The sequence below is a fragment of the Corynebacterium sp. HMSC08F01 genome, from assembly GCF_001807545.1.
GTDB lineage: Bacteria > Actinomycetota > Actinomycetes > Mycobacteriales > Mycobacteriaceae > Corynebacterium > Corynebacterium coyleae.
The window spans coordinates 1-55,956 of record NZ_KV789291.1; the positions used below are offsets into that span (position 1 = coordinate 1).

Annotated in this window: 55 protein-coding genes and 1 tRNA gene (1 of these 56 only partly in view); 24 read left to right on the forward strand and 32 right to left on the reverse strand. The window is 63.4% G+C overall.

The features are described 5' to 3' along the window. Positions 1–357: 357 nt before the first annotated feature. From HMPREF3171_RS11605 to HMPREF3171_RS03420, 5 genes are all read right to left on the reverse strand, one after another. On the reverse strand, positions 358–459 hold the full coding sequence (locus tag HMPREF3171_RS11605) for a 30S ribosomal protein bS22 (protein ID WP_003855542.1): 102 nt from the start codon (positions 457–459) through the stop codon (positions 358–360). 211 nt (positions 460–670) lie between these two features. Continuing rightward, positions 671–862 carry a helix-turn-helix domain-containing protein gene (locus HMPREF3171_RS03405; protein ID WP_070421497.1) on the reverse strand — a complete coding sequence of 64 codons (192 nt, stop codon included), beginning with the start codon at positions 860–862 and terminating at the stop codon, positions 671–673. A 181-nt stretch (positions 863–1,043) separates the two neighbouring features. After that, positions 1,044–1,856, reverse strand: coding sequence for a pyrroline-5-carboxylate reductase (proC, locus tag HMPREF3171_RS03410; protein WP_070483032.1), 813 nt, complete (start codon positions 1,854–1,856; stop codon positions 1,044–1,046). Positions 1,857–1,867: 11 nt separating this feature from the next. After that, positions 1,868–2,716 carry a hypothetical protein gene (locus HMPREF3171_RS12045; protein ID WP_070482905.1) on the reverse strand — a complete coding sequence of 283 codons (849 nt, stop codon included), beginning with the start codon at positions 2,714–2,716 and terminating at the stop codon, positions 1,868–1,870. After that, positions 2,717–3,670, reverse strand: a complete 954-nt coding sequence (locus tag HMPREF3171_RS03420) for a Ppx/GppA family phosphatase (RefSeq protein WP_070482908.1) — start codon at positions 3,668–3,670, stop codon at positions 2,717–2,719. A gap of 33 nt (positions 3,671–3,703) precedes the next feature. Here HMPREF3171_RS03420 and HMPREF3171_RS03425 point away from each other — a divergent pair, with 33 nt between their 5' ends. Next, complete coding sequence (locus HMPREF3171_RS03425; RefSeq protein WP_070482911.1) at positions 3,704–4,603, forward strand: DUF3109 family protein; 900 nt, start codon at positions 3,704–3,706, stop codon at positions 4,601–4,603. Here the strand turns inward: HMPREF3171_RS03425 and HMPREF3171_RS03430 are convergent. The 3 genes from HMPREF3171_RS03430 to HMPREF3171_RS03440 are packed head-to-tail and all read right to left on the reverse strand — an operon-like array spanning position 4,585 to position 7,212. Beyond that, entirely contained in the window at positions 4,585–5,274 is a 690-nt protein-coding gene (locus tag HMPREF3171_RS03430) for a response regulator transcription factor (protein WP_070421500.1), read from the reverse strand. The two genes, HMPREF3171_RS03425 and HMPREF3171_RS03430, sit on opposite strands and share 19 nt — an antisense overlap. Continuing rightward, the gene (locus HMPREF3171_RS03435) at positions 5,271–6,455 is read right to left on the reverse strand and encodes a sensor histidine kinase (protein WP_070482915.1); all 1,185 of its coding nucleotides are present in this window, start codon (positions 6,453–6,455) and stop codon (positions 5,271–5,273) included. Before HMPREF3171_RS03435 ends, HMPREF3171_RS03430 begins: the two co-directional genes overlap by 4 nt. 10 nt (positions 6,456–6,465) lie before the next feature. Further along, positions 6,466–7,212, reverse strand: coding sequence for a phosphoglyceromutase (locus tag HMPREF3171_RS03440; RefSeq protein WP_070482918.1), 747 nt, complete (start codon positions 7,210–7,212; stop codon positions 6,466–6,468). Between the two features lie 40 nt (positions 7,213–7,252). Here HMPREF3171_RS03440 and HMPREF3171_RS03445 point away from each other — a divergent pair, with 40 nt between their 5' ends. Then, the gene (locus HMPREF3171_RS03445; protein WP_141743331.1) at positions 7,253–8,353 is read left to right on the forward strand and encodes a chymotrypsin family serine protease; all 1,101 of its coding nucleotides are present in this window, start codon (positions 7,253–7,255) and stop codon (positions 8,351–8,353) included. Here HMPREF3171_RS03445 and mshA read toward each other — a convergent pair. After that, positions 8,350–9,612, reverse strand: a complete 1,263-nt coding sequence (mshA, locus tag HMPREF3171_RS03450; RefSeq protein WP_070482924.1) for a D-inositol-3-phosphate glycosyltransferase — start codon at positions 9,610–9,612, stop codon at positions 8,350–8,352. The genes HMPREF3171_RS03445 and mshA overlap by 4 nt on opposite strands. Positions 9,613–9,738: 126 nt before the next feature. Further along, entirely contained in the window at positions 9,739–10,734 is a 996-nt protein-coding gene (locus tag HMPREF3171_RS03455) for a MinD/ParA family ATP-binding protein (RefSeq protein ID WP_246815311.1), read from the reverse strand. A gap of 147 nt (positions 10,735–10,881) precedes the next feature. Here HMPREF3171_RS03455 and HMPREF3171_RS03460 point away from each other — a divergent pair, with 147 nt between their 5' ends. After that, positions 10,882–12,576 carry a long-chain-fatty-acid--CoA ligase gene (locus tag HMPREF3171_RS03460; protein WP_070482927.1) on the forward strand — a complete coding sequence of 565 codons (1,695 nt, stop codon included), beginning with the start codon at positions 10,882–10,884 and terminating at the stop codon, positions 12,574–12,576. A gap of 24 nt (positions 12,577–12,600) precedes the next feature. Continuing rightward, a complete protein-coding gene (locus HMPREF3171_RS03465; RefSeq protein WP_070421586.1) occupies positions 12,601–14,322 on the forward strand; it encodes a long-chain-fatty-acid--CoA ligase in 1,722 nt (573 codons plus the stop codon). A gap of 156 nt (positions 14,323–14,478) precedes the next feature. Here HMPREF3171_RS03465 and HMPREF3171_RS03470 read toward each other — a convergent pair whose 3' ends face one another. After that, positions 14,479–15,480 carry a UDP-N-acetylmuramate dehydrogenase gene (locus tag HMPREF3171_RS03470; RefSeq protein ID WP_141743332.1) on the reverse strand — a complete coding sequence of 334 codons (1,002 nt, stop codon included), beginning with the start codon at positions 15,478–15,480 and terminating at the stop codon, positions 14,479–14,481. Between the two features lie 24 nt (positions 15,481–15,504). On the opposite strand from HMPREF3171_RS03470, the gene HMPREF3171_RS03475 reads away from it, so the two are divergent. Genes HMPREF3171_RS03475 through HMPREF3171_RS03485 form a run of 3 tightly spaced genes read left to right on the forward strand, consistent with a single transcriptional unit; the run spans position 15,505 to position 17,577 of the window. After that, positions 15,505–15,996: a DUF2505 domain-containing protein gene (locus tag HMPREF3171_RS03475; RefSeq protein ID WP_070421584.1), complete on the forward strand. Its 492-nt coding sequence runs from the start codon at positions 15,505–15,507 to the stop codon at positions 15,994–15,996. A gap of 59 nt (positions 15,997–16,055) precedes the next feature. Continuing rightward, on the forward strand, positions 16,056–16,808 hold the full coding sequence (locus HMPREF3171_RS03480; RefSeq protein ID WP_371326415.1) for a class I SAM-dependent methyltransferase: 753 nt from the start codon (positions 16,056–16,058) through the stop codon (positions 16,806–16,808). A 10-nt stretch (positions 16,809–16,818) separates the two neighbouring features. Then, the gene (locus HMPREF3171_RS03485) at positions 16,819–17,577 is read left to right on the forward strand and encodes an LmeA family phospholipid-binding protein (RefSeq protein ID WP_070421508.1); all 759 of its coding nucleotides are present in this window, start codon (positions 16,819–16,821) and stop codon (positions 17,575–17,577) included. A 40-nt stretch (positions 17,578–17,617) separates the two neighbouring features. Here HMPREF3171_RS03485 and HMPREF3171_RS03490 read toward each other — a convergent pair whose 3' ends face one another. From HMPREF3171_RS03490 to HMPREF3171_RS03520, 7 genes are all read right to left on the reverse strand, one after another. After that, positions 17,618–17,932: a DUF2516 family protein gene (locus HMPREF3171_RS03490; RefSeq protein ID WP_083279324.1), complete on the reverse strand. Its 315-nt coding sequence runs from the start codon at positions 17,930–17,932 to the stop codon at positions 17,618–17,620. 11 nt (positions 17,933–17,943) lie between these two features. Further along, positions 17,944–18,447, reverse strand: a complete 504-nt coding sequence (locus HMPREF3171_RS03495) for a CGLAU_01105 family protein (RefSeq protein ID WP_070482933.1) — start codon at positions 18,445–18,447, stop codon at positions 17,944–17,946. Positions 18,448–18,462: 15 nt separating this feature from the next. Further along, complete coding sequence (locus HMPREF3171_RS03500) at positions 18,463–19,740, reverse strand: DUF445 domain-containing protein (RefSeq protein ID WP_246815312.1); 1,278 nt, start codon at positions 19,738–19,740, stop codon at positions 18,463–18,465. 84 nt (positions 19,741–19,824) lie between these two features. Further along, a complete protein-coding gene (locus HMPREF3171_RS03505) occupies positions 19,825–20,193 on the reverse strand; it encodes a hypothetical protein (protein ID WP_070421511.1) in 369 nt (122 codons plus the stop codon). Between the two features lie 66 nt (positions 20,194–20,259). Next, on the reverse strand, positions 20,260–21,009 hold the full coding sequence (locus HMPREF3171_RS03510) for a succinate dehydrogenase/fumarate reductase iron-sulfur subunit (protein WP_070421512.1): 750 nt from the start codon (positions 21,007–21,009) through the stop codon (positions 20,260–20,262). Beyond that, positions 21,009–23,081, reverse strand: a complete 2,073-nt coding sequence (locus tag HMPREF3171_RS03515) for a fumarate reductase/succinate dehydrogenase flavoprotein subunit (RefSeq protein ID WP_070482939.1) — start codon at positions 23,079–23,081, stop codon at positions 21,009–21,011. The genes HMPREF3171_RS03510 and HMPREF3171_RS03515 overlap by 1 nt, the downstream gene beginning before the upstream one ends. Positions 23,082–23,102: 21 nt before the next feature. Then, positions 23,103–23,876, reverse strand: a complete 774-nt coding sequence (locus HMPREF3171_RS03520; protein ID WP_070421514.1) for a succinate dehydrogenase cytochrome b subunit — start codon at positions 23,874–23,876, stop codon at positions 23,103–23,105. Between the two features lie 257 nt (positions 23,877–24,133). On the opposite strand from HMPREF3171_RS03520, the gene HMPREF3171_RS03525 reads away from it, so the two are divergent. Beyond that, positions 24,134–24,592 (forward strand): SRPBCC family protein, encoded by a 459-nt coding sequence (locus tag HMPREF3171_RS03525; protein ID WP_070482942.1) that lies wholly within the window; start codon positions 24,134–24,136, stop codon positions 24,590–24,592. A 251-nt stretch (positions 24,593–24,843) separates the two neighbouring features. Here HMPREF3171_RS03525 and lpdA read toward each other — a convergent pair whose 3' ends face one another. Then, positions 24,844–26,256, reverse strand: coding sequence for a dihydrolipoyl dehydrogenase (lpdA, locus tag HMPREF3171_RS03530; RefSeq protein ID WP_070453155.1), 1,413 nt, complete (start codon positions 26,254–26,256; stop codon positions 24,844–24,846). Positions 26,257–26,334: 78 nt separating this feature from the next. Here lpdA and HMPREF3171_RS03535 point away from each other — a divergent pair, with 78 nt between their 5' ends. The 12 genes from HMPREF3171_RS03535 to HMPREF3171_RS03590 all read left to right on the forward strand — a co-directional run bounded on the left by HMPREF3171_RS03535 (position 26,335) and on the right by HMPREF3171_RS03590 (position 39,163). Further along, on the forward strand, positions 26,335–27,801 hold the full coding sequence (locus tag HMPREF3171_RS03535; protein ID WP_141743333.1) for an alpha/beta hydrolase: 1,467 nt from the start codon (positions 26,335–26,337) through the stop codon (positions 27,799–27,801). A 315-nt stretch (positions 27,802–28,116) separates the two neighbouring features. Further along, a complete protein-coding gene (locus tag HMPREF3171_RS03540; RefSeq protein ID WP_070482945.1) occupies positions 28,117–29,226 on the forward strand; it encodes an alpha/beta hydrolase in 1,110 nt (369 codons plus the stop codon). A 28-nt stretch (positions 29,227–29,254) separates the two neighbouring features. Continuing rightward, positions 29,255–30,478, forward strand: a complete 1,224-nt coding sequence (locus tag HMPREF3171_RS03545) for a M1 family metallopeptidase (RefSeq protein WP_070482949.1) — start codon at positions 29,255–29,257, stop codon at positions 30,476–30,478. Then, a complete protein-coding gene (locus HMPREF3171_RS03550; RefSeq protein WP_070482952.1) occupies positions 30,475–31,656 on the forward strand; it encodes a polysaccharide biosynthesis protein in 1,182 nt (393 codons plus the stop codon). Before HMPREF3171_RS03545 ends, HMPREF3171_RS03550 begins: the two co-directional genes overlap by 4 nt. Before the next feature lie 6 nt (positions 31,657–31,662). After that, a complete protein-coding gene (gene rfbB / locus HMPREF3171_RS03555) occupies positions 31,663–32,634 on the forward strand; it encodes a dTDP-glucose 4,6-dehydratase (protein ID WP_070482955.1) in 972 nt (323 codons plus the stop codon). Beyond that, positions 32,634–33,947, forward strand: coding sequence for a sugar nucleotide-binding protein (locus HMPREF3171_RS03560; RefSeq protein ID WP_070482958.1), 1,314 nt, complete (start codon positions 32,634–32,636; stop codon positions 33,945–33,947). The genes rfbB and HMPREF3171_RS03560 overlap by 1 nt, the downstream gene beginning before the upstream one ends. A 66-nt stretch (positions 33,948–34,013) precedes the next feature. Next, positions 34,014–34,874 carry a hypothetical protein gene (locus tag HMPREF3171_RS03565; protein WP_070482961.1) on the forward strand — a complete coding sequence of 287 codons (861 nt, stop codon included), beginning with the start codon at positions 34,014–34,016 and terminating at the stop codon, positions 34,872–34,874. Between the two features lie 76 nt (positions 34,875–34,950). Continuing rightward, complete coding sequence (locus tag HMPREF3171_RS11610; protein ID WP_070829323.1) at positions 34,951–36,384, forward strand: ATP-binding protein; 1,434 nt, start codon at positions 34,951–34,953, stop codon at positions 36,382–36,384. 79 nt (positions 36,385–36,463) lie between these two features. Next, on the forward strand, positions 36,464–37,330 hold the full coding sequence (gene rfbA, locus HMPREF3171_RS03575; protein WP_070482967.1) for a glucose-1-phosphate thymidylyltransferase RfbA: 867 nt from the start codon (positions 36,464–36,466) through the stop codon (positions 37,328–37,330). Next, positions 37,330–38,127, forward strand: a complete 798-nt coding sequence (locus HMPREF3171_RS03580; RefSeq protein ID WP_070482970.1) for a glycosyltransferase — start codon at positions 37,330–37,332, stop codon at positions 38,125–38,127. The genes rfbA and HMPREF3171_RS03580 overlap by 1 nt, the downstream gene beginning before the upstream one ends. A gap of 14 nt (positions 38,128–38,141) precedes the next feature. Then, complete coding sequence (locus tag HMPREF3171_RS03585; protein WP_070482973.1) at positions 38,142–38,831, forward strand: glycosyltransferase family 2 protein; 690 nt, start codon at positions 38,142–38,144, stop codon at positions 38,829–38,831. Further along, on the forward strand, positions 38,828–39,163 hold the full coding sequence (locus HMPREF3171_RS03590) for a DUF2304 domain-containing protein (protein WP_070452944.1): 336 nt from the start codon (positions 38,828–38,830) through the stop codon (positions 39,161–39,163). Before HMPREF3171_RS03585 ends, HMPREF3171_RS03590 begins: the two co-directional genes overlap by 4 nt. On the opposite strand, the gene HMPREF3171_RS03595 is transcribed toward HMPREF3171_RS03590, so the two are convergent. The 3 genes from HMPREF3171_RS03595 to HMPREF3171_RS03605 are packed head-to-tail and all read right to left on the reverse strand — an operon-like array spanning position 39,160 to position 41,714. Then, a complete protein-coding gene (locus HMPREF3171_RS03595) occupies positions 39,160–39,780 on the reverse strand; it encodes an MBL fold metallo-hydrolase (protein WP_070482976.1) in 621 nt (206 codons plus the stop codon). The genes HMPREF3171_RS03590 and HMPREF3171_RS03595 overlap by 4 nt on opposite strands. Then, a complete protein-coding gene (locus tag HMPREF3171_RS03600; protein ID WP_070482981.1) occupies positions 39,781–40,878 on the reverse strand; it encodes an S-(hydroxymethyl)mycothiol dehydrogenase in 1,098 nt (365 codons plus the stop codon). Between the two features lie 11 nt (positions 40,879–40,889). Continuing rightward, complete coding sequence (locus tag HMPREF3171_RS03605) at positions 40,890–41,714, reverse strand: GDSL-type esterase/lipase family protein (RefSeq protein WP_070482983.1); 825 nt, start codon at positions 41,712–41,714, stop codon at positions 40,890–40,892. A 51-nt stretch (positions 41,715–41,765) separates the two neighbouring features. Between HMPREF3171_RS03605 and HMPREF3171_RS03610 the strand changes: the two genes are divergently transcribed. Further along, positions 41,766–43,367, forward strand: a complete 1,602-nt coding sequence (locus HMPREF3171_RS03610) for an AMP-binding protein (protein ID WP_070482986.1) — start codon at positions 41,766–41,768, stop codon at positions 43,365–43,367. Between the two features lie 242 nt (positions 43,368–43,609). On the opposite strand, the gene HMPREF3171_RS03615 is transcribed toward HMPREF3171_RS03610, so the two are convergent. Together HMPREF3171_RS03615 and HMPREF3171_RS03620 are read right to left on the reverse strand one after the other, a co-directional pair. Next, positions 43,610–43,682 (reverse strand) — tRNA-Thr (locus HMPREF3171_RS03615). 65 nt (positions 43,683–43,747) lie between these two features. Continuing rightward, positions 43,748–44,962: a DNA polymerase III subunit delta' gene (locus tag HMPREF3171_RS03620; protein WP_246815313.1), complete on the reverse strand. Its 1,215-nt coding sequence runs from the start codon at positions 44,960–44,962 to the stop codon at positions 43,748–43,750. A 37-nt stretch (positions 44,963–44,999) separates the two neighbouring features. Here HMPREF3171_RS03620 and HMPREF3171_RS03625 point away from each other — a divergent pair, with 37 nt between their 5' ends. Continuing rightward, entirely contained in the window at positions 45,000–46,523 is a 1,524-nt protein-coding gene (locus tag HMPREF3171_RS03625) for an adenylate/guanylate cyclase domain-containing protein (protein ID WP_070452965.1), read from the forward strand. Between the two features lie 77 nt (positions 46,524–46,600). Here HMPREF3171_RS03625 and HMPREF3171_RS03630 read toward each other — a convergent pair whose 3' ends face one another. Next, positions 46,601–47,716, reverse strand: coding sequence for an HNH endonuclease signature motif containing protein (locus HMPREF3171_RS03630; protein ID WP_070482989.1), 1,116 nt, complete (start codon positions 47,714–47,716; stop codon positions 46,601–46,603). A 64-nt stretch (positions 47,717–47,780) separates the two neighbouring features. Beyond that, complete coding sequence (gene topA, locus HMPREF3171_RS03635) at positions 47,781–50,645, reverse strand: type I DNA topoisomerase (RefSeq protein ID WP_070482991.1); 2,865 nt, start codon at positions 50,643–50,645, stop codon at positions 47,781–47,783. A gap of 165 nt (positions 50,646–50,810) precedes the next feature. Here topA and HMPREF3171_RS03640 point away from each other — a divergent pair, with 165 nt between their 5' ends. Beyond that, positions 50,811–51,437 carry a DedA family protein gene (locus HMPREF3171_RS03640; protein ID WP_070421536.1) on the forward strand — a complete coding sequence of 209 codons (627 nt, stop codon included), beginning with the start codon at positions 50,811–50,813 and terminating at the stop codon, positions 51,435–51,437. A gap of 54 nt (positions 51,438–51,491) precedes the next feature. On the opposite strand, the gene HMPREF3171_RS03645 is transcribed toward HMPREF3171_RS03640, so the two are convergent. Further along, on the reverse strand, positions 51,492–51,695 hold the full coding sequence (locus HMPREF3171_RS03645) for a cold-shock protein (protein WP_070421537.1): 204 nt from the start codon (positions 51,693–51,695) through the stop codon (positions 51,492–51,494). 184 nt (positions 51,696–51,879) lie between these two features. Between HMPREF3171_RS03645 and HMPREF3171_RS03650 the strand changes: the two genes are divergently transcribed. Beyond that, positions 51,880–54,213, forward strand: a complete 2,334-nt coding sequence (locus tag HMPREF3171_RS03650) for a DEAD/DEAH box helicase (RefSeq protein ID WP_070482995.1) — start codon at positions 51,880–51,882, stop codon at positions 54,211–54,213. 11 nt (positions 54,214–54,224) lie between these two features. Here the strand turns inward: HMPREF3171_RS03650 and HMPREF3171_RS03655 are convergent, their stop codons facing one another. The 5 genes in view from HMPREF3171_RS03655 to HMPREF3171_RS03675 are tightly spaced (at most 11 nt apart) and all read right to left on the reverse strand, a layout consistent with a single transcriptional unit that may run on beyond the window. Further along, a complete protein-coding gene (locus HMPREF3171_RS03655) occupies positions 54,225–54,545 on the reverse strand; it encodes an Rv3654c family TadE-like protein (protein ID WP_070421539.1) in 321 nt (106 codons plus the stop codon). Continuing rightward, positions 54,545–54,814: a hypothetical protein gene (locus HMPREF3171_RS03660; protein ID WP_070452979.1), complete on the reverse strand. Its 270-nt coding sequence runs from the start codon at positions 54,812–54,814 to the stop codon at positions 54,545–54,547. Before HMPREF3171_RS03660 ends, HMPREF3171_RS03655 begins: the two co-directional genes overlap by 1 nt. Further along, positions 54,814–55,005, reverse strand: a complete 192-nt coding sequence (locus HMPREF3171_RS03665) for a DUF4244 domain-containing protein (RefSeq protein WP_070421541.1) — start codon at positions 55,003–55,005, stop codon at positions 54,814–54,816. The genes HMPREF3171_RS03660 and HMPREF3171_RS03665 overlap by 1 nt, the downstream gene beginning before the upstream one ends. A gap of 11 nt (positions 55,006–55,016) precedes the next feature. Next, entirely contained in the window at positions 55,017–55,574 is a 558-nt protein-coding gene (locus tag HMPREF3171_RS03670) for a type II secretion system F family protein (RefSeq protein ID WP_070482997.1), read from the reverse strand. Then, positions 55,571–55,956, reverse strand: partial view of a type II secretion system F family protein gene (locus HMPREF3171_RS03675; RefSeq protein ID WP_083291944.1) — the 3' portion only. Its footprint extends 361 nt past the window's final position; only the last 386 of its 747 coding nucleotides appear in the window; its start codon lies off the right edge, out of view; the stop codon is at positions 55,571–55,573. Before HMPREF3171_RS03675 ends, HMPREF3171_RS03670 begins: the two co-directional genes overlap by 4 nt.

A 55,956-nucleotide genomic window follows, 5' to 3' on the forward strand; every position in this document is an offset into this window, starting at 1 on the left:
ACGCCATAACAGGCCTCAAGACACGAAAACACCGTGTTTCAACCCCACGAACACACCAGTCCACCACCCCAACGCTCATCGTCTAGCACCCTGAAACACCAGCTAGACGATCAGCCCCATAACGACAAACAACCCCAACACCACCAGGGCAAACACAGAGGCCGAAACGAGATCGTCTAGCAGCATCACAAGCCCAGCTAGACGATCAGCCCACAGACCAGGAGAACACCACCCCACCATCCGCCCCAACCCCAATCCGACGCCATATATAGGGACACACCCACACCCCACCATCCGCTCCACGGAAGGCAAACAAAAAGCCCGCCTCCACAAAAACGGAGGCGGGCGGCGCTTGGCTTACTTGCCGAGCTTACGACGCTGCACACGAGTGCGGCGGAGCATCTTGCGGTGCTTCTTCTTCGACATACGCTTGCGGCGCTTCTTAATAACTGAACCCATAAGGCTTCCTCTTTTCTAACGTTGCTTCGTACGTACGTGGTCGGCACGACCGCTTGCGCGGAACAGTGGGAGGTGCACACTCCCACAGGTTGTGGCCAACCTGAACACGCCAAGCATACAGGCGTGCAGACCAGCAGCCAAAAACCGAAAACGCCCGTTCCCCCACTGAAATCAGGTGGGAACGGGCGTTTCGTAGGGGTCTGGAGTGGTTTTACCCCACGTCGTAGACGGAGGACTCCAGGTATTCGTTCACCGCGTTTTCGTTGACACGGAACGAACGGCCTACGCGGACGGCAGGCAGTTCGCCGGAGTGAACGAGGCGGTAGACGGTCATCTTGGAGACGCGCATAATCTCCGCGACTTCGGCGACCGTCAGGAACTTTCCTTTATCTTCATTAACCACTTAATTCTTACCTCTCGGCACGCAAACGCGCTGCAGGCTTCCCCTCCCGCAGGACGAACACGCACGTGCTCCAACCACCCTAACGTGAAACATGGGTTGAGTGCGACTTAAGGGAGAGAATTTTTTCAGAGTGCAGGTAGTGAACACACAGCATCAGTTGTGACGGGTGTGACTACCGGGGTTATTCCTCGCCAAGTTCCTTCGACCGGCGCGCACAGGCCTCCATCGCGCGGTAGAACGCACCACGCAGACCGGACTCCTCCAACTCGCGGATTGCACGCGCGGTTGTGCCTGCCGGGGACGAAACGTTGGCACGCAACTGCACGGGCCCATCCTCGCCTTCCAGCATCGCGCCTGCACCGGCCGCAGTGGCCTTAGCCAGACGCTCCGCAAGGTCGCGCGGCAGGCCGAGGGACACGCCCGCGTCCACCATCGCTTCGGTGACAAGGAAGAAGTACGCAGGGCCGGAGCCGGACACTGCGGTCACTGCGTCGATCTGCGGTTCGGTGACGGTGACAACCTCGCCGGCGGCGGCGAGCAGTTCATCGACGGTCTGCCGCTGCTCGTCGTCAACGAAACGCCCGTAGGTCACCGCAAGCACGCCCTTACCGACGAGCATGGGCGTATTCGGCATAACGCGCGCGATCGGGACGCCTGCGAGCGCCACTGCCTCTTCCATCGCTGCCAGCGTGATACCTGCTGCCATGGAGACCAGGACCGGGGTGTTGTCGGCGTCGCCAAAGCCTTCGCCAATTTCGGCGATGACGTCGAGGATGCCCGCGGGTTTCACGCACAGGAACACGACGTCGGCGTGCTGTACGGCTTCGTGGTTGTCGTTGGTGGTGCGCACGCCGTAGCGCTCACGCAATACTTCGCTGCGTTGCGACGACCTATTCGTCGCCGTGATCTTCTCCGGGTCGTAACCGGACTGGATCAGACCCGACAGGAGCGCTTCGCCGATATTTCCGGCGCCAATAATTGCGATGTTTGCCATGGTTGCCATGTTTAGATCAACGCGGGCCCAAATGCCATAACTGCTGCAGCGATACCTGCAAGCGCCATGTTCAGGCCATCACGTCCGGTGCGCATCGCACGCACACCGAAGACCACGCCGACCACTGCGACGATGCCAAGCAGCACCGCGACAACTGGGATGACGTGCGCCCACAGCCACTTGAATGCCAGGAACCCAAGCACACCCAGCAGCACGCCCAGGCCAACGAGCAGCACCATCAGAATCGGGTTGATGGAGGCGTCCTCGACTTCGATGTCGCGGACGTCCTCATCAGGCAGGTCGTTCTCGAACAGGTCGAGCTCCGCATCCTGCTTATCGACGACTACCTCATCTACCGGCTTCTCCTCCGACTGAGGAGCCGCCACAGCAGCCGCAGCTGCCGCAGGCGCCGCCGGTGCCGTGGCCTGTGCTGCAGGCTTCTCCGCAGGCTTAGCAGCAGGTTTCTCTGCCGGCTTTCCTGCCGGCTTGGCAGCGCCTTCGCGCACGACCGGAATGACGTGGGTGTCGTCCTCGGCAGGCGGAGCCTGAGTCGGCTTCGCCTTGGCCACTGCCTCTTCAGGCTTCTCCTGCTTGGCAGGCTTCTCCTGCTTGGCAGGCTTCTCCGCAGGCTTCTCCTGCTTGGGGGTCTTTGCCGGTTCGGCGGGGGCGTCGATAGGCACGCTCGAGTGCTTCGCCTCGACAGGCTTGACGTTGACCTTCTTAAAGGAGTCGGTGAGCTCGGCGACCGAAACGCCACCGTCTTCGAGGCTGCGGCGGCGCCGGGGGCGTCGTGTGGCCGAAGGGTTTTCCTTCTCGGCGCGCGCGAGGAGCTCGGCTACCGTGAGCTGCTTGTCGGCCATTTACTCGTCGTCTCCTTTATCGGCATTCAAACCGCCCTGGTCGATGCGTTTCAGAATCACGCCTTCACGCAAGGCCCACGGGCAGATCTCCAACTTATCAATATTTAGTGCGCGCATTGCAGCCTCGGCAACGAGGGCACCGGCGACGATCTGGTGGGATCGGTCCGCATTGATGCCTTCGAGCTCCGCACGGTCCGCTGCTGTCATGCGTGAAATGAACGCGATGAGCTGGCGCAAACCGGGTGCGGTGAGGGTGCGCTGCACGAACGGACCTGCCGACGATGGTGCTGCACCGGTAAGGCGGGCCAGGGAGCGGAACGTCTTGGAGGTGCCCACCGCCAGGCCTACCTCGCCAAGTGCTTTAAATTCTTCGGCGGGGCCGGCGAGTTCCGCGTCGATGTAGTCGCGCAGCATGTTGATCTTCTTACGCTCTGGCGGGTCGGTGTCGAACCACTCGTGGGTCAGACGGCCAGCGCCGAGGTCCAGCGACACTGCCAGGTCCGGCATTTCTTCGGTGCCTGAGGAAATCTCGAGCGAGCCACCGCCGATGTCCAGGTTGGTGATGCGGCCGGCGGACCAGCCGTGCCAGCGGCGGGCGGCGAGGAAGGTCAGGCGTGCTTCCTCTTCGCCGGAGAGGATCTCCAGATCCACGCCGGTTTTCTTCTTCACCTGCTTCAGCACGTCCTCGGAGTTCGTCGCGGAGCGTACTGCCGAGGTGGCGAAGGCAAGGACCTCTTGGCACTTGAGATTGTTGGAGAGGTCGGCTGCTTCCTGGCAGGCGTCGACAAGTTTGTCGATGCCTTTTTGTTCGATGTTGCCTTTCTTATCCAGCAACTCGACAAGCCGCAGCGGCTGCTTCCAGTCACTCATCGGGGTGGGGCGTCCGCCACCGTATGCATCGACCGCCACAAGATGGACGGTGTTGCTTCCGACGTCTAATACACCTAATCGCACCACCTCAGCGTAACGGGTCTACGGTGTGCAAGTGTGAATCAACCAGCCCCGAATCCTGTTTTTCTTGGCTTTCCGGCAGATTCCCCGGCAGGTCGCTCCATTGCGGCAGGCAGGGAAACGGCCCAGGAATTCCCGCGCGAATGGTTTGAGTTTGTCCACCCGGAGGACCCTGACCACACGTTTTCGCTAGATCTGACCTGGCTCGAGTCCACCTGGTCGTGCCGATTTGGCACGTCACAGTGCCTGGGTATCGACGAATCCAACCAGGCGGTCGGCTGCTGCATCCACGGCGCATACATTGCCGACGAAGAAGACCGCGACACCGTATATAACTCCGTTGCGTTGATGCCGGCGAAGTACTGGCAGTTGCGTCCGGCCGACACGGATGAGTTCTTCAAGGCTGACGACCCCACGTGGCTCGAGCCGTGGCTGGAGTGGGACGACAGCGATGAAGAGGACGACGGTCCGCACATCAAGACAAAGGTGGTCGACGGCGCTTGCATCTTTGCTAACCGCCCCGGCCACCCGACCGGTGCGGGCTGTGCGCTGCACCAGTGGGCGATGGCGGAAGGCCACAACATCGTTGGCACTAAGCCGGAAGTGTGCTGGCAGGTGCCGTTCTCCCGCGAGGATGAATGGCAAGAGCGTAGCGACGGCCACGAGATCCTGCGCACCACCATCGGTGAGTACGACCGCCGCCAATGGGGCGACGGCGGCGAGGACTTCGACTGGTGGTGCACCGCCTCACCGCAGTGCCACACCCCGAACAACGGCAGCCTCAAGCCGATTTGGCAGTCCATGAAGGACGAGTTGATTGCGCTGATTGGTGAGGTCCCGTATGCGATCGTCGCAAAGCATTGCGAGGCTCGCGCGAACCTGCCGCAGGAGGCGAAAGCCACCCACCCCGCGACGGATCAGGCCTCGAACTTGTAACCCAGGCCGCGCACGGTAACCAGCTGAGTGGGGCGCTTCGGCTCCGCCTCGATCTTGGAACGCAACCGCTTGACGTGCACGTCCAGGGTCTTGGTGTCGCCCACGTAATCGGCGCCCCAGATGCGGTCGATCAACTGGCCGCGGGTGAGCACGCGGCCGGCGTTGCGCATGAGGTACTCAAGCAGGTCGAACTCCTTGAGCGGCATGGGCACCGGCTGGCCGTCCACCAGCACCGTGTGGCGGTCGATGTCCATGACCACCCGGCCGCCCTTCAGCAGCTGGTCGTCGGCCTCCTCCACACTTTCCGCCTCCGGACCGCGGCGCAGCACCGCGCGGATGCGGGCGACGAGTTCGCGGGTGGAGTACGGCTTGGTCACGTAATCGTCCGCCCCCAGCTCCAGGCCGACAACCTTATCGATCTCACTGTCACGCGCCGTGACCATAATGATCGGCACCGACGACTCCGCACGCAGCTTTCGGCACACCTCCGTGCCACTCATCCCCGGCAGCATGAGATCCAGCAGAACCAGATCGATGTCTTCAGAGTCGAAGAGCTGCAGCGCCGTCGGACCGTCCGGCGCGATCTTGGTCTCAAACCCTTCCTTGCCCAGCAAAAACGCGAGCGGGTCCGATAAGTTCTCTTCGTCCTCGACGATAAGGATGGTCGTCACTGCTGCTCAAGTTCCTTTCTGCCAGCAGAGGCGTGAACAGATTCCGGGTCAAAGATCGGCAACTCAATGGTGAACGTTGAGCCGGTGCCGGGCCTAGACCACACGGTTATGTTACCGCCATGGTTGGCAACCACGTGCTTGACAATCGCCAGTCCCAGGCCAGTGCCACCTGTCGAGCGAGAACGGGCCTTATCCACCCGGTAGAACCGCTCAAACACGCGTTTTTGGTCCTCGGGCGCAATGCCGATGCCGCGGTCCGTGACACGGATCAGCACCGCTTTGTCGCGCACCGTTTTCTGCGTGATGCTCACCGGCTGCCCATCCGGCGAGTAGTTGATCGCGTTGGAGATCAGGTTGGCCACCGCCACTGTGAGCATCGACTTGTCGCCGAGCACGTACAGCCCAGTGGGGGCGCCACGGTTGATTTCAATCTTGCGGTTTTCGGCGGTGACGTGGTTGCGGATGACGGCTTCGTCGATGATGTCGTCGACACGCACTGGCGCCATGTCGGGCAGCGCTTCCGCGCCTTGCAACTTCGACAGCGCAATCAGGTCCGTGATCATCTCCCCCATGCGGTGCGCTTCCTTGTGCAGTTTCCCGCCGAAGTATTCGACCATCTCCGGGTCAGTCGGATCCTGCAGAAGCGCCTCCGCCAGCAGCGACATGCCACCGACGGGGGTTTTGAGCTCGTGCGAGACATTTGCGACGAAATCACGCCGCGCGTGCTCCATCCGCACATTCTCAGACTCGTCGGAGCCGTAAATGATCACCGACGAGTTATCCGTCAGCGTCAACGGAGCAACTACCGCGCGCACGTTACGGATGCGGTTACCGGTGGTGCGCTGTGGCATCTCCATGTCGATGACACGTTGCTCCGCATCGTCCATCACCTGCTCCGCAACATCGAATACGCGGGGGTTGACGGTGCCGTCGTGCACAAGCGACATATCGTGGGCACGCGCGTTGGACAGTTGCACCTTGCCATTTCTTCCAACGACGACGATGCCGGTGGGCGATCCCTGTGTCACCAGGTGCAACATATCGCTGACAGTGCTCACGCCAGTGTCTTCATCGTGGTCGTCCGCACTGTTTCGGGCATACCAACGCAATGCCCGCCGCCCGAGATGGGCAGCGGGGACGGCGACGAGCGCGCCGAGAATAAACGCAAGAACTGGCGACACAGCCTAAGCGCTACTTCTTGCCCTGGTTAGCCACAGCGGCAGCGCCAGCAGCGGCAGCCTCCGGGTCGAGGTAGGTACCGCCCGGGTTGAGCACCTTGCCGCGCTCGCCGATTTCGTACAGCAACGGCATACCGGTCGGGATGTTCAGAGCCGCAATGTCCTCGTCGGAAATGCCGTCGAGGTACTTCACCAGCGCACGCAGAGAGTTACCGTGCGCTGCGACCATGACAGTCTTGCCCTGCAGCAGCTGCGGCAAGATTGCCTCCTCGTAGTACGGCAGGAAGCGACACACAACGTCCTGCAGGCACTCGGTGCGCGGCACCTCCGGCAGGAACGCGTAGCGCGGGTCGTTGGTCTGCGCGTACTCGTTATCGATGTCAATCGCCGGTGGCGGAGTGTCGTAGGAACGACGCCACTCCATGAACTGCTCATCGCCGTACTTGTCGCGGATCTCCGCCTTGTTCAGGCCCTGCAGCTTGCCGTAGTGGCGCTCGTTGAGGCGCCAGTTGCGCACAACCGGGATCCAGTGGCGGTCCGCTGCGTTCAGCGCAATGTTGGCGGTGCGGATCGCGCGACGCAGCAGCGAGGTGAACACGATGTCCGGCAGGACACCCTTTTCAACCATGAGCTTGCCGGCGTTGACGGCTTCGCGCTCACCCTGCTCTGTCAGGTCGACGTCCACCCAGCCGGTGAACTGGTTCGACTTGTTCCACTCACTTTGACCGTGACGTACAAGAATCAACTTTCCGTTACCCATAACTTTAAGCATGCCACGAAAGAGGTTTAGTGTCGTGGGCATGCTCAAGGTTTTTCGCTACGCCGCCGCGGTTGCCGTCGCCGCGGCACTGACCACTGCCCCATCTGCTGCCGCAGCGCCTGCGCTTGCCGCCCCCGGCGCACCCGTGGCCACACTGTTTCAGGGCTCTGATTCCTTTGCCAACACCTCGCGCTGCAGCCAGGGTCCTTCCGGTGTGGTGCGCACCCCTGACGGGCAGACGAAGCGGATCATGATCACCGCCGCGCACTGCTTCGACGTGGACGATAAAACGGTGCGCCCGGAGGTGTACGCGCCGGTACGAAGTGGTGGCGGGGTGCGCTACCCGCGGGTGGGCAGCGTGGATACGCAGCGCAAGAAGTTCGAGCTGGGCAACGGCGAGTTGATGGACTTCTACCGCATTATCGACGAGCCCGACTGGGCCATGGTCCGCCTCGACCCAGGCGTTTCTGCCTCCGGCTGGTCCACCTCCCGCGACCAGTGGGGCAGCACCCCCTCCCGGAACGTTGCAATCACTGGCGTGAAGGATTACCGCAGCCTGGGCAACGAGCTGATCAGCTTTGACAACTTTGGCCAGCCCATCTGCAAAGACGGCATGCGCACCGGCCGCTCGTGCGGCACCCAGGTGTTCCGTACACAGAACTTCATCTGGCACGTCGGGTTGAACTACGCCTCGGGTGATTCCGGCGGCATCAACTACGACCCGCGCACGGGCGAGGCCATCGGGTTGACCGTCATTGGATACGGCCCCTTCGGCAACTCCCAGCAGATCGACCATGCGCTCGAGTCCGCCTACGGCATCCCCGACGGTCAGGTAAATCAGGCGTTTACTCCTGCTGAGCCGGCGCCGCGCGCGGAGTTTGCGACGCTTCGCGACGAAATCGCCCAGCACAACCCAGCCGCCGCCAACAAGCCCGCGCCGGCACCGTCGAAGTTCCACAAACTCACCGGCGCAGTCAACGGTGCCCAGGCTGATGCTGCTCGCCTCGCCGGGGAGGCGCAGCGTCTTCCCCAAGCAGCAGACCCGGTTGCCGCAGCGCAGGAGCTTGCCGGACGTGCGGGTGCCGCAGCCAACCAGCGTGCAGGTGAGATCAGCGCCGCCGTGAACGCGATCATCCGCTAGTTGCCGCCGGGGATCCGGGGAGCCTCACAGGGGTCGTAACCGTCGAGCGCTTGCTTATAGACGCCCGCGAGCTGGTCTGCCGACGCCGCCCAGCTAAACCGGGCCGCGTGGCGGACGGCGGATTCGCCCATGTGGATGCGCGTGGAGTCGTCGATAAGCAACCGCTCCAGCGCGTCCGCCCACTCGTTGGTGTCGTGACTGCCCGCCAGCAGGCCGGTCTCCCCGTCACACACCGCGATCGGGAGCCCGCCGACCTTCGCCGCCACCACCGGCGTACCTGTGGCCTGCGCTTCCACGGCGACCAGGCCGAAGCTTTCATTGTAACTCGGCACCGCCACAATGTCCGCCGCCTGGTAGATGCTGACAAGTTCCTCCGGCGGGCGCGGGCCAAGGAAACGCACGGTGGCACCCAGCGCCTCCTCGTCCGCGATCGCACGGTAGTGCTCTACTGAGGAGCCGGACCCGCTCGCCCCACCACAGATGATCACGCGCAACGGACCTTCGACGCTGCCGCGGCGCACGACCTCCCCCATCGCACGCAACAACACCTGCGGACCCTTGAAGTCCTGCAACCTGCCCACGAACGCCACCACCTTCGCATGCAGCGGAATACCCAGGTGGCGGCGCGCAAGTTCCGTGTTGCGGTTCGTGCCAGGGGTGAACAGTTCCGTGTCCGCACCAGGGCTGACTACGTCGATCTTCGACGGGTCCACGTCGTAGAAGCGGGCAAGCTCGCTGGTTTCATCCTCGGTGTTGACCACGAGCGTTTCGGCGTTGTCCACGAGTTGCTGCTCACAAATACGGCGCGCCTCCGACTCCGAGCCACCCACACCGTAGGCGTTTTTCACCGCCGCCCACGTATGCCCGGTGTGCACCAGTGGCACCCCAGCAAGGTCGGCGAGCAACCACCCCACCTGGCCGGAGAGCCAGTAGTGGGAATGGATCAGGTCGTAGGAGCGCTCGTCTGCTCGGCAGAACTGCACCACCCCGCCGGCGAACGCCGCGAGTTGGGTGGGCAGGTCTTCTTTCTCCAGCCCCTCATACGGCCCGGCGACGATATTGATCACCCGGTAGCCTGGCTCGACCTCGACGATCTCGCCCTGGCTGGGCCGCGTCGCACGGGTGAACACATCCACCTGCGTGCCCTGGCGGGCCAGTTGGGTCGCAATGTTGTGAACGTAGACGTTCATGCCACCGGCATCACCTATCCCCGGCTGCTCAAGCGGAGACGTGTGCATTGAAATCATGGCGACGCGCATGCGGGCCAGATTAGCGCGACTGTGTGGTTCCTGACAGACTCCGCAGGCTGTTTGTGCCGACCTGGGCATATGGGGCTGTCTGACAGATTCCGCCGGGAAGTGTCAGGGCAGAAAATAGCCGCCACGTCAGTGCGCCGCGTGCCGGTGCCACGCACCGAAGTCCGCCGCGACCGTCGCCGCCAGGTGCTGGTAGGCCTTGAGCGTCGCCGGGGCCATGCGTTCCAAATCGACGACCGCACCTTCCGCCAAGTGCCTGTCGTACGGGATCGTGTGCACCGCCCGCGTGCGCGAGGCGAAGTGTTCGGTGACCTTGCCCATATCGATGGTCGGCTTGCCCGGTGCGGATGAGGAAACGACCACGACAGCGTTGGCGGCCAACTGGTCGTAGCCGTGGAGGTTGAGCCAGTCGAGGGTCGCGGATGCGGACTGCGCGCCGTCGAGAGCAGGTGAGGTGACCAGCACAAGCGCGTTGGCCAGGTCGAGCACGCCCGCCATCGCGGAGTGCATCAGGCCGGTGCCACAGTCGGTGAGAATGACGTTGTAGTGGTGCTGCAGGATGTCGATGGCGTGGCGGTAGTCGGCTTCCGAAAACGCCTCGGAGACCGCCGGGTCTCGCTCGGAGCCGATCACCTCGAGCCGCGATGCTGCCTGGTTAGTAAAGGCACGGACCTGCGGGTAGCGGTGCGTTTCCGGCGCGTGGAGCAGGTCACGGATGGTGGCCGGTGGCGCGGTTGCTGCGCGTTGGGCAAGTGTGCCCAGGTCCGGGTTGGCGTCGATGGCGATGACGCGATCCCCACGGGTCTGTGCGAACACGCCTCCAAGGCCAACGGTGGTTGTGGTCTTACCGACGCCACCTTTCAGGCTCATCACCGCAATGCGGTAGTCGCCGCGCAGGGGCGCACGGATGGCGTCGATAAGCTGCTGCTCCTCGAGCTCTTTGCGCGAACCGCCCGGGTTGATGCGACCACGAGTGGCGGTGTGGATCATTTTGCGCCAGCCCTGTTTCGGCGGCGATTTCACCGGATCCACCAGGTTGGTTTGATCGAGCACCTCAGGTGGTGTGAGTTCAAGCTCCGGCATGGCAACAGCGTCGCGAAGCGTGGCGTCATGGAACGTGGTCATGAAAAATCCCCCCGTATTTCCCCAAATATGTGATGCGGGCAAGTGTAGATGATCAATTTCTTGTGCGCACCCATTCACAACCTACGCAAGAGTAAGTTATACTCCGCAACACGTTTAGTTACACCTGACCACAACCGAGAGGATGCAATGGGCGCCGCAGACACACAGGCCTGGATTGAGCAATACGCCGAATGGACGAACCCGCGTCCCGAAATCGGCACAGATACGCTCGTGAGCTGGTTCAACCGGGCCGTGGCCACCCAACCGCGCAGCGCCGCAACATGGTTCATGGGCAAGGAGCTCACCTACGCCGAGCTCAACGATCACGTCGGCAGCGCGGCAGCCGGCTTGGCCAAACTCGGCATCCAGCCTGGGGACCGCGTTGCGGTTGCGCTACCCAACTGTCCGCAGCACGTCATCGCAGTCACGGCAATCCTGCGACTGGGCGCGGTCGTCGTCGAACACAACCCGCTCTACACCGCAGACGAGCTCGAGCCACAATTCAACGACCACGGAGCGAAGATTGCGATTGTCTTCGACCGTGAAGCGGACACCTTCCTCTCCCTGCGCGGACGCACCCCGCTGGAAACCGTTGTGGCCGTCAACATGATCGACGAAATGCCAACGCACCTCAAGGCATTGCTCGCACTGCCAATTCCGCCAGTAAAGAAGAAGCGCGCCGAGCTCAGCGCCCCCGCCCCAGGGACCATGAACTTCACCGACCTGCTGCGGACACGTTCTCGCACGGTGCACTTGCCACCGATCGAGCCGGAAACTACCGCCTTTATCCTCTACACCTCGGGCACATCCGGGAAACCGAAGGGCGCGCCGCTGACGCACCGCAATATCGTCTCGGTCCTCAAGGCGGGCATCGAGTGGCTGGAGGACTGGGGTGCGGTGCGCGAAAAGGTGCTCGCCGTGCTGCCGATGTTCCACATCTACGGCCTTGCGTTGAACTACGGCCTGCCACTGACGGTCGGCGGGCAGATCGTGCTCGTGCCCGCACCGCAGCCGCAGTTGTACCAGTCGGCGATCCTGAAAACGCGGCCTACGATGCTGCCGGGCGTGCCCACGCTGTACGCCAAGATCATCGAATGGGCGAAGAAAGACAACGTCGACCTTTCCTCGATTCACACGTCGATCTCCGGCGCATCCACCCTGCCTGCAGAGACGATCGAACTGTGGGAAAACACCACGGGCGGGCGCCTCATCGAAGGCTACGGCCTGACGGAAACCTCGCCGATCCTCGCCGGCAACCCCCTCGACGGCACACGTCGTCCGGGCTACATCGGTCTCCCCTTCCCCAATACGGAGATCCGCATCGCTGACCCGGACGACCCTTCTCGCACCATGCCCGACGGTGAGCCAGGCGAGCTGCTTGCCCGTGGCCCGCAGGTCTTCGCTGGTTACCTGAACAACCCGGAGGCAAACGAGAACGCGTTCCACGATGGTTGGTTCCGCACCGGCGACATGGCCGTCATGGAGCCGGACGGCTGGATCAAGTTGGTGGCGCGCATCAAGGAGATGATCATCACCGGCGGCTTCAACGTGTACCCGGACGAGGTGGAGGGCGTACTTCGCCGCCATCCGGATATCGACGACATCGCGGTCGTCGGCCGCCCCCGCGAGGATGGCGCCGAGGATGTCGTCGCGTGCATCACGCTTGTCGACGGCGCCGCGCTCGACCCCGAAGGCCTCAAGGCCTACGCCCGCAAGCACCTGACGCGCTACAAGGTGCCGCGCGAGTTCTACCACTTCGAGGAGCTGAACCGGGACCAGACAGGCAAGATTCGTCGCCGTGAGGTTCGCGACACTCTCGTCAGTCTTCTTACCCAACCGTAGGTAGATGGGCGTAGGGTGGTCACCATGACTTCACCCTCCCCAACCAATGGAGATGCCCCCTGGCTGCAGTACTACCCCGAGTGGACCGCCCACTCGCTGGAGTACGGCAACCGCACGCTGAACGATCTTTACGACGACAACCTGGCCGCCAACGGCAACAACACCGCCACCAGGTTCTTCGGCCGCACCCAGACGTTTAGCGAGCTCGACCGCGAGGTGCGCCGCGCCGCCGCAGGTCTGAAAGCCTTTGGCGTTCGCCCGGGTGACCGCGTGGCGATTATGCTGCCGAACTGCCCCCAGCACGTCGCCGCGTTCTTCGCCGTCCAGAAAATTGGTGGTGTCGTCGTCGAGCACAACCCGCTCTACACCGCCCACGAGCTGCGCCCGCAATTCAAGAACCACGGCGCCCGTGTAGCAATCGTGTGGGACAAGGCCGCCGACACGCTCGAGCAGCTGCGCGCCGATACCCCGCTGGAGACCGTGGTCAGCGTGAACATGATCAAGGCCATGCCGCGTGCCCAGCAGCTCGCGCTGCGCCTGCCGTTGCCGAAGGTGATGGAAGCCCGCGCAGCACTCACCGGCCCGTGCAGCAACACGGTGCCGTGGGAGTCCCTGACCAGCTCCGCCATCGGTGGGCTGGGCACTGACTTGGAAACCCCAGCAGAGATCACTCCGGAAAGCCCCGCGGTGATCCTGTACACCTCCGGCACGACCGGCGCGCCGAAGGGCGCGGCACTCTCGCACGCAAACCTGGTTGCCAACCCGCTGCAAGGCCAGGCGTGGGTAAAGGAACTCCAAGAGGGCAACCAGCGCATGCTGGCGGCCCTGCCGTTCTTCCACGCCTACGGCCTGACGTTCTCGTTGACGTTGACCATGCTGATCGGCTCAGAACTTGTGCTCCTGCCAGCCCCGCAGATGCCTCTTGTGATGAAGGCGATCAAGAAGACCCCGCCGACGTTCATCCCGGGTGTGCCCACATTGTTTGAGCGCATCCTGCAGGCTGCGGAGAAGAAGAACATCGACCTGTCCCCGGTCCAGATTGGCTTCTCGGGTGCGTCGTCGCTGCCGAAGGAGATTATCGAGGGCTGGGAGCGCGCCACCGGCGGTCGCCTGGTCGAAGGCTACGGTCTGACGGAGACGTCACCGATCATCGTCGGCAACCCGCAGACCGCGGACCGTCGCCCCGGCTACATCGGCATCCCCTTCCCCGACACCGAGATCCGCATCGTCGACCCGGACAACCCGGACAAGGACATGCCCTACGGCGAGGACGGCGAAATCCTGGCGAAGGGCCCGCAGGTGTTCTCCGGCTACTTCAACAACCCTGAGGCCACCGAGAAGGTCTTCCACAACGGTTGGTTCCGCACCGGCGACATGGGTGTGATGGAGGAGGACGGCTTTATCAAGCTCGTCTCCCGCATCAAGGAGCTCATCATCACCGGCGGGTTCAACGTCTACCCTGCGGAGGTTGAGGAGGTCATCCGCACCCACAAGGACGTCGAGGATGTCGCCGTCGTGGGCCGTCCACGCTCCGACGGTTCGGAGGATGTTGTCGCCTGCGTCGTGCTTCGCGACGGCGCCGCCCTCGACCCCGACGGCCTGAAGGACTTCGCCCGCGAGAACCTCACCCGTTACAAGGTGCCGCGCACCTTCTACCACTTCGAGGAGCTGGCCAAGGACCAGATGGGCAAGCTACGCCGCCGCGAGGTCCGCGAGGACCTGCTGTCCAAGCTCGAGCAGCGCTAAAGGCTCGGTCCGGACACCCGCGCTGCTTTGTTGGTCTCGCGGCGGCCATCCGCCGCGCCGCCCCACAGATGGTGAGAACCTAATGGTGAGCTCGGCAAAATTTTGGCGTTCTCCCCGTTTGGTTCTCACCATTTGCGCGTGCGACGGGGGTTCGCGCTAAAGACCCACCCAGACCGGCTCGGGGTGCAGCTCAACGCCAAACTGCTTGTCGACGACCCCCTGCACCCTCCGCGCCAACGCCACGATGTCGTCCGCCGTGGCGTTACCCCTGTTCGTCAGCGCAAGGGTGTGCTTGGTGGACAGTCGTGCAGGTGCGTCCTCGCCGGGGAATCCGCGGGGGCAGCCGGCGCGCTCGATCAGCCACGCCGCAGACAACTTCTCTTGGCCCTCACCAGCGGCAAAGCGTGGCATGTGGTCTTCGCCGACCTTGGCCTCGATCTCATCCGCCAGTGAGGTGGGCACGACCGGGTTGGTGAAAAACGAGCCCGCGGACCACGTGTCGTGGTCGCCGGCGTCGAGCACCATGCCCTTCGCCCGGCGCGTCTCCAGCACGGATGCACGGGCCTCCGCCAGCGACACACGCTCCCCGCCCAGGTGGCGCAGCGGGATCGACTGGTCGGTCTTCTCCAGCGCCAGCTCGATCTCCAGTACCACCGCACGCGAGGTGAACTTCAGGTTGGAGTAGCGATACGCCAACTCCAGTGACTCGGCGGACACCCACTCGTCCGCATCCGTCTCGCGGTTGTAGAGACGCACGCGGGTGAGCACGTCCGAAATCTCGGAGCCGTACGCGCCGACGTTTTGCACCGGGGTCGCACCAGCGGAGCCCGGGATGCCCGACAAGGCTTCGATGCCGCCCAGGCCGTGGTCGACGGCAAAGGCAACCACGTCGTCCCAGACGGTGCCGGCTTGGATGCGCAACGTGGTGTCGTCGATAAGCGAGATACCCTCGTTGCGCACCAACACAGCAGAAAGATCGAGCGCACCTTCCGCAACAAGCAGGTTGGAACCGCCGCCGACAACAAGCAGCGGCGAACCGGCGCGATCAAGGCGCGCAACGGTCTCGGCGAGTGCTTCGGCGCTGGTGCACTCGATGATCTCGGCCGGCGAACCGCCGACGCGCAACGTAGTCAGAGAGGCGAATGATGGGGTTGACACGCCAACAACGGTAGTCTGTGACCCATGACTGCACGTAGTGAGATCACTGTGACCATCAACCAGCCGATCGAAAAGGTCGCGCAAGCCTACGCCACGCGCGAATACTGGGAGTTCATCGCAGAGAAACTCTCCCCGGAACCGGGCGAGCTCAACGAGTTCGCGGACAACACCGCAACCCTCTTTGAGATTCTGCCGACCTCTATCCTCCCGCCGGCAGCACAGGCGATGGTGTCCCAGGACCTGAAGCTCAAGCGCGTCGTCACCGTAGGCGCGCTCGACGGCGACACCGCCAAGCACACCATGACTGGCGACGTCAAGGGCACCCCGGTGGACCTCGGCGCCGAATACACCGCAACCCGCGACGGCGACAACACCAAGCTTGACTACGAGCTCGAAGCCAAGGTCAACATCCCGTTCATGGGCGCTGCCCTCGAGCCGAAGGTCGCCGAGGCACTCGAGGAGATCGTGGAAAACGAAGCGAAGCTCACCGAGCAGTGGATTAGCGAGAACCTCTAATCCCCCACTATCACAATCTCCGCGCCGATAACCCGGGTGCGGCGGGCAAACCCTACGGGGTGATCACCCGCGGCACGACCGGGTTTAATCGTCTGCGCAGATCTGATCGCTGGACCCGCTTTCACCCGCGGGTCCAGTCCCTGTTGCGAGCCGTACCCGACCCGCTGGCCGTGGATGTGGGCTACGGCGCCTCGCATGCCACCACCGTCGAATGGACCGGGTGGCTGCGCCAGATCCGCCCCGACATCGAGGTCGTGGGCCTGGAGATCGACCCGGAGCGCGTCCTGCCGCCCCGCGACGGCGTGCGTTTCGAGCTCGGTGGCTTCGAACTTGCTGGCTACCGCCCCCACCTCGTGCGCGCCTTCAACGTGCTGCGCCAATACGACGTCGACCAAGTCCCCGACGTGTGGGACACCGTCTGCTCACGCCTTGCGCCGGGCGGCCTGTTCGTCGAAGGCACCTGCGATGAAATCGGACGCCGTTGCGCATGGTTGCTTCTCGACGACACCGGCCCCGTCTCCTTAACCCTCTCCTGGGATCCCTTCCACACCGCAACCCCCTCAGAGGTGGCGGAGCGCCTCCCCAAAGCGCTGATCCACCGCAATGTGCCCGGCGAGGCCATCCACGCATTTCTTACCGACGCCGATACCGCCTGGGAACACGCCGCCGGATGGGAACCCCACGGCCCGCGCGTGCGCTGGCGCCACGCCCTCGACGACCTGGCCGCAAAATGGCCGATCACGCCCCAGCGGCGCCGCTTTTCCGACAATTCCGTGACCGTCGAGTGGAACGCCATCGCCCCAAGTTCCTAAACTGGCCCGCATGACCAAAGCCTGGAAAGTCACCCTCTCCATCATCGTCGGAGTACTCCTCCTGTTCGCCGTTGCGGAAGGAGGCATCCGCGCGTTCGTGTCCCACCAGGTCACGTCCGAAGCCCCGGAAGGCACCTCGGTGTCCTTCGGCCCAAAGCCAGTCACACTCGGCCTGCTGGGTGGAAAGTTCCCCCACATGAAAATCGACCAGGACTCCACCCTGGTTGTGGACGGCAACACCTTCACCGGCGCGCCCGCCGCCGTCGTGGAGATGGACAACGTCCACATCGCAGGTGGCGACCCGGTCGCCGAAACCCTCCACCTGACCTCCGATCTGCCCACCGACTACGTCCGCGCCATGCTCAACCAGCAGTTGGAGCAGCAGATGGGCGAGGACGCCGGATTCCTGGCCAACTTCATCAACGTCAGCGACGTCACCGCGAACCCCGAGGCCGGTACCTTCACCGTCGAGTTCAGCGGCGGTGTCGCAGGCATCGAACTGCGCCCCTCCATGCGTGACGGCCAACTCGCGCTCGAGGCCGAGAACACCTCCTTGTTCGGCTTCGACTTGCCCGACGGTGTCGCCGACGCCATCAGCGGCGCCCTGTCCAACGGCATGGCCCAGGAAGCCAACAGCACCATGCGTATCGACGACTTCCGCGTCATCGACGGCGGCCTCCAAGTCTCCATGGTGGGCACCGACGTGAACTTCAACGAACTGCAGATGATGCAAGAAAACCCCGCCGGGTTCACGACCCAGCAGGGTTAAGCGGTGCCGCTGCGGCGGCGCTGCGGCGGCGCGGGCGGTGTTACCAGCCCGCGTTGCCCTCCAGAATGTTTTTGATCTGGGGGCGGATGTCGAAGTAGTAGATACCGATCGCCACCGCACCAAACCATGCGATGAACGGCAGGCCGAGCATGCACGCCACTGCAGACAGCGCCAGGATGCCAATCCAGGCGCCCTTGGACTGGCGGCCTGCTGCTTCGAACGCGTCGGGGCGGGTCGTCGCCACGAGCCCGGCAGCCACAAGGCCTGCGATGCCGACCGCGAAGAGCATGAGGAAGCTCGCGCGTGACGGGAGCGTCGTGATGAACTGGATCTGCTCAAGAGCCGCGGTATCCATATCCCAACCTTCTAGTTAGCGGTGTTGTTGGAGTCGGTTTCGTCCGTCTCCAGAATCTCGCCGTCGATAATATCGCCGTCACCGGTGGTGTTGTTGAACTGGTCTTGGAGGCGCTCCACCAGGCCGTCGAAACGCGAGCGGATATCGCTCATAACACCCTTGTCATCGACACCGTCAAGAGCCTTATCCAGACGCTCGTTGAGCGCAGCGCGCACCTCATTTACCTTCGTAGTCACAGTCTCCTTGAGGTCGTCGGAGATCTGCAGATCACGCTCACGCAGGGAGTTAAAGAGCTTCTCCGCCTCATCGACGAAGTTGTTGGCCACGTTGCGCACGTCACCCTCCGACGTCGCCGCGTTCAAGTTCGTGCGAGCCTCATCGGACGTGGATTGGAAACGCTCAGAGAGCTCGCCGGCTACCTTGCCCAGCGCCGCACCGAGGGAAGAACCTGCCAGCAGCAGGGCCTCGCCAGCGTCGCGCAGGTTGTTACGGATCTCGCCATTGTTGTCAGCCACAGTTTTACCTTTCATCTAAAAGAACAAGAGCTGTGTCACAGTGTAAATAACCAAACCGGCCAGTGCACCGACCACAGTGCCGTTCAGACGAATGAACTGCAGGTCACGGCCCACCATCAGCTCGATCTTCTCCGCTGCTTCCTCCCCGTCCCAGCGCTCGATCGTCTCCGCGATGATGCCCACGATCTGTTCCGCGCCGTTCTCGGCCGCGTAGTGGGTGATCTTTTCCAGGCGTGCTTCGGCGTCGGCGCGGACTGTGGGGTCGTCGCGAAGCTTGGTGCCCCATTCCATCGACGCATCCGCGATCTTCCTGCGCAGCGTGCTCGACGGATCCGAGGCCGCCTCCACCAACGCTGTGGACAACTGCGCCCACATCCCCGCCGACGCCGAACGCACCGCATTCGACGCCATGATGTCGCCCTTCAACGCCTCCACGCGCGAGATCATCTCCCCATCAAACTGCAGGTCCTGCGCGAAGTCGTTGATCTGTCGGCGCAGCGCCCTGCGCGCCTCGTGCTGCGGGTCCGCGTCCACGTCCGCCATGAACGACACCAACTCGTCGTACACGCGCTGCCCCACGAGGTCTTTGGCGAATTGGGGTGCCCAGCGGGGCATGCGTTCGTCGATAAGTGAAACGACCGTGTCCTCCATGCCATTTACTTTGCGACGACCCCACGCCACCATGTCATCCACCACCGGCTCCACCTTGCCATCCGCAATCAACCCCTCCAGCGCACGGCCCAGCGGCGGGCCCCAAATCGGCTCCGCAAAGCGGTCGATCACCTGCGAATCGATAAACCGCTCCGCCTCCTTCGGATCGATGCCCTCAACCATGCGCACCACGAACGTGCCCACCTCTTCGCTGACCCGCTCCGCGTTCGCTGGCTGCGCCATCCACGTGCCTACCCGCTCCGGGATGCCCGCATCCATCACCTTCTGCGTAATCGTGCGCGCATTCAGGAAGTTCTCGCTGACAAAGTCGCTCAGCGCCCCCGCAACCTGATCCTTCTTGTTCGGGATGATCGCCGTGTGCGGAATCGGAATCCCCATCGGGTGCTTAAACAACGCCGTCACCGCAAACCAGTCGGCCAAACCACCCACCATGCCTGCCTCCGCCGCAGCACGCACGTAACCAATCCACGCCGCCGTTGCGCCTTGGGATTGCGCCCACGAGCACACAAGGAAGATCACCGCAGCAACCCCAAGCAAACTTGTCACCGCGATCTTGTGGTTTCGCAGGACGCGGCGCCGCTCCGCCTCATTGGTTGGGCTTGGCATCAACTGATCAGTCATGCCCCCGATTAAAGCAGCCCGGCCGACATGGGCACGAAAAATGCCCCCTTCGCCGAAACGAAGAGGGCAAAAGCTTCCAGCGCGTTAGTTCACGCGGCCAGTGCGCTTGCGGTACTCCTTGTAATCCTTCCGGCCAAGGCCGATGAAGATGAAGGCGAGCACCGTGGTGATCACTGCTTCAGCGACGCCCAGGATGAGCAGACGCTCTGCCAGGCCGTGAGTCTGCGAGCCAAAGCCGTAGACCATCGCACCCCAGCCCCACACTGCCAGGCCAACACCGAACAGTGCGGACAGGAGCAGACCCATCGCAACCCAGGTGAAGTTGCGGTTCAGGGACGAGTGCGGCGCACCCAGGGATACCGGGTCGTAGCCCTCGATGTACGTGTCCTCGATCCTGCTCTGGTACTCAGGGAAAGACTCGCTGTGGATATCTGCAACTGCATGAGAACCCATGATGATGTTTCCTTCTACTACTGCTGGTTCTACCAGGACTCCAATACCTCGGAGTATACGGCAGATCTAGTCGTCGCCACCCTTGAAGGCAGCACGGGCACGCTCAGCGTTGATCGCACCGACTGCATCAAGCGGGATACCGGCCGGGCAAACATCAGCACACTCGCCGTACAGCGAGCAGTGGCCGAAGTTCGTCTCCAGCTCATCAACCATGTTGCGGGCACGGCGGCCGCGCTCCATCTTGCCCAGCGGCAGCAGCTTCAGGTGCTTGAGCTTCGCGCCAGTGAACAGGTGCGCAGCACCGTTCGGGCAGGCAGCCACACAAGCGCCACAGCCGATGCAGGCCGCGTAGTCAAGCGCGGTCTCTGCGTCCTTGTGGTTCACAGCCAGCGTGTCAGCATCCGGAGCGGTACCGGCGTTGACCGAGACGTAGCCACCCTGCTGCATGACGCGGTCCAGAGCGGAACGGTCCACAGTCAGGTCCTTGATCACCGGGAATGCACCGGAGCGGAACGGCTCAATCTTGAGCGTATCGCCGTCGTTGTAGTTAAACAGGCGCTGCAGGCAGGCCGTCGTGTTCTGGCCAGCACCGTGCGGGCGACCGTTGACCAGTACGCCACAGGTGCCGCAAATGCCTTCGCGGCAGTCAGAGGCGAACACGAACGGTTCTTTGCCCTCTTCGACGTAGTTGTTGTTGACGTGGTCGAGCAGCTCCAGGATGGACATCTGCTCCACAGCGTCGTCGACCTGGACGGTCTCGAAGCTGCCCTCAGTGTCAGGACCAGCCTGGCGCCAGATTTCAAGTGTCAGTTTCATTACTTGTAGTTCCTTGCCATCAGCGGGATCGAATCGAAGTACAGGGGTTCAGCGTGGCGGATGAACTGGCCTTCGCCGGCCGGCTCCCACGCGGAGACGAAGCACCAGTTGTCGTCGTCACGCTCTGCCTCGCCGTCATCGGTGAGGTGATCCATACGGTAGTGAGCACCGCAGGACTCGTCGCGGTCAAGAGCGTCGATGCACATGAGCTCGCCGAGGTTGATGTAGTCAACCAGGCGCAGCGCTGCCTCGAGGGTCTGGTTCATGTCATCCGCGGTACCCGGGATGTGAATGTTGGTCCAGAAGTCCTCGCGCAGTGCACGGATCTTACGGATGCCCTCTTCCAGGCCCTCCACGGTGCGGGCAACGCCGCAGTGCTCGTAGAGGATGTCGCCGAGCTGCTCGTGGAAGTGCTCCGGGCCGTGCGGCTCCGGACCACGGATGGACATGATGCGCGCGATGCGCTCCTCCACCTCAGCAACAACGTCCTTGGCTTCCTGGGAGTCCTCGGAGAGCTTCTCCTCACCGAGGTGGTTTGCCAGGTAGTTCGGGACGGTGAACGGCAGGGTGAACCAGCCGTCGACGGATGCGGACAGCAGCGAGTTAGCACCCAGACGGTTTGCACCGTGGTAGGTCCAGGAGCACTCACCGGCGGCGAACAGGCCGTCGATGGAGGTCATCTCGTTGAAGTCGGTCCACAGGCCGCCCATGGTGAAGTGGACGGTCGGTGCAATACGCATCGGAGCCTTGTACGGGTCGTCGCCAGTGGAGTCCTCGTACATCTCGAACAGGTTCGAGTAACGCTCACGGATGGTGTCCTCGCCGAGGCGCTCAATCGCGTCGGAGAAGTCCAGGTATGCGGAGTTGTGCAGCGGGCCAACACCGTAGCCGGCATTGAGCTGCTGGGAGATCGCACGGGACGCAACGTCACGCGGCACCAGGTTGCCGAAGGCCGGGTAGCGACGCTCCAGGAAGTAGTCACGCTCGTCTTCCGGAATGGTGTTCGGGTCGCGGTCGTCGCCCTTTTCCTTCGGGGTCCAAATGCGGCCGTCGTTACGCAGCGACTCCGACATCAGCGTGGTCTTTGCCTGCCACTTCGCGTTGACCGGAAGACCGGTCGGGTGGAACTGGACGAAGCACGGGGACGCCAGGTAGGCACCACGCTCGTACGCACGCATCATGGCGGAAGAGTTGGAGTTCTTCGCCAGCGTGGTCTTGTGGTACACGTTGCCGTAACCGCCGGTAGCCAGGATGACTGCGTGGCCGGTGAACGGCGTGATCTCACCGTTGATCAGGTTACGGGTCACAATGCCGGAGCAGTGCTTCTTGCCGTCCTTCTCGGTGATGATCAGATCCATCAGGTCGTGGTGAGTGAAGATCTCAACGTTGCCCAGGTGGATCTGGCGCTGCAGAGCCGAAGCGGTGGACAGCTGCAGCTGCTGGCCTGTTTGGCCACGGGTGTAGTAGGTACGGGAGACCTGCACGCCACCGAACGAACGGGTGGCCAGGGTGCCGCCGTACTCACGAGCGAACGGAGCGCCAATGGCGTTCATGTGGTCGATCACGCGGACCGACTCGACAGCCAGGCGCCAGCAGTCGGACTCGCGGCAGCGGTAGTCGCCGCCCTTCACGGTGTCCTTGACGTGGCGGTAAGCACCGTCGTTATCCACCTTCTTGCCGCGGGCGGAGTTGACGCCACCCTGTGCAGCAATGGAGTGCGCACGACGCGGAGCATCGTGGTAGGTGAAGGACTTGACGTTGTAGCCGAGCTCGCCAAGTGCCGCAGCAGCTGCGCCACCGGACAGGCCGGTACCAACAACGAGGACGGTGAACTTACGACGGTTCAGCGGCGACACCAGGTTCATGTGGTCCTTCTGGAACTCCCACATGTCCTTCATGCGCACTTCGTCGCGGTTTGGCTCGTTGGACTGCAGGATCTCACCCGGGGTGACACCAGCAGCAGCCGACTCCGGCTGACGGAACGCCTGTGCCTGGGCCTGGCCGGCAGCCGGCGTCTCGGTGGAGGCCTGCTCGCCGTGCGAACCCTGATTCGAGGAAATAGAGGTAGTCATATTGTTTCTCCTATTTGGCCATTACCGAACGAAGTCCGGGACCCAGCCGGCCGCAAGAGCGATCGGCATGATGACGTTTCCGGCGACGACGATGAACGGGAGGATGTACGCGAGCACGACCATGAGGCCCTCACCGCGCTTGCCCAACCAGCCAAGGTCAGACACAGCGAGGTAGATGCCGTGGGTCAGGTGCAGCAGCAGTGCCAGGTTCGCGACAACGTAAACCAGGGTGACCCACCAACGACCTGGGCCGAAGGTAGCCAGCAGGTTGTTGCGGACTGCGCCGTGGACGAACTCGTCGGAAGCCACAGCAACACCCATGGTGAGGTCCAGGATGTGGAACACGATGAACAGCAGCAGGATGACACCCGTGACCAGCATTGCGCGGGTCGCGGTGGACTGCCAGCCACCCATCAGGCCCGTGCGCTTGAAGCGACCGCGGGACTTCTTCGAACGGCCGTGCAGGGCGAATGCTCCCCAAACGTGCAGCACCAGGCAGGCGAGCAGCACGATGCGAATAATCCACAGGAAGCCCTCACGCGGGAACAGCGGCTCGCCGATCGTGCGGAGGAACTCGCCGTAGTCGTCGATCGGCGCGGAGCCGTCGGCGTGCAGCGGCATAAAGATCTTCAGGTTGCCCACCATGTGGCCAAGCACGAAGAGACCGAAGATGAGGCCGGTGATGGCCATGGTCAGCTTGATGGCCCATGTTGGGTAGGACGGCCGCTCGCGCAGCGGCTTTTCAGTAATTTTTCCGTGACGAATGGCTTCACGGTCTGCGTTTTGTACAGTCATGGCACCTCCAGTGTCGCTAATACTCTATGAGAATCGCGCCGGTTACACACACCTGAATTGCAGGCCGATCCATGTTTTTCCCAAGTTTCAACCGGCACTTGACCCCTCTCCCCAGTACGCACCGCACTTTGTGACCTTCCTCACTGCGGGGCGTTGATGGTGGATAGCCAACAATCCCCACCCCGTTAAGTGTCAATCTTTGGTTGGTTAGTTTCACCTAACTGCCAGCTCGGGGCGAAATCGGTACGCTGGCCCCCATGGCTATTGACAAGAACACCGAGAACTCTGCAACCCGTCAGATTGATGCCCCTGCGGCCGCGATCTTCGACATCCTGTCCAACCCCGAGCGCCACGCCGAGACCGACGACTCCGGCATGGTTGTCTCCGCCGATCAGGCCGAGCGCCTCAAGGCAGTCGGCGACACGTTCACTATGAACATGACCAAGGAGGACGGCGACTACCAGACCGTCAACGAGGTCTTCGCCATCCAGCCGGACCGCATCATCGGCTGGAAGAACGTGGAAAACACCACCGCCCAGGTGAAGGTTGGCGCGAAGTGGCTCTACGAGCTCGAGCCGATCGACGCCGACAACACCACCGTGAAGCTCACCTACCAGCGCGATGAGCTGGAGGAGAACCTGCTGGGCATGACCGAGAAGTTCAACGACGACTTCCTAGCCAAGTCCCTGGACAAGCTCGCAGCAGCAGTCGCATAAGCAATCGCTTTTCGACGACACCACGCGGCGCCCCGCCAGTCGGGGCGCCGCGTTCTGCTTTTGCTGATCGTCTAGCGACCTTGGCTGCACAACTAGACGATCAGCGCACCTCGCCCGCGTTTTCCCAGGTGATAACGCAACCCATGTTCAATATGGTGCGGATCGTCTAGTGACAGCTAGACTATCCGCACCACACCACACGAAAAGGGGCGCGACCGCACCGGTCGCGCCCCTTTTTATACGTCGATCAATTAGAGGTTGATCATGTGGCCTTCGACGCCGTGGGCAACTTCCTTGAGCACCTCAGACAGGGTCGGGTGGATGTGGATGGAGCGAGCGATCTCACCAGCGGTCAGATCGAAGCGCTGTGCAAGCACAACCTCCGGCAGAAGCTCGGAAACGTTCGCGCCAACGAGGTGGGCGCCGAGGATCTCGCCGAACTCAGCGTCGGCGACGAGCTTGCCAAAGCCAGCGGTCTCAGCCAGGCCAACTGCCTTGCCGTTTGCGGTGAACGGGAAGGTCGCGACCTTGATGTCGCGGTCTGGCCACTTCTCCTTCGCCTGCTCCTCGGTGTAACCCATGGATGCAACCTGCGGGTTACAGAAGGTGGCGCGCGGGGTCATCATGTAGTCCTCGATTTCGAGGGTCTCTGCACCCGCGATGGTCTCGGCAGCGATGATGCCCTGCGCCTCTGCGACGTGGGCGAGCTGGAGCTTCGCGGTGACGTCGCCGATGGCGTAGATGTGATCGACGTTGGTGCGCATGCGCTCGTCGATAGCAATGGCGCCACGGTCGGTGAGCTCGACGCCGGTGTTCTCCAGGCCGTAGCCCTCGGTGCGCGGGGCGAAGCCGACGGAGATCATCACGCGGTCAGCCTTGAGGGTCTCGGTCTTGTCGGAGCCGTTCTTCTTTACGTCGACCTCGACGGTGTCGCCGTTGTCGCGCACCTCGGTGGTGGCGTGGCCGGTGAGCAGCTTCACGCCAAGCTTCTTGTAGGCCTTGGCGATCTCCTTGGATACGTCCTTGTCCTCGTTCGGCAGGACGCGGTCCTGGTACTCGATGACGGTGACGTCAACGCCGTAGTTGGACAGCACGTAGGCGAACTCCATGCCGATGGCGCCTGCGCCGACGATGACCATCTTCTCCGGAGCCTCAGGGTTGAGGATCTGCTCTTCGTAGGAGACGACGTTCTCGGACAGTTCGATGCCCGGCAGGGTGCGCACGACGGCGCCGGTGGCGATGATGCAGTCGTCGAAAGTGACGGTCTTGCCCTTGTCGTCACCTTCGGTGATCTCGATGGTCTTGGCGTCCTTGAAGGAGCCCAGGCCGTTGATTTCCTGGATCTTGTTCTTCTTCATCAGGTAGTGCACACCGCCGACGATCTTCTGGGAGACCTGGCGGGAGCGCTTGTGGGCGTCGGTGTAGTCAAACTCCACGTCACCCTTGATGCCGAAAGTTTTTGCTTCGTGGTTGAAGATCGAAGCGACTTCAGCGTTCTTGATCAGCGCCTTGGATGGGATGCAGCCTACGTTGAGGCAGACTCCGCCCCAGTACTGCTTCTCAATGACAGCAACTTTCTTACCCAGCTGAGCTGCACGGATGGCGGCGACGTAGCCACCGGGGCCCGCGCCGAGGACAACAACGTCAAAATGTTCTTTACTCACGATGCATATGGTACGTCCCCGTCTGGCAAAATGTGGCGGAGGATCTCCCCAAGTCTTTAGGAAAGCGAGCACAGTTCCGTGAAACTCACGCGTCCGGCCATCGCCGCAGCCGCTGTCGCCCTTGTTACAGCAGGTGCCGTTCCCGTTGTCCATTACGCATCTTCGCTTGACGACGACACCCCCGCCGTCCTCAGCGCTGCCCAGTCGACAGTGAATACAACATTGCCCGAGACCACGACCTCGGAGACGACCGAGCCGACTGAGAAGTCGACCACGTCGGAAACGTCGGCAACGTCGACCTCGAACGAGCCCACCCCCACCACGTCCGAGCTGGTACCGGAGGGCTCCAGCAAGGACACGACCAACGAGGACCTCACCTCGAAGGACGGGAAGGACGACTCAGCCACTGACGCGGATGCGGACGCCACGGTGCTTTCGGAGGATGCGGCGAAGCTGAACCCGATGGGTGAGGATATGCAGCAGCACCCGGCAATCAAGGAACTCGGCGAGGTGCCGAAGACGATGAGCGGCGCGGACCAGCGCTGGGTCAAGCGTCTGGCCGACAACCAGCACGTGTGGAAGAACGAAGCGCTGCGCGTGCACTCGGAGTCGATGGAACGCGACATCCCGGTCGCGGTGTTCTACGCCACCAACGACAAGGGCGAAACGGTCGAGAACGCCCCGACGGTTTACCTACTTAACGGCGCTGGTGGCTCCGAGCAGGACACCGACTGGGTTTCCCAGGCACTCGAAGAAGTCCACGAGGTCTACGGTCGCTCGGGCGCGAACGTGGTCATCCCGATGGAGGGCGCGTTCTCGTACTACGTCGACTGGGCTGCAGAGCCGCCGACGGAGAAAAACGTGTTTTACAAGGGCAAGCAGATGTGGTCGACGTTCCTGGCCAAGGAACTGCCGCAGGCCATCGAGCCGTACATCAAGGCTGACCCGAATCGCCGTGGCGTGATCGGCATGTCTATGTCCGCCACCTCGTCGCTGCTGCTCGCTGAGCACAACCCGAACATGTTTAAGGCCGTCGGCTCGTTCTCCGGCTGCCCGGCAACGTCGCGTCCGCTGCCGAGCTTCTTCATCAACCTCACCGTGGACCGTGCTGCACCGGGTGTCATGACGCCTGAGTACATCTTCGGCCCGATGGGTTCGGACTACAACCGCCGCTACGACGCCCTGGTCAACGCACCAGCTCTGGCGGGCACTGACACGAAGGTGTACATCTCCACCGGCACCGGCCTCGCAGCGGAGACCGACATGCCGGGCACGTTGCGGAAGCGCCTCGAAGATGCGGGCCTGGACTCCTCCGACGCGTTTGTGAAGGGTTCCGCGAACGCCGCGACCCTCCTGGTCGAAGGTGGCGCGATCGAGGCCGCGATGAACGCCTGCACCCACGACTTCCTGGTCAAGGCGCGTGCCAACGGTGCGGAGGTCGCTCACGCTGAGCTGCGCCCGGTTGGCACCCACTCCTGGCCGGTGTGGCGCGACGACCTGAAGCGCTCCTACGAGACCGTGTTCAAGTCGGCGCTCGGCCTGTAACTGGGCCTGTAACCGCGCCTGTAAAAGCAGGCAACAAAAAAGAGGCACCCTGCCACAGGGTGCCTCTTTTTCTAGCTTTTAGAACATGCCCAGGCCGTAGGCGATCGTGGAGGACGTCGAGGAGCCGAAGTGGATGAGCTGGCCGAGGACCTCGTTGATCTGCAGCTGGACGGATTCGATCGGGTTCATGTCGCTTTCCTTTCAAAACGTGGAACATCTGTAACAATAGCCACAGGTTTAACGTATGTACCGTACAATGACGCTTCGAATGTCGTCAGGCAACACACTTTCGTTACAGAAACGGGGACCCGCCTCATGAAGACCTTGAAGAAAGCTGCGCTCGCAGCACTCACCGCCGTCGCCGTCGCATGCGGTACGACTCCCGCGGTGGCGCAGCCGGTTGGCGTGGTCAAGGCGTGGGACGCCACGGCAAACCCGCCGACCGTCATCCACACCGGCAAGCCGCAGTCCTGGGTGAAGCAGGTCGACCACAAAACGGTCCTGTCCTACAACGTGTTCTCCCCGTCGATGAACCGTGACATCCCGGTTGCCGTCATCCCCGCCACCAACCCGGCCGGCCAGCGCGTTCAGGGCGCGCCGACGCTCTACCTGCTCAACGGCGCAGGCGGTGCGGAGCAGGACCAGGACTGGATCCACCTGCACACCACCAAGGATTACTTCGCCGGCAAGGGTGTCAACGTGGTCATCCCGCAGGCTGGCGCATTTTCGTACTACACCGACTGGGTCGCCCCAACCGTGCGCTCCCGATACCTCAACGGCCCGCAGAAGTGGGAGACGTTCCTGACCAAGGAACTGCCTGGTCCGATTGAGCGCACCCTCGGTGCAAATAACAACCGAGCGATCGCCGGGTTCTCCATGTCGGGCACCTCGGCGCTCGTCCTGCCGCAACACAACCCGGGCATGTACAAGGCGGCGGCATCGTTCTCCGGCTGCGCGGCGACATCCTCGCCAGCCGGTTACAACTTCGCCCGCATCACCGTGAACCGCGCGTCGGCTACCCAGGACTTCAAGACCGTCACCCCGGAGATGATGTGGGGTCCGATGGGCGGACCCTACAACCGCTGGAACGACGCCCTGCTCAACGCCGAGAAACTGCGCGGCCTGAAGCTCTACGTCTCCGCGGGCACCGGCCTGGCGGGGCGCAGCGACCAGGTCAGCTACCTCATCGGCCTCGGCGCACCGGACCCGATCGCACACATCGGCGCGGCAACGCTGCAGGTAGAAGGCGGCGTGATCGAGGCTGCGATCAACACCTGCACCCACGACCTCAAGGCAAAGCTCGACGGGTTGAACATCCCGGCGCACTTCGAGCTGCGCAACGTGGGCACCCACTCCTGGCCGTACTGGCGCGACGACCTGGACAAGGCCTGGCGCACCACTATCGCACCGGCACTCGGGGTGTAAGCCCGCGCTGGACTAGACTTCGCAGGCGATGAAACGCCGCAGCGACAACTACACGGGCGTGGAACCCAACCGTGGGTTCCACGTCACGCATTACGACCTGGATTTCGACTACATCGTCGGACCCAACCGGCTCAACGCCACCGCAACGTTGACGCTGACCACCACCGAAGCCCTGCACCACCTGACGTTGGATGTGGCGGAGGGGCTTGCGGTTCGGCGCGTGGAGTCGTCGATAAGCAGTGGCATCAAGCGCTTCCGCCAGTCGGGTGGAAAATTGCGCATCTCGCTTCACGACGACCTCCCGGCCCACACCGAATTCACCCTCACCATCCGCTACGGCGGCAACCCCCGCCCGCGACGCACCGCGTGGGGCGAACTCGGCTGGGAGGAACTCGACAACGGCGCGCTGACCGCCAACCAGCCCAACGGCGCACCCACCTGGTTCCCCTGCAACGACACCCCCGACGAGAAGGCGACCTACACGTTTAACGTGCGCACCGACCGCGACTACGTCGCCGTCACCAACACCACGGCGCACCCGATGCCGACGTACCTGGCCACGGTGCAGGTCGGCCAGTTCCAACGCGTGGAGCTCGGCCGCAACGTCGTCGCATGGCTGCCCGGCGCGCAACCCGGCGACCTGAACAAACAGCAGGCAATGCTGGACTACTTTGAAACCGTCTTCGGGCCGTACCCGTTTGAGAACTACCAGGTAGTCGTGCACGAGGAGGCGCTGGAAATCCCGCTCGAGGCGCACGGTTTGTCCATCTTCGGCATCAACCACCTGCGCCGCAACCAGCGGCTGATCGCGCACGAGTTGGCGCACCAATGGTTCGGCAATTCGCTCGGCATCGGCCACTGGCGCGACATCTGGCTCAACGAGGGTTTCGCCTGCTACGCCGAGTGGCTGTGGGCGGATCACGCAGGACAGATGCCTATCGACGACTCCGTGCGCACCCACTACGACAAACTCACCCCCATGCGGTTTACCCTGGCGGATCCGGGCCCGCGCGACATGTTCGACGACCGCGTGTACAAACGCGGCGCGATCACGCTGCATGCTTTACGACGAAGCGTCGGCGACCCAGTCTTCTTCAACACGGTGCGCGATTATGTGGCTGCGAACGCGGACGGGATCGTGGATACGCAAACGCTCATTGACGCCTTTGCCCGCAACGGCGCCGACGCCGCGCAGGTCACAGGGATTCTGGACGCCTGGGTACAGCGCGCCGAACTGCCGGAGTGCCCGTGAAACACCTCTCGCTGGCGACAGTGTTCGCCGCCATCAGCGGGCTGGTCGTCGTCTGGGTTGCCGGCTGGGCGCTGGACGTAGAAACCGGCTACCGGTACTTCCTGGCCTACTGGGGGCTGTTCTTCGCCTGCGCCGGGATCGTGGACGGCATCACCCACGAAACCACCCGCGCCGTCGCCGCCGCCCGCGAGGACGGCACTCGCGGCAACGCCAACCCGTGGCGCATGGGTGCGGTCATCGGCGGGGTGGCGCTGGCGCTCGTGGCGGTGTTCGGCCTGTTCGGCATGGGTACGATCGTCCCCTCCGACCCGACGCTGGCCACCGCGCTACTGGCGTTCGGCCTGCTGTCTTACGCGTTCCAATCGGTGCTCTCCGGTGTGCTGTCCGGCGCGGGGCTGTGGGAGCGCTACGCCGCGCTCGTGGCGTTGGACTCCGGCGCGCGCCTGGTCCTCGCCGTGTTCACGCTGCTGCTCGGCGGTGGGCTTCGCGAGTTCCTCATCATCACCGTTATCGGCGCCCTGAGCTGGGTGGTCATCCTTGCCGTCGACCCGGTGCGCGTCGCCTTGGACGTGGACCGCGCCACGTTCGTGCGCCGCGTCCTCTCCGCCATGACCGCCTCGGGCGCCTCCGCCGCGCTGATCACCGGCTTCCCCACCGCCGTCAGCGCCGCGTTTCCCGACGACCCGCAGACCTCCCTGACCGTCGCCGCGATCTCGAATGCCGTCATGCTCACCCGCGCACCCGTGCTCGTGCCGCTGCAACGCTTCCAATCGGCGCTGGTGGTGCGGTTCGTGGAACACCGCGACCGTATTTACAAGGCGCTGGCCGCCCCCATCGGCGCGGTGCTCGCCCTCGGCGTGGTCGGTTTCGCCGCCGCGTGGCTCATCGGCCCATGGATCCTGCGCCTCGCGTTCAAACCGGAACTGTTCGTCGCCGGCCTCACGCTCGGGCTGCTCACGTTCGCCTCGGCGTTCATGGGCATGCTCATGATCACCGGCGTGGCAGTGCTCGCACAGGAGCGGCATGCGTTCTACGTGGCAGGCTGGGTCGCGGCCACGCTCAGCGCCTTCGCCGTCCTCTTCATCGCGCCGTGGGGCGTGGCCACCTCCGTTACCGTCGCCCTGTTCGTCGGGCCGGTTGTCGGTGCGCTCGTGCACCTCGCAGGCCTTGTAAGGTAACGCGATATGGAATCTTTGCTGGTCACCGGCGGCGCCGGTTTCATCGGGTCGAACTTCGCACGCATGGCGGCGCAGCGCTACCGCGTCGTCGTGGTGGACAAACTCACCTACGCCGGCAACCGCGCCAACGTCCCCGAGGGCGTCGAGTTCGTCCAGGGGGACATTTGCGAGCAATCGCTTATCGACGACCTGGTCAACCGCACCGACGCCGTCATCCACTTCGCGGCAGAATCCCACAACGACAACTCCCTGCGGGACCCAAGCGCGTTCGTACAATCCAACGTGGTGGGCACCTTTACCCTGCTGGAAGCCGTGCGCAAGTTTGATAAGCGCCTCCACCACATCTCCACCGATGAAGTCTTTGGCGACCTCGAACTCGGCGGCAACGACGCATTCACCGAAACCACCCCCTACAACCCGTCGTCGCCCTACTCCGCCACTAAGGCCGGCTCCGACCACCTCGTGCGCGCATGGGTCCGCTCCTTCGGCATCAAAGCGACGATCTCGAACTGCTCCAACAACTACGGCCCCTACCAGCACGTAGAAAAGTTCATCCCCCGCCAGATCACCAACATCCTGTGCGGCCAACCCGCGAAGCTCTACGGCACCGGCGCCCAGGTGCGCGACTGGATCCATGTCGACGACCACAACGACGCCGTCCTCACCATCCTCGAGCACGGCCGGCTCGGCGAAACCTATAATATCGGCGCAAACCAGCCACACACCACAAACAAGCAGGTCATCGAAACAATCTGCGAAATCATGGGCGGCACCTACGAACACGTCGCCGACCGGCCCGGCCACGACCAGCGCTACACCATGGACGCCACCAAACTCCGCACCGAACTCGGCTGGACACCCAAGCACGACTTCGACACCGGACTGCGCGACACCATCGACTGGTACCGAGAGAATCGTCGGTGGTGGGAGGACGGTAAGGGTGTCGTCGAGAAGCAATATGCGCAAAGGGGACAGTAATGATCGCAGGACTTGAAATCCACGACCTCACACTGCACGAAGACAACCGCGGCTGGTTCAAAGAAAACTGGGCCGGCCAAGCACTCGTACCGCGGCAACAAAACGTGAGCTACAACGCCCGACGCGGCGCCACCCGCGGTATGCACGCAGAACCCTGGGACAAATGGGTCTCCGTCGCCACCGGACGCGTCTTCGGCGCGTGGGTAGACATGCGCGCCGGCTCCGAAACCTACGGCGAAACGTTCACCTGCGAAATCGGACCCGACACCGCCGTGTTCGTCCCCCGCGGCGTAGCCAACGGCTTCCAAGCGCTTGAAGACGACACCACATACATCTACCTGGTCAACCAGCGCTACAGCCCCGGCGGCGCCTACTGCTCGTACCGCGAGATCGACTGGCCGCTGGAGCCCACCGAACTCTCCGCCGCCGACCAAGCGCACCCCATGCTTGCCGACGCCACCCCACTACCACCCCGCCGCATCCTCGTCACCGGCGCCAACGGGCAGCTCGGCCGCGCGCTGCGTGCAATCTGGTCGGACGACGAGGCGTTGTTTGTCGGCCGCGACGACTTCGACATCTGCCACGCCGCTGACGCGACGGGCAGCATGGGTATCGACTGGTCCGAGTTTTGGGCCGTGGTCAACTGCGCCGCATACAACGACGTCAACGGCGCCGAAACCGACCGCGCCACCGCCTGGGCCACCAACGCCACCGCCCCCGCCGCACTCGCCAGGCTTGCCGACGAGCACGACCTCACCTTCGTCCACGTCTCCTCCGACTACATCTTCGACGGCACAGTCGAGGTCCACGATGAGGCCGAAGTGCCCTCGCCGCTGTCCGCCTACGGAGCCTCCAAAGCCGCCGGCGACACCGCCGCCCAAACCGCCCGCAAACACTACGTCGTGCGCACCTCCTGGGTCTTCGGCGACGGCGCCAACTTCATGGAAACCATGGCCCAACTCGCCGAAAAGGGCGCCACGCCGAAGGTGGTATCCGACCAGCGCGGGCGCCCCACCTCCGCCGAAGACCTGGCCAAAGGCATCGCGCACCTGCTTCGCACCGGTGCCGAATACGGCGTGTACAACATCACCTCCGACGGCGACACCGTCGGCCGCGACGAAATCGCCATGGCCGTCTACATCGCCATGGGCGGCAACCCCGCCGACGTCCACCCCGTCACCACCGAAGAGTACGGCCTCGACGCCGCCGTGCGCCCCCGCGAATCCACTCTGTCGCTGGACAAGATCAAGGCCACAGGGTTCGCGCCGACGAACTGGCGGGCGGCGCTCGCGCTCTACGTCGCCATGCGATAGCCCAGCTGAGGGGGTGAATCCCGCTTATACTTACGGAAGTCCCCACCCCGTTCCCAGGAGATTTCCATGAAAACGTCGCGCTTCCTTGCTCTTGCTACTGCCACCGCTGTGGTCTTTTCCGCTGTCACGCCTGCGCAGGCAGCGCAGATCGGCCCCCTCAACCAAAACAAATGCAAGGTGACCTTCACCGCGGCGGAGAAGGATTTCCTGACATCGATGGAACAGGACGTGGCGAGCCGACTCGACTCGACGTTTGCACGCGACATCAACCTGTCGCTCGAAGCCGCATACCCGTCCGCTCGTCCCGTTGGCAATGACTTCGTCGACGCCAACAAGCAACCACTCACCGGCCACAAGACTGTCGATGCCTTCGACGCAGCATTCGACGCCCTGAACAAGGACTCGTACCTGAACCGACTGGGTATGGCAGGTATGAATGAGTCGACCGCGAAGTTTTATCTGCAGCTGCGCGCGCGAGCTGCCTATGGGCAGAACCTCGCCGGCGGCACCGAATCCGAGGAAACAGACTGGGATAATTACTACGTCGAAGCGAGGAAGAAAGAGGGCGATATCGAAGGCAACTTCGCTGGCGCCCTGCTAGCTCTCTTGCTTGGTCTCACCGATGTCCTTGGCAACGAGGCACAGATGGAGAAGTTCTACTCCACCTTCGAGAAAACCTCCGCTGGCAAGTACTTCGAGGGCCTGAACGCCTTCCTCAACGCCAACGCGGACGCTGAGGAAGCTTGCCTCGGTGAAGGCAACACCACGGTTGCGTTCCCGACGAAGCCCGCGAGCCAGCCGAGCAAGGAAGACGGCTCCTCCACCGCTGGCATCGTGGTCGGCGTGATCGCCGCTGTCCTCGCAGTCGTCGGTATCGCGGCGGCTTTCGCACCACAGTTGGGTCTCCAGATCCCGGGCCTGCGCTAACTGAGGTCGCAGGCAACTTACCAATCAACTTCCCAACTACTTACCAACATGGGAAGTTGATTGGTAAGTTGGTGGCATGTTGCCGGTCGATCTTGCTCAGCTGCTAGACAAACTCCGCATAATCGGTACTGAACAGCAGCACGTAGAAGTTAAATCCGGCGCCGGCAAAAACATGTTGGAAACACTCAGTGCTTTTTCTAACAAAGACGGCGGAATCATCATTTTTGGAATCGACGAAGAATCGGGTTTCACCCCGGTTCCCAACTTCGATTCCCGGAAAACTCAAGACTCTCTAAATTCATTTTGCGAGAAGCTCACTCCGCCAGTCCGTCCAACGGTCGAAGTCATGCCATTCGAAGGTTCCAGTGTCGTCGTTGCACATTTCAAAGAAATGGCTCCGTTTGATAAACCGTGTTATATCACCGCACGTGGGCCCTACGGTGGCAGCTATATCCGTTTAGGCGAAAGCGAACATCGCCTTACCGCGTATGAAGTGGATCGATTGCGCGAGGAAAGCCACCAACCACGCTGGGATCGCACTCCCGTCGAAGAAGCACGCTTAACCGACTTAGATGAAAATATTCTTCGGTCCTACCTTCAGCAACAACGCAATTCACGTCCGAAGACCTTTAAGGACGGGGAAGACATCGCGCTCCGACGGCTTCAAGTGCTCCAAGGCGACTCCCCTACCTTCGCAGCACTGTTAGCAATGGGCGACTTTCCTCAAGAATTCTATCCACGACTGACAGTCACTTTCGCCCTCTATCCAGGTGCCGAAAAAGGCGAGGTAGGAGAAGGAATTCGACTGCTGGATAGTGCGCGACTTAGAGGCCCTATCCCCGAGCTGGTAGACGAAGGTGTCCGTCTAGTTGAGAAAAATATGCGAACTGCTGGTCTTATCGAAGGAGTTTTCCGCCGAGATTTACCGGACTATCCTCAAATCGCAGTTCGCGAGGCACTCGTCAACGCACTTATGCATCGCGATTATTCCCCGACTGCACTCGGCACACCAGTACAGATCGACATGTTCGTGGACAGGCTAGTCATATCTAATCCTGGCGGACTTTACGGCGGTGTTACTAAGGAGAATTTGGGAACCCCTGGTGCGTCTTCTACGAGAAACCAACAGCTAGCAACTTTTTTGGAAGACCTTCATTTCGATGACGGGGGTCTCGTCGCTGAAAATAGAGGTACGGGTATCGCGACGATGACACGAGCGACCGCTGATGCGCTTATGCCACCTCCTGTTTTCAGTAATTCTCTCACGCATTTCTCTGTGACTTTTCATAAGAGGAAAGTCGCTGCTGAAGAAACTCATGAAACGGCTTACCAACAGGTTCTCCGACTTTTCGATGAACAACATTCCTGGTCAAGCACTGAACTAAGAAATGCAACGGGGAGAAGCCGCAGCGCAATCCAGTTGGCTTTGAATCAGCTGATGGAAGAAGGGCGAGTTGAACGCACTGAGCCTTCTCGAAGCCCGAAACAGCGGTACCGGCTTACGAAGTAGAGCTTCCCAATCAACTTCCCAACTACTTACCAACATGGGAAGTTAGTGGGAAGTTGGCTGCCCACTAGACTTCGGGGCTATGAAAGGCATCATTCTGGCGGGCGGATCGGGTACGCGGCTGTACCCGATCACGCAGGGCATCTCGAAGCAGTTGATGCCGATTTACGACAAGCCGATGATCTACTACCCGCTGTCCACGCTGATCAGCGCGGGGATTCGGGAGATTCTGATCATCACCACGCCGGAGGACCGCGCGAATTTCGAGCGTTTGCTTGGCGACGGCTCCCACCTCGGCATCATGCTCCACTACGCCGAACAGCCGAAGCCGGAAGGCCTCGCCCAAGCGTTTCTGATCGGCGAGGATTTTATTGGCGACGACGCCGTCGCCCTGGTGCTTGGCGACAACATCTTCGACGGCGCCGGCATCCTGGAAGCGCTCGGCCAGGTACGTGAGATTGAGGGCGGGGCGATCTTCGCCTACGAGGTGTCGGACCCGCAGCGCTACGGCGTGGTGGATTTCGACGCGGACGGCACCGCCCTGTCCATCGAGGAGAAACCGGCCCAACCGAAGTCGAACTTCGCGGTCGTGGGGTTGTACTTCTACGACAACGACGTGGTGGAGATCGCCAAGAACATCACCCCCTCGGCGCGCGGCGAGTTGGAAATCACCTCGGTTAACGAGGCCTACCTCAAGCGCGGCGACCTGAAGGTGCACCGCCTGCACCGCGGGGATGTGTGGCTGGATACCGGCACGATCGATTCGATGAGCGAGGCCAGCTCCTACGTCGAAGTGCTGCAAAAACGCACCGGCACCGTCATCGGTTCGCCGGAGGTCGCCGCCTACCGTGAAGGCTTCATCGACGCCGCCCAGCTGCGCGCGCTCGGTGAGGCCGTGCTCAAATCCGGCTACGGCCGCTACCTTATCGACGCCGCCGAGGAGGCCTAATGCCCACCCTTTCCGCCCTTATGAGCGTCTACCACGCCACCGACGCTGACGAACTCGAACTCACGCTCAACTCCCTCGACGCCCAAACCCACCCGGCCGACGAGGTTGTGGTGGTCTTTGACGGGGAGGTATCTGGGGCGGTGCGTGGGGTCGTCGCAAAGCATGGCGCTCGCGTGGTCGAACTACCCGAAAACGTCGGCCTAGGCCGGGCGCTCAACGCAGGCTTAGCGACGATCAACGCCACCTACACCGCACGCATCGACTCCGACGACGCCGCCAAACCGGAGCGCTTCGCCAAACAGCTCGCGTACCTGGAGGCGCACCCGGACGTGGCCGCACTCGGCAGCGCCATGGAAGAGTTCGAACACACCCCCGGCGACCGCGGCACCATCCGCGCACTGCCGCGGGATCCGAACGCGTACGTGAAAATCAACTCCCCGCTCAACCACCCCGCGGTCACCTTCCGCACCGACGCCGTCAAAGCCGTCGGCGGCTACCAGCACGTGCCGTTCATGGAGGACTACGACCTGTGGGCGCGCCTCATCGCCGCCGGCCACACCCTGGCCAACCTCGACGAGCCACTGACCTACTTCCGCGTCACCGACGACCAGCTGCGACGCCGCGCCAGCGTCGACACCCGCCGCGCCGAGCGCACCATGCAGGCCAACCTCGTCGAATACGGGCTGATCTCGCGGCCACGCGCGCTGGCGAACCTCGCCGTGCGCAACCTGTACCGCGCCCTGCCCATCGGGCTAACCAAGCGCGTCTACTCCGTGCTCTTCCACCGCGGCGAGTAACCTCTTTAAGCGACATGACCGGATTTTCAGACACTTGGCTGATCGTGCCTTGTTACAACGAGGGCACGGTCATTTTCGACGTGCTCAGCCACGCCCGCGAAACCTTCCCCAACATCGTCGCCGTCAACGACGGATCCCACGACAACTCCGCCGAACAAATCCGCGCCGCCGGCGCCCACCTGGTCAACCACCCGGTGAACCTCGGCCAAGGTGCAGCGATCCAGACCGGCGTGGAGTACGCCCGTGCGCAGCCCGGCGCGAAGTACTTTGTCACCTTCGACGCCGACGGCCAGCACCAGGTCAAGGACGTGGCGCGCATGGTTGAGCGGTTGCGGACGGAGCCGCTGGATATTGTCGTCGGTACGCGGTTTGCGGGCCAAGACAACTCGCAGGTGCCGTGGATTAAGCGCGTCGTGCTGAAAACGGTGGTGATGCTGTCGCCGCGCACCCGCAAACTCGGCCTGTCGGATGCGCACAACGGGCTGCGCGCGTTTAACAAGAAGGTCGCCGACGAGATGAACATCCGCATGAACGGGATGTCGCACGCCTCGGAGATCGTCACCATGATCGAGAAGTTCGGCTGGCGCGTCGACGAAGAGCCGGTGGATATTCTCTACACCGAATACTCCATGTCCAAGGGGCAATCGTTGATCAACGGGGTGAACATCCTCGCGGATGGGCTCGTGGCAAGGAGGCTGCCATGATTCAGGCGTTGTTACTGCTGGCCATTGTGGCGCTGGCGTGGTTCTTCTTCGCTAACCGCCGCAAGGCGAACGCGAAGGCGTGGGTGAAGTTGGGCTTCGTGCTGATGATCCTCGCCGCCGTGTGGGCGATCGTTCGCCCCGACGATGTGACCGTGCTGGCCAACTGGCTCGGCGTGGACCGCGGCACGGACCTCATGCTTTACCTGCTGGTCATCGCATTTTTCTTTACGACGATCTCCACCTGGACCCGCTTCCGCGAACAGGAACTGCGCTACGCGCGCCTCGCCCGAGCGGTAGCGCTGCAGAACGCCGAGGCGCCCGAACGCGATTAGAACCCGCGGCGGATCCACTCCTCGAGGTGCGGGGCTTCGTCGCCAATCGTGGTGTGGTCGCCGTGGCCGGTGCGCACGACCGTCTCCGGCGGCAGGTCCAGGACGGACTTCTGCAGGGAGTGGATGATGGTGTCAAACGACGAGAAGGATCGTCCCGTCGCGCCCGGCCCGCCCTGGAAGAGGGTGTCGCCGGAGAAGAGTTCGCCGGCTTCCTCGGCGTAGATGACCACGGAGCCCGGCGAGTGGCCGGGGGTGGACATGACGCGTAGTTCGGTGCCGGCGATGTCGAAGGTGGCGCCGTCCAGCAGCTGGCGGTAGTGCGCGCCGGGGTTTTCGCGCTGCCAGAGGAAGCCGTCGGTGGGGTGCAGGTACACCGGGGCGTTCACGAGGCGGGACAGTTCGGGGGCGGCGTCGATGTGGTCGGAGTGGCCGTGGGTGGCCAGGATGCCCTTGACGCGTCGGTTGCCCACGGCGTCGGCGATGGCTTGGGCGTTGTGGGCGGCGTCGATGATGTAGACCTCGGAGTCGTCGCCGACGATCCAGACGTTGTTGTCCACCTCCCATTCGCCGCCGTCGAGTTTGAACAGGCCGGATGTGACTACGTTGTCGATACGCATTTAGAACTCCACTACGCTTCGCAGCACGTCGCCGCGCTTCATCTTTTCAAACGATTCTTCGATGTCGCCCACACCAATGCGTTCGGAGACGAACTCGCCGAGCGGGAACCGTCCCTGCTTGTACAGCTCAACGTATGTGGGGAAGTCGCGCTCCGGCAGGCAGTCGCCGTACCAGGCCGGCTTGATGGAGCCGCCTCGGGCGTACAGGTCGATCGCGGGGATGTCCACGTGGTCGGTCTGGTTGGGCACGCCGACCATGACCATGCGGCCGGCGAGGTCGCGCGAGTAGAACGCCTGGCGCCAGGTGGGCTGGATGCCTACGGCGTCGATGGCGACGTCGGCGCCGAAGCCGCCGGTGAGTTCGCGCACGGCCTCGATGACGTCGTCTTCGCTCATGTCCTTGGAGCAGATGGCGTGGGTTGCGCCGAACTTCTCGGTCGCGGCATCGCACTTTCGCTTATCGACGTCCACCGCAACCACCGTCGACGCCCCCGCCAGCGCAGCACCCGCCACGGCCGCAAGACCTACGCCGCCGAGGCCGAACACGACGACGGACTCGCCGCGCTGCACCTCACCGGTGTTCACGGCGGCGCCCAGGCCGGCCATGATGCCGCAGCCGAGCAGGCCCGCCGCGGCCGGGTCGGCTTCCGGATCCACCTTGGTGCACTGCTTCTCGTGCACGAGGGTCTTTTCGGCGAAGGAGCCGATGCCTAAGGCTGGGGTGAGCGGGGTGTCGTCGACAAGCGTCATGCGCTGGGACGCGTTGTGGGTGTTGAAACAATTCTTCGTGTCCCCCTTGCGGCAGGCGCGGCACTCGCCGCAGACTGCACGCCAGTTCAGCACGACGAAATCGCCGGGCTCGACGTGGGTGACATCTTCGCCGACCGTCTCCACGACGCCAGCCGTTTCGTGGCCGAGCAGGAACGGGAACTCGTCTGCAATATCACCGTCGCGGTAGGCAAGGTCCGTGTGGCACACACCGGTGGCCTGAACCTTGACCACAACATCGTTTGGGCCGGGGTCGGGGATCACAATGTCCACAACCTCGACGGGCGCGCCCTTTTCGCGGGCGATTACTCCTTGAACAGTCTGTGTCATGCCCTCCCAGACTAGGAGCGGGCGATGATATTTGCCACGTGCTCGTGGCCACGCTGGTTCACGTGGATCGGCAGGTTACCCGGGCCGCCGTAGAAATCGACAAGTCCAGCCCACATGCGCTGGTTATCCGGGGCACACATGTTGTTGTTCATCGTGGACGGTTTCAGGTCCAGGAATTCGACGCGGGCGGCGCGGGCGGCGTCGACCTGCATCCACTGGGCAAGGTTCTCCCAGCGCTGAACCTCCTGGAAGCGGGTCCAATCGGAGGCGTTCGGGGCGATGTGGAACAGGCACACGCGGTCGCCGGCGGTGACCTTCGGGTAGCCGACGATCTGGATGCGCGCGTTCGGGGCGGCGGCGCGGATACGGTTGATCTGCGGAACCATGTAGCGGGTGAAGTCGCGACGGATGTCGGCGTCGGGGCGTGAATTGTTGTTGTACGTGTCGTTGAAGCCGACGGAGATGATCACGCGTGCGGTTGCTGGCGACAGGCCGCGGTCGGCGATGGCGCGGTCAACCTGCTGAAAGAAGCCCGGCCCCTTCGAAATGGTGACCACGCCGGTGCAGGAGTAGTCACGCGCAGGCAGGCCAAGTTTAGCGGCGGAGCGCTTGCCCCAGTTCGTGGCGGAGGTCGGGCACCAGCTGCCGTTGTCGGAGCGCCCGCGCGGGTCGAGGCCGAGTTTGCCGGCGGCCCACTGGCCCATGTTGGGGTCGGAAATAACGGAGTCGCCGAAGATGACCATGTTGCGCTCCTGCGCGTGGGCGGCCGGGGTCAGTGGGGCGACGAGGGCGGCAGCGGCCACAAAGGCGGCTGCGAAACGTCGGAAAACAGACACGAAAATCCTTTCACGCGAGACACTTACGTATCGGTAGGCTACATTATCCTCATGCGTCCCACCCATCGTCCGCTGTTCTTACTGAAGTCTTTCGCGCGATTCGTGCCCGCCGTTACACGCGCCGGCATCATCAGCGCCGAAGGCGGCCCCCGCGCAGCACTCGCGCTCATCCCGAACCTCGCACGCTACTGGTTCACCACCGCCCGCGAAATCGAACAAGGCGCAGCAGCAGTCCCCGAGCGCCTCGCACTTATCGACGACACCGGGGCGCTGACCTACCGCCAACTGCGCCAAGACTCCCGCACCGTCGCCAAATGGCTGCTTGCGCAGAAGGAACAGCGCGGCCTCGACGAACTGCGCATCGGCGTCATGGCCCGCAACGGCCGCGGCATCGTGCTCCCCCTCGGCGCCAAGGGCTACACCGGAGGCCACATCTTCCTTCTCAACATCGGCTCCTCCACCGAGCAACTGCGCGGCATCATCGCCGAAAACGACATCAACATCCTCTTTATCGACGACGAGTTCGCCGACCGCATCCCCAACGACATCCCCCACATACCCGTGGTGCGCGCGTATGAGGACGTGGTGGTGAAAGGGGTCGTCGATAAGCGACTGCCCCTCTGGCCCAAACACGGCAACCTCGTCCTGATGAGCTCCGGCACCACCGGCATCCCCAAAGGCATCGTGCGCCCCGAACCACGCCTGCCATTCGTGGTCGCCGGATACCTCGAAGCCATCCCCTGGCGCGCCGGCGACACCATCCAACTCACCGCCTCCATCTTCCACACCTGGGGCTGGTCTGCCCTGCAAGTCGCGCTGGCGACCCGCTCCACCATCGTGACGCAACGCGAATTCGACCCGGAAAACTGCTTCCGCCAAATCGAAGCATTCCGCTGCGACGGCCTCATCTCCTCGCCGATCTTCTTCAAACACATGCTGGACCTCGACGAAAACTACGACACCTCGTCGCTGCGCTACCTCGCCACCGCCGGCAACGCCGTCACCCCGTCGCTACTGCGCCACACCACCGAACGCTTCGGCCCCATCCTGGCCAACATCTACGGCTCCACCGAACTCGCCCTCGCCGCCGCCGCCTCCCCCGAACAAATGCAGGCAGACCCCACCACCGTCGGCAAAATTGCGCCAGGCACCGTTCTCAAAATTTACGACGACAACGGCCGCGAAGCCCCCACCGGCCAAACCGGCCGCATCTTCCTCCACAACGAAACCGCCCTGCGCGGCTACACCAACCCGAACACCCCCACCGTCGAAATCGACGGGCTCATCGAAATGGGCGACCTCGGCTACATCGACGCCGACGGCTACCTCCACGTGCAATCGCGTAGCGACGACATGATCATCGTCGGCGGCGAAAACGTCCACCCCCAATCCGTGGTGGAAGTCCTCGAAGACATGCCCGGCATCGGCGAGGTCTACGCCCACGGCGTCGACGACGACGACACCTTCAAACGCATCGCCGTCTGGGTCGTCAAAACCGCCGAAATCACCGAGGAAGCCGTCCGCGACTGGGTGCGCTCGCGCTTGGCCGATCACTCGATCCCCCGGGACGTGCACTTCGTCGACAAGCTGCCGCGCAACGCCGTCGGCAAAGTCGTGCCGCGCTTCCTGCCCGGTTTAGGGCAAAAAAATTGAGCCACCCAGGCTCGCCCCTCTTGTGCCAACCAATGGCTTTCCATTACTGTTCGAAGCGTAGAGATTGCACGTCGTGTGCAACTCCACATTGCCGGAGACCCCGCCTAGTGCGGGGTCTTTGTGCACCTAGGGCCAGACCCTTTGTATCCCGAGCTGTGCAATGTGGGTTAAGCGACAACCCGGCGCGCGGGAAACGAAAAGAAAACCCAGGTAAAACACCGTTTTACCTGGGCTTTTGGGTGAGCCACCTGCGAGAATCGAACTCGCGACCTTCTCATTACGAGTGAGATGCTCTGCCGACTGAGCTAAGGTGGCCGGGCAGCAATGCTGCACCGGGAAGACAGCTTAACCTAGCGGACGCGACCCGCGAAACCCGCAGGTTAAGACACGTTGCACGCGAGCCTTATGCGGCCAATCATGCCGTTGAACGCCACCGCCGGAGTCACGTTCTGGTCCAGGCGCTCGCGGCACTGCCCGATCGCCTCGAGGCACTCCACGAGCCCCTCCGCCGACACCTGGCCGGCAATCTCACGCGCGAGCCCCTCAAAGTCCGGGTGCGTCAGACCAACATCGGCGCCCGACTGCACCACCATCGCATCCCGGTACACCCCCGCCAGGTCCACCAACACGAGGTCCAGCATGTCGCGCTTGCGGCGCGTGCCACGACGCTTCTGCTCCTCTTCCAACTGACGCACCGACGACGCCACCGACCGCAGCGCCTTCGCCGCCCCCTTCCCCTTCGCGCCCATGCCGAGGGCGTTTTCGAGCTTGGCCCGCTCGGCTTCGTCGTCAGCTTTATGCGCCTCGATGGCCTCCTTCTCCGCCGCCTTCAGCAACGACCCCACCGCCTGAAACGCCTGCGGGCCGTGAAACACCAACTCGGCCAAGTTGATCGCCATCGCGCGACGCTGCTGAATCGCCTCCGAACGCACCAACAACCGCGCCCGGCCAATATGGCGTAGCGACGACACCGCCGCCAGGCGCGCATCATGCTCCGACGCCCCCTCCTCTTCGACGAGAATGCGCACCAACTCATCCTCCGACGGCGACGGCACATACACATGCCGGCAGCGCGAACGCAGCGTCTGTGAAAAGTCCTGCGGATCCGTCGACGGCGCACACATGATGATCACGGTGCGCTCCGGCGGTTCCTCCACCGTCTTCAACAGCGCGTCAGCCGGCGCGGTGGTGATCGACGTGGCCAGGCGGTCCGCGTTTTCGATGATGACAACGCGCCAGGGGGCGACCGTCGGTAAGCGAGCTGCCTTTGCGACGATCTCATCACGCACAAAATCCACCTTGATCGTCGACGTATGCGGCACCACATGCACCAAATCCGTATGCGACCCCGCCAACGCATCACGGCACCCCTTACACCGCCCACACCCAATCTCATCCGGGTTCTCACACATCAACGCCGCCGCAAACGCCAACGCCGCATTCGACCGCCCCGAACCCGGAGGGCCCGTAAACAGCCACGCATGCGTCATCGCATACGCATCCCCCTGCCCCCTCGCCGTGGCAGCCGCCAACAAGATGATGTCGCGCACCGCCGGGGTGCCAGCCAAACGCTCACTAACGCTGCGGGTAGTCACAGGTGACCAGAGTACCCGCGCGCTAAGGTGATAGACCATGGAACGTATCTGGCGCGAGCTGCAGTGGCTTTGGGGCACGTCGTGGCCTCTCTATGCCGCGACGGTGCTGGGCACCAACCTGCTCGGCGCCGTGGGCTGCATGTTGTTCGTGCGCTTCCTCATCCCGATGGATGCCGTCAACGAGTTAGGTCTCAACGGCCAGCTTGGGTTTATCGGGGTGTTGTATGCGGCGATTGCTGTTGCGCTCGGTGTGATCGTCACGTTTTTCCTGTTCCGGCCTGTGTTGGAGTGGCAGCGGCGCCCGGATGATCATGACCCGAACATGGTGCGGCATTTGGTGATGCGTTTGCCGGTGTTGCAGACGATCATCGTTGTTGCGGTGTGGGGGTTGGGCATTGCGATTGTCACGGTGCGCACGTTGCTTGTCGACGTCCCCCTGGGCATCGTCGTCCTCGCCACCACCATCCTGACGTGTTTTGTGGTGTCGGTGCTCACGTATCTGCAGGCGGAGCGTCTCGTGCGTCCGATTGCGGCGTCGGCGCTGGCGCGGCGGTTCGAGGATTCGACGCTCCAGCCGCCGATTGCGTCTCGGTTGATGCTGACGTGGTTCACCACCTCCGCCGTGCCGATGGTCGGGGTGCTGCTGCTGGCTGTGGCGCAGCGCGTCGGCTACTTCCGGGACACCCCGGGTGAGATGACGGCGGCGATCGTGGCGCTGATCGCAGCAGGTATTTTCACGGGGTTTGTGGGGACGTCGTTTGCGACGGTGATCGTCGTCGATCCGATTAAGGAGCTGCAGGTCGCCATCAACCGTGTGCGCCGCGGTGAGGGCGACACGCAGGTGGACATTTACGACGGCTCCGAGATCGGCGTCCTCCAAGCTGGCTTTAACGAGATGATGCGGGGTCTGCAGGACCGCCAGCGTGTTCGCGACGTGTTTGCCAAGTACGTCGGTGCTGAGGTCGCGCAGAAGGCGCTTGAGGAGCGCCCGCAGCTCGGCGGCGAGGAACGCAGGGTCGCGGTGCTGTTTATCGACGTCGTCGGCTCCACCACCTACACCGTCCAGCACACCCCCGAGGAGGTCGTGGAGGCACTCAACGAGTTCTTCGAGGTTGTCGTTGAGGTGGTGCACCGCAACAAGGGCGTGATTAATAAGTTCCAGGGCGATGCGGCGCTTGCGGTGTTCGGAGCGCCAGTTTCGCTTCACGACGCCGCCTCGCACGCCCTCCAAGCCGCCCGTGAAATCCAGCGCGGCTTGGAAGGCTTCGAACTGAAGGCTGGCATCGGTGTCGCCTCGGGCCACGTGGTCGCTGGCCACATCGGCGGCAAGGACCGTTTCGAGTACACCGTGATCGGTGACGCCGTCAACGGCGCCGCCCGCCTCACCGACCTGGCGAAGGACACCCCGGGCATGGTGCTGACCAACGCCGCAACCCTGCGCGCGGCGAACGAGGTTGAGCAGCAGCGCTGGACGCTGATGAAGTCGGTGGAGTTGCGCGGGCGCAACAAGATGACGCAGTTGGCGCGCCCGGTGCGCTCCACAATGGCGGACCGCTCATAGGACCCAGCACGGCAGCAGCCCCGGCCCAGCGCAGCGCGGCAGAACTCAGGCCTGCGGGCGCGCTCAATCGCGCCCGGTCAGTTGTTTCCGAACAGGAGCTGCATGGCTCCGGGGGTGTCGTTCGGCACTTCGTATCCGTTGGGTGACACCCACACTGGGATGCCGTCGCGGATGCATATTCGGCCTCGTCTGACGATCCACGGGTCGTCGTCATTGGTGCCGTTGTGGTAACTGCACAGGGGCACGAGGTTGGCCAGGTTGGTTTCCCCGCCGTGCCGCCAGGCGGTGATGTGGTGGATTTCGCAGTGATCGGCTCCGTGACGGCAGCCGGGTACCGGGCAGGTCGGCGACATCATCGACGCCAACGTGCGCTGCTTGTCGTTAGCAAAGCGCTTCGCCCGGTAGAGGTTCACCGCCCCCTCTGCAGGGTGGAACGCGGCAACCTCCAGGTCGGCGCCGAACTCGCGGGCGAGGAATTCGGCGCCGGTCATGGTGGTGCCGTCGGTAAGGATGAGCTCCACTTCGTCGCCGTGGCCGGACTGGATGCGGGTCCACTCCGGCAGCGGCACCAGGATGATGGGGCGCGGGGCGGCGTAGGGCATACCGACACCAGCAATCCCAGCGCCGGCGCCAACCCCGCCGACACCATCAGCACCCCCAGCGCCGCCGCCGCGCAGCAGGCTCACAAGCGCGTCGGCCATTTGCTCGGCGGCGGGCAGCGACGGGTCGATGAGCGAACGCAGCAGGTGCTCCAAATCGGCGATGTCACGCTCGGAGTAGGTCAGCGACATGTTGCGCATCCCAGAGCGTGATTTGGAGAAGCGGCACTGCTTCTTGGGGGTGGGTTTCGGGGTGGTGATGGTGTCGTCGATACGCCGCGACAGCGCTTTGTAGGAGCCCCGGAAGCGCAACAGTTCGAGGCGGAGGCGCCAGCGCTCGGCAAGGTCGGCGACGGCGGCAAGTTTGCGCTCAAGCAGGCAGATCTGGTCGAGCGGCATCCCGGCGGCCAAGCGGCGCGCGTCGGCCTGCTTGCGGGTGAACTTCGTCGCGCCGAAGTAGGTGGCGTGCGCCTGCGCCCACTTGCGTTTCAGGGCGGGGTCGAGGGCGGCGAAGGCGGGCGCGGATTCGTCGAAGTCGGCGAGCACGCTGATGTCGGCGTGCGCCAGGGCCTCGAGAATCTCACTAAATGTCATGCCATGCACGCTAAGCGCACAGCACAACCCTTGTAAAGGAATTGTCCACTATATTGTGCAATCCCTAGCGCTTGCGAGCTTTGACCACGCGTTTTGTGGTCTGCTTCGGCTTGGTCACGCGCTTGGTTGCCTTCTTCTTTGTCGCCTTTTTCTTGGTGGCTTTCTTGCCGCCGTCTTCGGCTTCGCGGGCGCGGCGCGCGGAGAGCAGTTCGTTGGCGCGCTGGTCCGTCATCGTCTCGGGGGTGTCGCCGCGTTGGAGGGACGCGTTGGTTTCGCCGTCGGTGACGTATGGGCCGAAGCGGCCGTCTTTGACGGTCATGGGTTTGCCGGAGACGTCGTTGTCGCCAAGCATCTTCAGCGGTGGCTTGGCGGCGGCGCGGCCGCGGCGTTTCGGTTCGGCGTAGATGCGGCGGGCTTCTTCCAAGGTGATGGAGAAGATCTGGTCCTCGGACGCGAGCGAGCGCGAGTCGGTGCCCTTCTTCAGGTATGGGCCGTAGCGGCCGTTTTGGGCGGTGATGACTTCGCCGTCGGCGGGGTCGACGCCGACTTCGCGCGGCAGCGACAGCAGTTTCAGTGCTTCCTCGAGCGTGACCGTTGCTGGTTCCATCGACGCGAAGAGGGAGGCGGTGGCGGGCTTCAGCTGCTCGTCGACCAACTGCGCCATGCGCTTTTCCTTCTGCGCGGCGGCGGTTTTGGTTTCCCAGTTCTTGGCGCGTTTGCCTTCTTCGGCGCGCTGTTTGTCCTCTTCGGCGCGCTCAGCGGCGATGATTTCTTCGGCGTGGGCTTCGGCGGTGGTGCGTTCGTCGTCACGCACAAGCTCGGTGACATATGGGCCGAAGCGCCCTTCCTTTGCGACGACCACACGCCCATTGGCGGGGTTCTCCCCCAGTTCGCGGCCGGACTGCGGGGTGGCGAAGAGCTTCTCGGCCATCTCGAGTGTGATTTCGTCCGGGGTTGCGGATTCGGGCAGGTTGGCGCGCTGGTATTCGGGCTCGCCGTCCTTCTCGCCAACGACGCGCTCGATGTAGGGGCCGTAGCGGCCGACGCGGACGACGACGGGTCGGCCTTCGGCGTCGTCGAAAAGTTTCAGCGAGTTCGCGGCGCGCGCGTCGATGGATTCGAGGTTGTTCTCGATCATGTGCTTCAGCCCGCCGCGGCGTGCGAGGGCTTGCGCCATGGACTCGCGGGCGTCGGCGTCGCCAAAGTAGAAGCCGGTGAGCCACTTGGTGCGGTCTTGGTTGCCGTGGGCGATTTCGTCGAGTTCGTCCTCCATGGAGGAGGTGAAGTCGTAGTCCACGAGTGCGTCGAAGTTGTTTTCCAACAGCCCGACGACGGAGAACGCCACCCAGGACGGCACGAGTGCGTTGCCGCGGACGACGACGTAGCCGCGGTCCTGGATCGTCTTAATGATCGACGCGTAGGTGGACGGGCGGCCGATGCCGAGTTCTTCCATCTTCTTCACCAGCGACGCTTCGTTGTAGCGCGCAGGCGGGTTGGTGGTGTGGCCGTCCGCGGTGACGGACTTGGTGGCCAGTTCGTCGCCCTTGGCCAGTTGCGGCAGGCGGGTTTCGTTGGACTGGCGGTCGGAGTAGGCGCGCAGCCAGCCGGGGAAGGTGACGGTGAGGCCGGTTGCGGTGAACTCGCAAGCCTCACCGGCAGCGTCGGCGGCGATGGTGATCTTGGTGGAGTTGCCGCGTGCGTCTTCCATTTGGGAGGCGACGGTGCGCTGCCAGATCAGTTCGTAGAGCTTGAACTCTTCGGCGTCCAGCGCGCCCGCCAGCTGCCCGGGGGTGGCGAAGCGTTCGCCGGCGGGGCGGATCGCCTCGTGGGCTTCCTGGGAGTTTTTCACCTTGCGGTCGTAGACGCGCGGCTTGGCGGAGACGTAGTCGGCGCCGTAGAGCTCGCGTGCTGCGGCGCGTGCGGCGTCGAGGCCCTGCTTGGACAGGGAGGTGGAGTCTGTACGCATGTAGGTGATGTGGCCGTTTTCGTACAGTCGTTGCGCGATGCGCATGGTGCGCGCGGAGGTGAAGTGGAGTTTGCGGCCGGCTTCTTGCTGCAGCGTCGAGGTCATGAACGGCGCGTAGGGTTTGCGCGAGTAGGGCTTTTCTTCCACTGCGGTGACGTGCATCGGTGCGGTGCCGAGGTCGTCGACAAGCGAATGCGCTTTTTGCTTATCGACGACCACCGCATCCGACACCAACTCTCCCCGGTCATTGAAGTCGCGGCCCTGGGCGATGCGCTTGCCGTCGAGGGAGACGAGCTTGGCGTCAAATTCTTCGGAGGAGTGGGCGAGCGAAGCAACCAAGTCCCAGTATTCGGCGGCGATGAACGCCATGCGCTCGCGTTCGCGCTCGACGATGACGCGGGTGGCCACGGATTGGACGCGGCCGGCGGACAGTCGCGGCATGACTTTCTTCCACAGCACGGGGGAAACTTCGTAGCCGTAGAGGCGGTCGAGGATGCGGCGGGTCTCTTGGGCGTCGACAAGATCCATGTCGAGTTCGCGCGTGTTTTCGGCGGCTTCGCGGATGGCGGATTCGGTGATCTCGTTGAACACCATGCGCTCTACCGGCACCTTCGGCTTGAGCGTTTCAAGCAGGTGCCAGGCGATCGCTTCGCCTTCGCGGTCCGGGTCTGTTGCCAGCAGGAGTTTGTCGGCCTGCTTGAGCTTGGCGCGCAGGTCGGTGACCTTCTTTTTCTTGTCAGCGGACACGACGTAGATCGGGTCGAAGCCCTTCTCCGGGTTGACGCCGAGTTTTGCCCACGGCTCGTTTTTGTACTTCGCGGGGATGTCGGCGGCGCGGCCCGGCAGGTCACGGATGTGGCCCACCGATGCTTCCACGATGTAATCGTCGCCGAGATACTTCTGTATCTTCTTCGCCTTTGTCGCGGACTCCACGATCACGAGAGTCTTGCCGTTTGCAGTCACGCTGACCTTTCCTCGATTCCCACTAAGCGTATGAGCGGTAAAACTTCCTCATTCTTATCAGACAACTAGCACATGGTTATACGGACGGGGGATTTTCTCGCCCCTGGCATTACACTGCGTTGGTGCCCTGGCGCGGAGTTGTTGGGGTGGAAAGGAGGACGCAGCGTGGTCGATTCACTCATTGAGTTTTTGCATACGTTGATGGGGTTGCCGATCTTTTACCCACTCGTCGTGTTGCTGATCGTTTCGGATGCGTTGGCGCCGGTGGTGCCGTCTGAAACCGTGTTGAATCTGGCTGGTGCGTTTTCCGCGTCGCGTGGTGTGCCGAACGTGTGGGGTGTGATCATCGCGGCGATTATCGGTGCGATTATCGGCGACAATATTTGTTTCGCCCTCGGCGCGAAGTTGATTCACCGGGTGGATAGGTTGGATCCGGATTCGAAGGCTGGCCAGGCGATTACGTGGGTGCGGGCCAACATGAACCGGGGTGCGGGCGCGATGATTATTGTTGCGCGTTTCCTCCCGTGGGCGCGTTGGGTGGCCACGATTGTGCTGGGGTCGGTGCGTTACAACTGGTTTAAGTTCTTCTTTTTCGACACCATCGGCGTGATCCTGTGGGCCTGCCTGAGTGTCGGCATGGGGTATTTGGGTGGCACGCTCCTGCAGCAGTACCCGCTTCTGGGCATGGTGCTGGGTGTGGTGTTGGGTTCCCTTGTGGGGTTTGTGATTCAGAAGCTGCAGAACCAGATCTTCGAGCGTTCTGATATTCGCCGCGGAATTAGCGCGGTGTAGGCGTAAAAATTTCCCCCGGGCGGGTGTACCGTCCGGGGGTTTGTTCGCGCTGTTTTAGAGGGCGCGAACCTGCTGGGCCTGTGGGCCCTTGGCGCCTTCACCGACCTCGAACTCGACCTGCTGGTTTTCTTCGAGGGTGCGGAAGCCGGAACCCTGAATTTCGGAGTAGTGGACGAAGACGTCGGCGGAGCCGTCGTCGGGTGCGATGAAGCCGAAGCCCTTTTCGGCGTTGAACCATTTAACAGTTCCGGTTGCCATGGTGAAACCTTTCAAAATGTTGCATGTTTTTGTCGTCCACCAGGGCCTGTTTGGTCCTGGTGCCCGCGTGCACAATCCTCGCGAGCACCTGATGAGGCGCACACAAAATCTGTGACCGTTGCCCAGTCTGCCACGATTTGTTGTCGGGGGCACTGCTTTGGCCCGGCTAAAGTGGCTCACCATCATGGTTTCTGGTTTTGGCGATGAGCTCGTTTCGGTGCTTGCGCAGCGTTTCCCTGCTGCGACGGTGACGCATGTGGAGCATGAGCCGGCTCGTCTCGCGGTGTTTGGACAGTGGCCCGAGTGGGTGGAGCCGGGGTTGAAGCAGATGCTTATCGACGACGCCGTCACCCTCCCCTACGCCCACCAAACCCAGTGCGCGGAGTTGGCGTGGGCGGGCCGGGATGTGGTGGTGGCGACGGGGACGTCGTCGGGAAAGTCGTTGGGGTATCAGTTGCCGGTGCTTTCCGCGTTGGCGGCGGATCCGAAGGCGTGCGCGATGTATCTGACGCCGACGAAGGCGTTGGGTTCGGACCAGTTGCAGGCAACGCTTGCCATGACGCGGGGGAATGCGGCGCTGTCGTCGGTACACCCGGCGCCGTATGACGGGGATACGCCGCAGGAGTCGCGGACGGGTATCCGGGAGCACACCCGCTACGTGTTTACGAACCCGGACATGCTGCACGCGGGTCTTTTGGGTGCGCACGAGCGTTGGGCGAGGCTGCTGCGCCATTTGAAGTTCGTAGTGGTGGACGAGTGCCACATCTACCGGGGTGTGTTCGGGGCGAATGTGTCGTTGGTGCTGCGCAGGTTGCTGCGGATCGCGAGGGCGTACGGGTCTGAGCCGACGCTGATTTTCGCCTCGGCGACCGCGGCGGATCCTGCGGGCCAGGCGTCGCGGCTGTGCGGGCGCGAGGTTGTTGCGGTGACGGAAGATGCGGCGCCCACCGGCGAGCGCACCATCGCGTTGTGGGAGCCGGGGTTCATCGAGGGCGCCGAGGGCGAAAACGGCGCGCCGGTGCGGTACCCGGCGACGACGGAGGCGGCGTCGATAATGTCCACGCTGCTGTTGCAGGGTGCGCGCACGTTGACGTTTGTGCGCTCGCGCCGCGCGGCGGAGACGGTGGCCATGCGGGCCCAGGAGGATCTGGTGGTGGCGGGCCGGGCCGATTTCGCCGAACGCGTCGCCTCCTACCGCGCCGGCTACCTCGCGGAGGATCGCCGCGCCCTCGAGCAGCGTCTGGATAACGGCGATCTGCTTGGCGTGGCCACGACGAACGCGCTTGAGCTTGGCATCGACGTCGGGGGCCTGGACGCGGTGGTCATGGCGGGGTTTCCGGGCACGGTTGCGTCGTTTCGCCAGCAGGCCGGGCGCGCAGGCCGGCGCGGCCAGGGCTCCGTGGTGGTGATGGTGGCGCGCGACGAGCCGATGGATACTTACCTGGTTCACCACCCCGAAGCACTGTTGGGCCGGCCGGTAGAAAACAGCGTGTTCAACCCGGCCAACCCCTACATCCTGCGCGGGCACATGTACTGCGCAGCGGTGGAGCGTCCGCTTAGCGACGACGACGTCGCCGCCTTCAACGCCACCGACGTTGTCAACGATCTGACCGCCGAGGGGTTGCTGCGCCGCCGTCCGCAGGGGTGGTTTGCGGTGCCCCAGTTGGAGGGGGAGGTCACGCCGGAGACGGCGCATTCGTCGGTAAGCATTCGTGGAGGCGCGGGTGAGGAAGTCATGATCGTCGACGTGACCGACGGGCGGCTGTTGGGCACCGTGGACGCGGGGCGTGCGATGAGCCAGGTGCACGACGGCGCGGTGTACATCCACCAGGGCGAATACTTTGTGGTGCAGTCGCTAGACCTGGACGATTACGTGGCGCTGGTCGCGCCGGAGCGGCCGGATTACTCCACGCAGGCGCGCTCCACGACCGACATCACGATCCTTGGCGAGCCGACAGATCTGGTGAACCCGTCGCCGGGGCTGTGGGTGGCCAGTGTGGACGTGGAGGTCATCGACCGCGTCACCGGCTACGTAGTGCGGCTTGCCGACGGCACCGTCTCCGAACACATCCCCCTCGACCTGCCCGAACAGCGCCTGGTCACCCGCGCGGTGGCGTACACGATCGACCCGCTGGTGCTGGACAAACTGGGTATTACGGCTGGCGAGATCCCCGGCGCGCTGCACGCCGCGGAGCATGCCGCGATCGGCCTGCTGCCCCTTTTGGCCACGTGCGATCGGTGGGACATCGGCGGCGTGTCCACGGCGTTGCACCAGGACACCATGCTGCCCACGGTGTTTGTCTACGACGGCCACCCGGGCGGCGCGGGCTTTGCCGACGAGGGCTTTGCCCGCTTCCACGAGTGGATCGCCGCGACCTACGAAACGGTGCGGTCCTGCGGCTGTAAGGACGGCTGCCCGTCCTGCGTGCAATCGCCGAAGTGCGGCAACGGCAACCAGCCACTGGATAAGCACGCCGCACTGAAGTTGCTCGGCGCGCTGGTGAGCATGACTGGCTGACCGGCTAGCCATTACGGCCCGGCGCGGGCGGTCGCTTCGGCGTGGCGCAGCCGCACGGCCACGATGACGTCGCCTTCGACGAACTCGCACGAGGTGACCTCAGCGCCGTTGTGGTTGGCGGTGGCGTTGCCCCAGGTGCAGGCATCAGCACCCCGGTAGAGCGCGGTGGCGGCGGCGACGGCGGACAGGTCTGCGGCCACGCGGGCCCGGTGCGCGTCGGCGGTGCGGGCCCCGGTGACCACCACCGCAAGGGCTAGTGAGACCACTGCGGTGATGATGCCTGTGGTGGTGACGGTGGCGGAGCCGGTGTCGTCGATAAGCAATCGGCGCATTAGAACTCCACCGGAAAGACCGCGGTGGCGCGCATGGTGCCAATCGGGGCGGGTACGGCGGCGGTAACGGTGGCCAGGCCTGCGGACTCGTGCATGCTCACCTCGCCGCGCGGCGGGGTGTAATCCACGCCCATCGCGTGCGCCCGGGCGGCGGCACCGGCAATGTCCACGGCGGCGATGTAGGCGGACATCGTGGCAATGCCGCCCACGATCGCAGCCGTGACCACCACGAGCGTGGCCAGCGAAAGCGCCGTTTCAATCGTGGTCATTAGCCCGGGGTGTTGGTCAGGGCGCTGGTGATCACGTTCTCAATCGCGGAAACGACCCCGTCGCCGTTGACCACGAGATACAGCACCCCGGCAAGGGCAGCTGCCGCCAACGAACCGAAAGCATATTCGATGGTTGACATTCCGGCGTCGTTACGCAAACGCTGGATGAAGAAGGTGGAAATGCGGGTCATGATTGTTCCTTTCAGAAGTTGATGAGGTTGCTCCCGAGGCTGATCACCACAGGCGCGAGCCCGAGGACGAAAAACGCCGGGAGGAAAAATGCGGTGAGCGGGATGGCGATGAGTACGCCGGCGCGTTCCGCTTTGGCTTTGGCATGGTCGGCGGCGTCGGCACGCAGGTTTGAGGCGATACGTTCGCACCCTTGCGCCAGCGCCGCGCCGGACGCGTGCGTCATAGCGACGAGACTGGCCAGGTCCTCCCCGCCGGGAATGGTGTGGAGTTCCGACCAGGCGCGCTCCGGTTCGACCCCGAGCGCGAGCAGCGCTGCGACGGTGTGCCACGGGCTGCGGTCGCCGTCGTGAGTTTCGGCAACCGCGGCGGCTGCGGCACTGACCGGCAGGCCGGCCTCGAAGCAGGCGGCGAACAGGGTGATGTCGGCGGCACAGCGGTCCGGCAGCGCGTAGTCGGGTCCGTCGCGCGGGGTCTTTGGCGTGGGCGGCACCTGGCGGGTGACGCGCCGGGCGGGCTGCGCGGGGCTGACGGCGAGCGCGGTGGCGATGAGCAGGGCTGCGGCGATCATGTGGTGGCTCCTTGGATGATGTGCTGGGAAACGATCACACCGGCGCACACCAGCGCGGTGCCGACAGTGAGCAGCGCTCCGCCGAGGCCTCCCCCGGTGAGCAGCGCGATCGGGTTCGCGCCCATCGCCGCGCCCATGAGCAGGCCGGCGAACGGCAGCAGGGCGAGCACAACCGCGGTGGTTTTAGGTCCGGCGAGTGCGGCGTTGGTGGCGGCGCGATGGCGTCGGGTGTGGTCGATGTCGTCGCGCGCGGCGGCGACCAGACGCGACAGCGGCACTCCTCTGCTGGCCGACAGTGCGAACAGCGGGGCGATGCGGGCGAACTCGTCCGTCTCGGCGGCAAGCGGTGTGCCAGTGCTGACGTGGTGGATGAGGTGTGCGA

Coding starts and splice junctions, on each gene's coding strand:
- HMPREF3171_RS11605 (WP_003855542.1), bottom strand. CDS start 459: ATGGGTTCAGTTATTAAGAAGCGCCGCAAGCGTATGTCGAAGAAGAAG.
- proC (WP_070483032.1), bottom strand. CDS start 1,856: ATGGCAAACATCGCAATTATTGGCGCCGGAAATATCGGCGAAGCGCTC.
- HMPREF3171_RS12045 (WP_070482905.1), bottom strand. CDS start 2,716: ATGGCCGACAAGCAGCTCACGGTAGCCGAGCTCCTCGCGCGCGCCGAG.
- HMPREF3171_RS03440 (WP_070482918.1), bottom strand. CDS start 7,212: ATGGGTAACGGAAAGTTGATTCTTGTACGTCACGGTCAAAGTGAGTGG.
- HMPREF3171_RS03445 (WP_141743331.1), top strand. CDS start 7,253: ATGCTCAAGGTTTTTCGCTACGCCGCCGCGGTTGCCGTCGCCGCGGCA.
- mshA (WP_070482924.1), bottom strand. CDS start 9,612: ATGCGCGTCGCCATGATTTCAATGCACACGTCTCCGCTTGAGCAGCCG.
- HMPREF3171_RS03455 (WP_246815311.1), bottom strand. CDS start 10,734: ATGACCACGTTCCATGACGCCACGCTTCGCGACGCTGTTGCCATGCCG.
- HMPREF3171_RS03460 (WP_070482927.1), top strand. CDS start 10,882: ATGGGCGCCGCAGACACACAGGCCTGGATTGAGCAATACGCCGAATGG.
- HMPREF3171_RS03465 (WP_070421586.1), top strand. CDS start 12,601: ATGACTTCACCCTCCCCAACCAATGGAGATGCCCCCTGGCTGCAGTAC.
- HMPREF3171_RS03475 (WP_070421584.1), top strand. CDS start 15,505: ATGACTGCACGTAGTGAGATCACTGTGACCATCAACCAGCCGATCGAA.
- HMPREF3171_RS03485 (WP_070421508.1), top strand. CDS start 16,819: ATGACCAAAGCCTGGAAAGTCACCCTCTCCATCATCGTCGGAGTACTC.
- HMPREF3171_RS03490 (WP_083279324.1), bottom strand. CDS start 17,932: ATGGATACCGCGGCTCTTGAGCAGATCCAGTTCATCACGACGCTCCCG.
- HMPREF3171_RS03500 (WP_246815312.1), bottom strand. CDS start 19,740: ATGACTGATCAGTTGATGCCAAGCCCAACCAATGAGGCGGAGCGGCGC.
- HMPREF3171_RS03505 (WP_070421511.1), bottom strand. CDS start 20,193: ATGGGTTCTCATGCAGTTGCAGATATCCACAGCGAGTCTTTCCCTGAG.
- HMPREF3171_RS03510 (WP_070421512.1), bottom strand. CDS start 21,009: ATGAAACTGACACTTGAAATCTGGCGCCAGGCTGGTCCTGACACTGAG.
- HMPREF3171_RS03515 (WP_070482939.1), bottom strand. CDS start 23,081: ATGACTACCTCTATTTCCTCGAATCAGGGTTCGCACGGCGAGCAGGCC.
- HMPREF3171_RS03520 (WP_070421514.1), bottom strand. CDS start 23,876: ATGACTGTACAAAACGCAGACCGTGAAGCCATTCGTCACGGAAAAATT.
- HMPREF3171_RS03525 (WP_070482942.1), top strand. CDS start 24,134: ATGGCTATTGACAAGAACACCGAGAACTCTGCAACCCGTCAGATTGAT.
- HMPREF3171_RS03540 (WP_070482945.1), top strand. CDS start 28,117: ATGAAGACCTTGAAGAAAGCTGCGCTCGCAGCACTCACCGCCGTCGCC.
- HMPREF3171_RS03545 (WP_070482949.1), top strand. CDS start 29,255: ATGAAACGCCGCAGCGACAACTACACGGGCGTGGAACCCAACCGTGGG.
- rfbB (WP_070482955.1), top strand. CDS start 31,663: ATGGAATCTTTGCTGGTCACCGGCGGCGCCGGTTTCATCGGGTCGAAC.
- HMPREF3171_RS03560 (WP_070482958.1), top strand. CDS start 32,634: ATGATCGCAGGACTTGAAATCCACGACCTCACACTGCACGAAGACAAC.
- HMPREF3171_RS03565 (WP_070482961.1), top strand. CDS start 34,014: ATGAAAACGTCGCGCTTCCTTGCTCTTGCTACTGCCACCGCTGTGGTC.
- HMPREF3171_RS11610 (WP_070829323.1), top strand. CDS start 34,951: ATGTTGCCGGTCGATCTTGCTCAGCTGCTAGACAAACTCCGCATAATC.
- rfbA (WP_070482967.1), top strand. CDS start 36,464: ATGAAAGGCATCATTCTGGCGGGCGGATCGGGTACGCGGCTGTACCCG.
- HMPREF3171_RS03580 (WP_070482970.1), top strand. CDS start 37,330: ATGCCCACCCTTTCCGCCCTTATGAGCGTCTACCACGCCACCGACGCT.
- HMPREF3171_RS03585 (WP_070482973.1), top strand. CDS start 38,142: ATGACCGGATTTTCAGACACTTGGCTGATCGTGCCTTGTTACAACGAG.
- HMPREF3171_RS03590 (WP_070452944.1), top strand. CDS start 38,828: ATGATTCAGGCGTTGTTACTGCTGGCCATTGTGGCGCTGGCGTGGTTC.
- HMPREF3171_RS03595 (WP_070482976.1), bottom strand. CDS start 39,780: ATGCGTATCGACAACGTAGTCACATCCGGCCTGTTCAAACTCGACGGC.
- HMPREF3171_RS03600 (WP_070482981.1), bottom strand. CDS start 40,878: ATGACACAGACTGTTCAAGGAGTAATCGCCCGCGAAAAGGGCGCGCCC.
- HMPREF3171_RS03610 (WP_070482986.1), top strand. CDS start 41,766: ATGCGTCCCACCCATCGTCCGCTGTTCTTACTGAAGTCTTTCGCGCGA.
- HMPREF3171_RS03625 (WP_070452965.1), top strand. CDS start 45,000: ATGGAACGTATCTGGCGCGAGCTGCAGTGGCTTTGGGGCACGTCGTGG.
- HMPREF3171_RS03630 (WP_070482989.1), bottom strand. CDS start 47,716: ATGACATTTAGTGAGATTCTCGAGGCCCTGGCGCACGCCGACATCAGC.
- HMPREF3171_RS03645 (WP_070421537.1), bottom strand. CDS start 51,695: ATGGCAACCGGAACTGTTAAATGGTTCAACGCCGAAAAGGGCTTCGGC.
- HMPREF3171_RS03650 (WP_070482995.1), top strand. CDS start 51,880: ATGGTTTCTGGTTTTGGCGATGAGCTCGTTTCGGTGCTTGCGCAGCGT.
- HMPREF3171_RS03655 (WP_070421539.1), bottom strand. CDS start 54,545: ATGCGCCGATTGCTTATCGACGACACCGGCTCCGCCACCGTCACCACC.
- HMPREF3171_RS03660 (WP_070452979.1), bottom strand. CDS start 54,814: ATGACCACGATTGAAACGGCGCTTTCGCTGGCCACGCTCGTGGTGGTC.
- HMPREF3171_RS03665 (WP_070421541.1), bottom strand. CDS start 55,005: ATGACCCGCATTTCCACCTTCTTCATCCAGCGTTTGCGTAACGACGCC.
- HMPREF3171_RS03670 (WP_070482997.1), bottom strand. CDS start 55,574: ATGATCGCCGCAGCCCTGCTCATCGCCACCGCGCTCGCCGTCAGCCCC.